This is a genomic window from Bombella mellum (assembly GCF_014048465.1).
GTDB lineage: Bacteria > Pseudomonadota > Alphaproteobacteria > Acetobacterales > Acetobacteraceae > Bombella > Bombella mellum.
In genome coordinates, this window is sequence record NZ_PDLY01000007.1 from 1 (window position 1) to 57,671 (window position 57,671).

At 57.6% G+C, this 57,671-nt stretch carries 50 protein-coding genes and 1 pseudogene (1 of these 51 running past the window's edge); 26 read left to right on the top strand and 25 right to left on the bottom strand.

All coding sequences use genetic code 11. The features are described 5' to 3' along the window. Positions 1-98: 98 nt before the first annotated feature. The 18 genes from CPA56_RS09065 to CPA56_RS09150 all read left to right on the top strand — a co-directional run bounded on the left by CPA56_RS09065 (position 99) and on the right by CPA56_RS09150 (position 20,848). Positions 99-9,482 (top strand): hemagglutinin repeat-containing protein, encoded by a 9,384-nt coding sequence (locus tag CPA56_RS09065; RefSeq protein WP_326831325.1) that lies wholly within the window; start codon positions 99-101, stop codon positions 9,480-9,482. Positions 9,483-9,533: 51 nt separating this feature from the next. Continuing rightward, a complete protein-coding gene (locus CPA56_RS09070) occupies positions 9,534-9,842 on the top strand; it encodes a hypothetical protein (RefSeq protein ID WP_182041700.1) in 309 nt (102 codons plus the stop codon). Positions 9,843-10,323: 481 nt separating this feature from the next. Further along, positions 10,324-10,716 carry a hypothetical protein gene (locus tag CPA56_RS09075; protein WP_182041701.1) on the top strand — a complete coding sequence of 131 codons (393 nt, stop codon included), beginning with the start codon at positions 10,324-10,326 and terminating at the stop codon, positions 10,714-10,716. A gap of 109 nt (positions 10,717-10,825) precedes the next feature. Then, the gene (locus CPA56_RS09080) at positions 10,826-11,104 is read left to right on the top strand and encodes a hypothetical protein (RefSeq protein WP_182041702.1); all 279 of its coding nucleotides are present in this window, start codon (positions 10,826-10,828) and stop codon (positions 11,102-11,104) included. A 530-nt stretch (positions 11,105-11,634) separates the two neighbouring features. Then, positions 11,635-12,117 (top strand): hypothetical protein, encoded by a 483-nt coding sequence (locus tag CPA56_RS09085; protein ID WP_182041703.1) that lies wholly within the window; start codon positions 11,635-11,637, stop codon positions 12,115-12,117. Between the two features lie 220 nt (positions 12,118-12,337). Next, the gene (locus CPA56_RS09090) at positions 12,338-12,697 is read left to right on the top strand and encodes a hypothetical protein (RefSeq protein WP_182041704.1); all 360 of its coding nucleotides are present in this window, start codon (positions 12,338-12,340) and stop codon (positions 12,695-12,697) included. Between the two features lie 602 nt (positions 12,698-13,299). Further along, positions 13,300-13,758 (top strand): hypothetical protein, encoded by a 459-nt coding sequence (locus tag CPA56_RS09095; RefSeq protein WP_182041705.1) that lies wholly within the window; start codon positions 13,300-13,302, stop codon positions 13,756-13,758. 892 nt (positions 13,759-14,650) lie between these two features. After that, positions 14,651-15,109 carry a hypothetical protein gene (locus CPA56_RS09100; RefSeq protein WP_182041706.1) on the top strand — a complete coding sequence of 153 codons (459 nt, stop codon included), beginning with the start codon at positions 14,651-14,653 and terminating at the stop codon, positions 15,107-15,109. A gap of 113 nt (positions 15,110-15,222) precedes the next feature. Further along, a complete protein-coding gene (locus tag CPA56_RS09105) occupies positions 15,223-15,501 on the top strand; it encodes a hypothetical protein (RefSeq protein WP_182041707.1) in 279 nt (92 codons plus the stop codon). Continuing rightward, complete coding sequence (locus tag CPA56_RS09110; RefSeq protein ID WP_182041708.1) at positions 15,467-15,865, top strand: hypothetical protein; 399 nt, start codon at positions 15,467-15,469, stop codon at positions 15,863-15,865. Before CPA56_RS09105 ends, CPA56_RS09110 begins: the two co-directional genes overlap by 35 nt. Before the next feature lie 152 nt (positions 15,866-16,017). After that, positions 16,018-16,497: a hypothetical protein gene (locus CPA56_RS09115; protein ID WP_182041709.1), complete on the top strand. Its 480-nt coding sequence runs from the start codon at positions 16,018-16,020 to the stop codon at positions 16,495-16,497. A 490-nt stretch (positions 16,498-16,987) separates the two neighbouring features. Beyond that, positions 16,988-17,422, top strand: coding sequence for a hemagglutinin repeat-containing protein (locus CPA56_RS09120; RefSeq protein ID WP_182041710.1), 435 nt, complete (start codon positions 16,988-16,990; stop codon positions 17,420-17,422). Continuing rightward, a complete protein-coding gene (locus CPA56_RS09125) occupies positions 17,403-17,897 on the top strand; it encodes a hypothetical protein (protein ID WP_182041711.1) in 495 nt (164 codons plus the stop codon). Before CPA56_RS09120 ends, CPA56_RS09125 begins: the two co-directional genes overlap by 20 nt. Positions 17,898-18,471: 574 nt before the next feature. Then, positions 18,472-19,164, top strand: coding sequence for a hypothetical protein (locus CPA56_RS09130; protein ID WP_182041712.1), 693 nt, complete (start codon positions 18,472-18,474; stop codon positions 19,162-19,164). 7 nt (positions 19,165-19,171) lie between these two features. Beyond that, on the top strand, positions 19,172-19,408 hold the full coding sequence (locus CPA56_RS09615; RefSeq protein WP_182041713.1) for a DNA/RNA non-specific endonuclease: 237 nt from the start codon (positions 19,172-19,174) through the stop codon (positions 19,406-19,408). After that, entirely contained in the window at positions 19,374-19,802 is a 429-nt protein-coding gene (locus CPA56_RS09140) for a hypothetical protein (protein ID WP_182041714.1), read from the top strand. The genes CPA56_RS09615 and CPA56_RS09140 overlap by 35 nt, the downstream gene beginning before the upstream one ends. Before the next feature lie 201 nt (positions 19,803-20,003). Beyond that, complete coding sequence (locus CPA56_RS09145; RefSeq protein ID WP_182041715.1) at positions 20,004-20,375, top strand: ubiquitin family protein; 372 nt, start codon at positions 20,004-20,006, stop codon at positions 20,373-20,375. 158 nt (positions 20,376-20,533) lie between these two features. After that, the gene (locus CPA56_RS09150; protein ID WP_182041716.1) at positions 20,534-20,848 is read left to right on the top strand and encodes an immunity protein YezG family protein; all 315 of its coding nucleotides are present in this window, start codon (positions 20,534-20,536) and stop codon (positions 20,846-20,848) included. A 414-nt stretch (positions 20,849-21,262) separates the two neighbouring features. Here CPA56_RS09150 and CPA56_RS09155 read toward each other — a convergent pair whose 3' ends face one another. The 7 genes from CPA56_RS09155 to CPA56_RS09185 form a co-directional block, all read right to left on the bottom strand. Beyond that, a complete protein-coding gene (locus CPA56_RS09155) occupies positions 21,263-22,120 on the bottom strand; it encodes an NUDIX hydrolase (protein ID WP_182041717.1) in 858 nt (285 codons plus the stop codon). Further along, positions 22,120-23,304, bottom strand: a complete 1,185-nt coding sequence (locus tag CPA56_RS09160) for a hypothetical protein (RefSeq protein WP_182041718.1) — start codon at positions 23,302-23,304, stop codon at positions 22,120-22,122. The genes CPA56_RS09155 and CPA56_RS09160 overlap by 1 nt, the downstream gene beginning before the upstream one ends. A 228-nt stretch (positions 23,305-23,532) precedes the next feature. After that, positions 23,533-24,288: a lysophospholipid acyltransferase family protein gene (locus CPA56_RS09165; protein WP_182041753.1), complete on the bottom strand. Its 756-nt coding sequence runs from the start codon at positions 24,286-24,288 to the stop codon at positions 23,533-23,535. 69 nt (positions 24,289-24,357) lie between these two features. Further along, positions 24,358-25,026, bottom strand: coding sequence for a YdcF family protein (locus CPA56_RS09170; protein ID WP_182041719.1), 669 nt, complete (start codon positions 25,024-25,026; stop codon positions 24,358-24,360). After that, the gene (locus tag CPA56_RS09175) at positions 25,023-25,907 is read right to left on the bottom strand and encodes a hypothetical protein (RefSeq protein WP_182041720.1); all 885 of its coding nucleotides are present in this window, start codon (positions 25,905-25,907) and stop codon (positions 25,023-25,025) included. Before CPA56_RS09175 ends, CPA56_RS09170 begins: the two co-directional genes overlap by 4 nt. After that, positions 25,904-26,644 (bottom strand): ATP-binding cassette domain-containing protein, encoded by a 741-nt coding sequence (locus tag CPA56_RS09180; protein WP_182041721.1) that lies wholly within the window; start codon positions 26,642-26,644, stop codon positions 25,904-25,906. Before CPA56_RS09180 ends, CPA56_RS09175 begins: the two co-directional genes overlap by 4 nt. Before the next feature lie 27 nt (positions 26,645-26,671). Beyond that, positions 26,672-27,106 carry a hypothetical protein gene (locus CPA56_RS09185; RefSeq protein ID WP_182041722.1) on the bottom strand — a complete coding sequence of 145 codons (435 nt, stop codon included), beginning with the start codon at positions 27,104-27,106 and terminating at the stop codon, positions 26,672-26,674. A 126-nt stretch (positions 27,107-27,232) separates the two neighbouring features. Between CPA56_RS09185 and CPA56_RS09190 the strand changes: the two genes are divergently transcribed. The 3 genes from CPA56_RS09190 to CPA56_RS09200 all read left to right on the top strand — a co-directional run bounded on the left by CPA56_RS09190 (position 27,233) and on the right by CPA56_RS09200 (position 31,182). Beyond that, positions 27,233-29,149, top strand: a complete 1,917-nt coding sequence (locus CPA56_RS09190; protein WP_182041723.1) for a hybrid sensor histidine kinase/response regulator — start codon at positions 27,233-27,235, stop codon at positions 29,147-29,149. Then, positions 29,146-30,645, top strand: coding sequence for an ATP-binding response regulator (locus CPA56_RS09195; RefSeq protein ID WP_182041724.1), 1,500 nt, complete (start codon positions 29,146-29,148; stop codon positions 30,643-30,645). The genes CPA56_RS09190 and CPA56_RS09195 overlap by 4 nt, the downstream gene beginning before the upstream one ends. A 93-nt stretch (positions 30,646-30,738) precedes the next feature. After that, a complete protein-coding gene (locus CPA56_RS09200) occupies positions 30,739-31,182 on the top strand; it encodes a SufE family protein (protein ID WP_182041725.1) in 444 nt (147 codons plus the stop codon). 111 nt (positions 31,183-31,293) lie between these two features. Here CPA56_RS09200 and CPA56_RS09205 read toward each other — a convergent pair whose 3' ends face one another. Then, entirely contained in the window at positions 31,294-31,599 is a 306-nt protein-coding gene (locus CPA56_RS09205) for a hypothetical protein (RefSeq protein WP_229707592.1), read from the bottom strand. 224 nt (positions 31,600-31,823) lie between these two features. Continuing rightward, complete coding sequence (locus CPA56_RS09210; protein ID WP_182041726.1) at positions 31,824-34,274, bottom strand: membrane-bound PQQ-dependent dehydrogenase, glucose/quinate/shikimate family; 2,451 nt, start codon at positions 34,272-34,274, stop codon at positions 31,824-31,826. A gap of 374 nt (positions 34,275-34,648) precedes the next feature. On the opposite strand from CPA56_RS09210, the gene rpmI reads away from it, so the two are divergent. From rpmI to lpxB, 5 genes are all read left to right on the top strand, one after another. Further along, positions 34,649-34,852, top strand: coding sequence for a 50S ribosomal protein L35 (rpmI, locus tag CPA56_RS09215; protein WP_043557923.1), 204 nt, complete (start codon positions 34,649-34,651; stop codon positions 34,850-34,852). 14 nt (positions 34,853-34,866) lie between these two features. Further along, a complete protein-coding gene (gene rplT, locus CPA56_RS09220) occupies positions 34,867-35,220 on the top strand; it encodes a 50S ribosomal protein L20 (RefSeq protein ID WP_043557924.1) in 354 nt (117 codons plus the stop codon). A gap of 196 nt (positions 35,221-35,416) precedes the next feature. Further along, positions 35,417-36,487 (top strand): phenylalanine--tRNA ligase subunit alpha, encoded by a 1,071-nt coding sequence (gene pheS / locus CPA56_RS09225; RefSeq protein ID WP_182041727.1) that lies wholly within the window; start codon positions 35,417-35,419, stop codon positions 36,485-36,487. Position 36,488: 1 nt separating this feature from the next. Continuing rightward, the gene (gene pheT / locus CPA56_RS09230) at positions 36,489-38,957 is read left to right on the top strand and encodes a phenylalanine--tRNA ligase subunit beta (RefSeq protein WP_182041728.1); all 2,469 of its coding nucleotides are present in this window, start codon (positions 36,489-36,491) and stop codon (positions 38,955-38,957) included. Positions 38,958-38,993: 36 nt separating this feature from the next. Continuing rightward, positions 38,994-40,220, top strand: a complete 1,227-nt coding sequence (gene lpxB, locus CPA56_RS09235; protein ID WP_182041729.1) for a lipid-A-disaccharide synthase — start codon at positions 38,994-38,996, stop codon at positions 40,218-40,220. A gap of 57 nt (positions 40,221-40,277) precedes the next feature. Here the strand turns inward: lpxB and trpS are convergent, their stop codons facing one another. The 16 genes and pseudogenes from trpS to CPA56_RS09315 all read right to left on the bottom strand — a co-directional run. Next, complete coding sequence (gene trpS, locus CPA56_RS09240) at positions 40,278-41,267, bottom strand: tryptophan--tRNA ligase (protein ID WP_182041730.1); 990 nt, start codon at positions 41,265-41,267, stop codon at positions 40,278-40,280. A 102-nt stretch (positions 41,268-41,369) separates the two neighbouring features. Further along, positions 41,370-41,861, bottom strand: coding sequence for an FKBP-type peptidyl-prolyl cis-trans isomerase (locus CPA56_RS09245; RefSeq protein ID WP_407645684.1), 492 nt, complete (start codon positions 41,859-41,861; stop codon positions 41,370-41,372). A gap of 89 nt (positions 41,862-41,950) precedes the next feature. Further along, positions 41,951-43,183, bottom strand: a complete 1,233-nt coding sequence (locus tag CPA56_RS09250; RefSeq protein WP_182041732.1) for an argininosuccinate synthase — start codon at positions 43,181-43,183, stop codon at positions 41,951-41,953. Positions 43,184-43,294: 111 nt separating this feature from the next. Further along, entirely contained in the window at positions 43,295-44,506 is a 1,212-nt protein-coding gene (rlmN, locus tag CPA56_RS09255; RefSeq protein ID WP_229707594.1) for a 23S rRNA (adenine(2503)-C(2))-methyltransferase RlmN, read from the bottom strand. A 74-nt stretch (positions 44,507-44,580) separates the two neighbouring features. Next, complete coding sequence (locus CPA56_RS09260) at positions 44,581-45,336, bottom strand: TlyA family RNA methyltransferase (protein ID WP_182041734.1); 756 nt, start codon at positions 45,334-45,336, stop codon at positions 44,581-44,583. After that, positions 45,336-47,294 (bottom strand): 1-deoxy-D-xylulose-5-phosphate synthase, encoded by a 1,959-nt coding sequence (gene dxs, locus CPA56_RS09265; protein WP_182041735.1) that lies wholly within the window; start codon positions 47,292-47,294, stop codon positions 45,336-45,338. Before dxs ends, CPA56_RS09260 begins: the two co-directional genes overlap by 1 nt. A 6-nt stretch (positions 47,295-47,300) precedes the next feature. Continuing rightward, on the bottom strand, positions 47,301-48,209 hold the full coding sequence (locus CPA56_RS09270) for a polyprenyl synthetase family protein (protein WP_182041736.1): 909 nt from the start codon (positions 48,207-48,209) through the stop codon (positions 47,301-47,303). A gap of 184 nt (positions 48,210-48,393) precedes the next feature. Further along, positions 48,394-48,636 (bottom strand): annotated as a pseudogene (locus CPA56_RS09495) (exodeoxyribonuclease VII small subunit); the annotation flags it as partial. 283 nt (positions 48,637-48,919) lie between these two features. After that, a complete protein-coding gene (locus CPA56_RS09280; RefSeq protein WP_182041738.1) occupies positions 48,920-50,314 on the bottom strand; it encodes a glycosyltransferase family 2 protein in 1,395 nt (464 codons plus the stop codon). A 3-nt stretch (positions 50,315-50,317) separates the two neighbouring features. Further along, positions 50,318-52,120 carry a translation elongation factor 4 gene (lepA, locus tag CPA56_RS09285; protein WP_182041739.1) on the bottom strand — a complete coding sequence of 601 codons (1,803 nt, stop codon included), beginning with the start codon at positions 52,118-52,120 and terminating at the stop codon, positions 50,318-50,320. 82 nt (positions 52,121-52,202) lie between these two features. Then, a complete protein-coding gene (locus tag CPA56_RS09290) occupies positions 52,203-53,171 on the bottom strand; it encodes a peptidoglycan -binding protein (protein ID WP_182041740.1) in 969 nt (322 codons plus the stop codon). 2 nt (positions 53,172-53,173) lie between these two features. Next, a complete protein-coding gene (locus CPA56_RS09295; RefSeq protein ID WP_182041741.1) occupies positions 53,174-54,793 on the bottom strand; it encodes a MotA/TolQ/ExbB proton channel family protein in 1,620 nt (539 codons plus the stop codon). Continuing rightward, on the bottom strand, positions 54,790-55,512 hold the full coding sequence (locus CPA56_RS09300; RefSeq protein WP_182041742.1) for an OmpA family protein: 723 nt from the start codon (positions 55,510-55,512) through the stop codon (positions 54,790-54,792). The genes CPA56_RS09295 and CPA56_RS09300 overlap by 4 nt, the downstream gene beginning before the upstream one ends. Positions 55,513-55,610: 98 nt before the next feature. Further along, a complete protein-coding gene (locus CPA56_RS09305) occupies positions 55,611-56,438 on the bottom strand; it encodes an inositol monophosphatase family protein (RefSeq protein ID WP_182041743.1) in 828 nt (275 codons plus the stop codon). A gap of 2 nt (positions 56,439-56,440) precedes the next feature. Next, positions 56,441-57,007: an elongation factor P gene (gene efp / locus CPA56_RS09310; RefSeq protein WP_043557943.1), complete on the bottom strand. Its 567-nt coding sequence runs from the start codon at positions 57,005-57,007 to the stop codon at positions 56,441-56,443. A 148-nt stretch (positions 57,008-57,155) separates the two neighbouring features. After that, on the bottom strand, positions 57,156-57,671 hold the end of the coding sequence (locus CPA56_RS09315) for a lysine-2,3-aminomutase-like protein (protein WP_182041744.1). The gene runs 549 nt beyond the window's last position; only the last 516 of its 1,065 coding nucleotides appear in the window; its start codon lies beyond the right edge, outside the window; it ends in the stop codon at positions 57,156-57,158.

Here is a 57,671-nt window from a genome sequence, read left to right on the forward strand (position 1 = left end):
TCCAGGGTCAGAGGGTCGAGGCGCATCTGGGTGACGGGGGCCTGCAGAATGGAGGGTCGCTGGTCGGGCTGACGGGGCTGAGCCTGACGGGCGGGGGCGTGCTGGCCAACAGTGGCGAGCTGGGGGCCCGTCAGGGGGCGGTGTCGCTTGAGGGGACGGGGCTTCGGAATGATGGCGGGAAGCTGATCGCGGCCGATGGTCCGCTGTCCCTGACGCTGCATGGTGGTGACATCTCCAACAGCAACGGCCTGATCCAGTCCAGCGAAGGTCTGACGCTGACGGCGGGCACGCTCTCCAACCAGGGTGGGACGCTGCTGAGCGGCAGAGGTGACGTGGATCTGACGGCCGGGTCGTTCCGGAACGAGGGCGGTCTTGTGCAGGCGCAGGGGACCCTGACGGCCCGTCTGGGACGCTATGGCTCGGATGAGGGGTCCAGCCTGGTGGCGGGGGGTGCGCTGCATCTGAGCTCACCGGGTGTGGTGCATAATGAGGGCGTCCTGGCCTCCTTCGGGGACATGACGCTGACGGCCTCCCGACTGGAAGGGGGAGCGAAATCCCGGCTCCAGGGTCAGAAGGTCGAGGCGCATCTGGGTGACGGGGGCCTGCAGAATGGAGGGTCGCTGGTCGGGCTGACGGGGCTGAGCCTGACGGGCGGGGGCGTGCTGGCCAACAGTGGCGAGCTGGGGGCTCGTCAGGGGGCGGTGTCGCTTGAGGGGACGGGGCTTCGGAATGATGGCGGGAAGCTGATTGCGGCCGATGGTCCGCTGTCCCTGACGCTGCATGGCGGTGACATCTCCAACAGCAACGGCCTGATCCAGTCCAGCGAGGGTCTGACGCTGACGGTGGGCACGCTTTCCAACCAGGGTGGTGTTATTCAGACTGACCGTAACATGTCTCTGATCATACGTCAGTATGAGTCGGATGCAGGGGCATCGCTAAGCAGTCGTGGACATCTTGACGTGCAGGCTCAGGGTCGTGTGCACAATGGTGGTCTGATAGGTGGAGGGGCAGGCGTTGATATGCAGGCCACCTCTCTGGAAAATGATGCGCAGGCTAGACTTGTCAGCGTGGGAGCTCCACTACGGATCAATCTTACAGGCCAGGATGGTCTGAAGAATGCAGGGACAGTGCAGACACAGCATCTTGCAGGCCAGAATTCCGGTGCTGATCTGAACATTGTGACCTCTGTTCTGTTTGATGGCGGAACAATCATGTCCGCAGATGCCATGACCGTGATGGCTGACAGGGTCGTGACCCAAGGGGGTATCCTTCAGGCTGAAAATGGAATGACCTTTGACAGGGTGAAGGATTTTTCCAATTACGGAGGCACCGTTCTCAACAGGAATGGCAATCTGACCCTGAATGTGAACAGCCTGCGGAATGAATCGGGAAGCCTTGAGTCTGGTGGTGATCTGAAGGCTTACCTCGGTCATTATTCTTCTGATGGTTCTTCCCGCCTGGTAGCGCAGCAGACCATGTCGCTTTCCCTGTCGAGCGGGCTGGACAATGATGGTCTTCTGGGTGGGAGTGCTGGCCTGACGGTGGAGGCGGCTTCCATTCAGAATGGTGTGCATGGCCATGTGCTGTCTGATCGGGGTGATGTGAACCTGATCGCCTCCCAAGGACTGATCAGGAATCAGGGAGTCGTGGAAGAGCGGAATGCTGATGGGAGGCTTATTCTGTCGGCTCCCATCGTAAGGAATGAAGGAACGCTACTGTCAGCCGGTTCCATCGGTCTGAATGGCACGAAGGACATGGTGAACTCCGGCACGCTGTATGGCGTGAAAGGATTGACAGGGCAGCTTTCTGGCACGTTGGACAACAGCAATGGTCTGTTGGCAGTGGGGGGACCGGAGGCCCGTCTTTCAGCCGGGCGGATCGTCAATGCAGCTGGAAACATTCGGGCTCTGGATGGTGGACTGACGCTTCAGGCGGGGCAGGTTGACAATAGGGGTGGCCAGATCGGAGCCGTCACTGACCTTCTGGTGCAGGGGGACAGACTGCTCAACCAGAATGGTCTGTTACAGGCGGGTGGAAACCTGGCCATTGGCCGTCATGGAGCGGAGATTGAGAATACCCAGGGCAGCATGCAGGCCGGGCATGACGTCACCATTGCTGCGACCCATCTGGTCAATAATGGTGGGAAAATTCTGGCTCTCGGTGGTGATCTGACGGTCAATGATGCTGTGGATGCTTTGGGTGTCAGGGTGGCTGATGATCAGATGACGGCTCTGGAGACCGGTGCCGGGAGTCTGAAGGCATCCGGGGCCGTTACGCTGGGACTTTCAGGTCTGAAGGATGATGCTCATTCTGTCATAGCATCATCGAAATATCTCTCCATTTCAGCCAGTTCTCCTCTGGTGGTGCAGGGGCTGCTGATGGGAGGTCAGGGGGTTGGTCTACAGTCTGCCGGCCTGTCTCTTGCAGCCGGTGGGCAGGTCGTGTCCAGCAATGGTCCGTTGACTCTGGCCTTGGGTGGGACTGGCCTGAATAATCAGGGTGTGATTGAGGCCCAGGGGCAGGATTCACGCCTGACGGTGCAGTCGGTGGGTGACATCGTGACGTCTGGCACTCTGCTTTCCATGGGAAGCATGGGCCTGACCGGGCAGGGTCAGCTGACAAATGATGGGGTGATGGGGACGCTGGGTGGTGATCTGGTCATCCAGGCACAGGATCTCCACAATCAGGGGAAGGTGGTGTCTTCCGGCTGGCTGAATGGTACGGTTTCCGGAGATATCCGGAATGGTGGCCAGATATACGGGCAGAAGGGGCAGACCCTCTCCGGGAACCGGATTGATAACAGTGGTGGCGAGATCAGTTCTGGAGGCGATCTGACCGTACAGGGTCAGTCTCTGACCAATGATGACGGACGCATCATCTCTGATGCAGGCCGTGTGGTCGTGCGGAGCGCAGACACCGTGAGCAATCATGGGGGGCTTGTGCAGGGGCTGGGTGATGTCACTGTTGTCTCGGGGGTTTTTGACAACAGCCAGCAGGGGAAAATTCTCAGTACGCAGGGGAGTGTCCAGCTTTCCACACCGCAGCGGTCTTTTGACAATCATGGTGGTACCATTCAAGCGGCACGGGATGTGCAGCTGACGGCAGCAGGTCTTGATAATGGACGGGGTGGCCTGATCAATGCTGTTTCGGGCAGTGTGAATCTTATGGCCGCTGGCGGAAATGGCATGGATGTCCTTCATAATGAGGGCGGCACCATACAGGCCAATGGTGCTCTTCACCTTTCTGCACAACATCTCGACAATGCCGGTGGGCAGATTCTCCAGCAGTCTGGCACGCACGGATTGTTTCTTGACGGAGGAACGGGGAAACTTGCTGATGTGGCCGTTGGCCCTGACGGGTCAGTGGGAACTTTCCAAACAAAAGGAAGTCTGAGCCTTGCGGTGACCAACCTGCATGGTTTCGGAGCGCTCATTGCACCGCAGGACCTGAGTGTAACAACCTACACACCCGATGCCGACACTTTTTTTCAGGCTGGACGTGACGTAACCGTAACGGTTCTGGGTGATTACCATGTTGCTTCTGGAGCTGGCGTGCTGGCCGGGCGCAATGCGACGGTGCAGGCGTCTTCCATACGGAATGATGGGGCCTTGATGGCCAATGGTGGCATCCTGACCGTTTATTCCGGAGGTGATGTCTACAATACCGGTCTGCTGTATGGGGCGACAGGGCTGGTCACGACCCTGCCCGGCACGCTGACCAACCATCAGGGAGCCATCCTTGCGGGGAATGGTTCCATACTGGTTCAGAATAATGATCAGGGAAATATATCAGCATTTCTGAATCAGTCTGGTCTGGTTCGTGCTGATGGAACGCAGAGTGACATTTTCATAAAATCTCATGATATCGAGAACTCGATTATAGGAAATATTCGGGTTGTTACACCATCAGAATCGAATCATATGGTTTTTGACCATATGCAGGGGGACGAACGGGACGGAAGGATTGATGTCCCTGAAGGCTTGTTAGATGAGCATGGAAATCAGGGAAAAGGCTATATTTATTTTTGGGCCGGTAAAGGAGGAAAGACGGTAAATCGAGGCTCATACAAGGTTTTAATGACAGAATCATATATTGAGATGGATGATTCTGATAAAGGTAATGCATCTCCTTTAATATCAGCTGGGAATGACATATTATTTTCTTCAGATGGAAGAATAAATAATAAAGCTGGGCATATAGCTGCTGGTCATGATTTGACATTGCAGGGTGCCAGTCTCGACAACTCTGGATACAACATCACGCGTAGCTATGGTATTTATTATTGGGATAGCAGAGGGGCAACATTTGATAGCAGTCATTCAACGGTACCAATTCAGTCCCATGTAGAGGGAGAGTCATATGTTCCTTGGGGAGGGATCATCACGGTACCAGGACCGTATAGTGGAACTATTGTAGCTGGAAATAATATTATTGGAGATATTAAGGGAGATATAAAAAACGTTACTTATTATAACGATGGAGGTAAAGTTTCCTCGGATTTTGGCAGCTCCATTCCTGCCGGGTTGTCTGGGAGGTCTCTCAGGAATGTCAAAGGGGCTGACGGAATCAGTGGGAGTGCAAGCTCAGGGTCAATATCAGAGCTGAATCCTGCTGGTCGGCCATTAGTGGAACCTACGCCGGTTGCGTGGAATGAAAATGCATCACTTCCCGGTTTCAGTGGTGCAACAGTGGCGGTATCGCCTTCCAGCGTATCTGCGGGAGAATGGAAGCCGACAGGCACGTCTGTGTCCGGGTCACTGGCAGCTGGTGGGGTGTCCATTCCTGAGGGCGGGACAGAGGCTCTGCCGTCGTCTGAGACCGTCCATCAGGTGGATGGTGGCACGCTTTCTGGTCAGTCCAGCCCGTCCATGATGTCTGGCAGACCACTGACGGGTGGTGCGACTGTTCATCAGGTGGATGGTAGCACGCTGCCCGGTCAGTCCAGCCCGTCCATGACATCTGGTGGAATACTGACGGGTGGTGCGACTGTTCCCATGGGTGCAGAGAGTTCCCTGCCTTCTTCGGACATACATCAGACGAATGGGGGTGGAACGCTTTCCGACCGGTCTGAGCCGTTCATGAATTCTGCGGGAGCAAACGATTCCCTTCCATCGTCTTCCATTCGTCAGGCCGGTGGTGAAGGTCATCTGGCCAGTCAGTCCGATCCATCCATGTCAGCTGGTGGAAGACTGGCAGGAAGAGGAGTTTCAAGGAAGACCCCGGCCAATACCGTGCTTTATGTACCTTCTGCGGACCTGAAAGCAGTCGTGGCGTCCATCCCGGGTGGTGGGACGCTTTTCGTGCCCAATCCGTCGCCTTCGGTGCATTATCTGCTGGAGACCAACCCACGTTATGCGACCTTTGCGGGGCTTTACGGGTCGGACTATCTGCTGGGGCGGCTGGGCCATTCCATGGGGGATTACCGTTTCCTGGGGGATAGCGGGTTCGATACGCAGTACGTGCAGCAGCAGATTGTCTCTGCCACGGGCCAGACCTTCCTGGGTGGAAGCTATCAGGCAGCCAATGAGCAGATGCAGACACTGCTGGACAATGCGTCCCGGCAGTCTGACCAGCTGGGGCTGACCTTCGGGCAGGCCCTGACGTCGGATGAGCAGTCCAGGCTGACGGACAACATCGTCTGGTATGTTCCCGTCTCGGTGAATGGACAGACGGTTCTGGTGCCGAAGCTTTATCTGGCTCCCGGCAAGGTGAAGCTGGCCAATGGCGGCGTCATTTCCGCAGGGAATGACCTGTCTCTTCAGGGGGGCAGCATAAGCAACAGCGGAGCGATGGCATCCGGCAAGGCCCTGAATCTCGTGGCCACTCAGGGTGATCTCGTGAATGATGGCGGGAGCATTTCGGGTGGCGATGTGACCCTTGCCAGCCTTGCAGGATCTGTCGTGAATGACAGCCAGCTGAGAACAGACCAGATTGTCGGAGGGACGCAGCAGACACTGGGCCAGCAGGGTACGATCACGGCCAGTGGCAATGCCCGGCTGAGTGCTGCGAAGGACATCCTCTTCAAGGGGGCTTCGCTCAAGGCTGGCGGGGACGCCACCCTTGTGGCCGGACAGAACATCAATCTTGACGCCCTCTCGACACATGGGGCGGGTGGAGTGTCCAGGCGTCACTTCACACAGACGGGCAGCTTTGTCCGTAACATCGGGTCCAGCGTCATGGGTGATGGAACGGTCACTCTGGCGGCTCTGGGAGGCGACATAAATCTTGCCGGGTCTGGCGTCATGGCAGGAAAGGACGCTTTCCTTCAGGCCAAGGGCAATCTGGCCCTGAAGGCCATGACGGATGAGGATCACAGCTACAGCAGGGTCGTCAAGAAGGGCTTCCTGAATAAAAAAACCGTCACGACCAGCAAGGACAGCACGACCGGGATTGGCAGCCTTGTCGGTGCGAATGACAACATCCTGATGAGTGCCGGTGGCGATCTGTCCGTGAAAGGCACTGTCAGTGGTGGGCAGGATGTGACGCTGACGTCTGGTGGTTCATTGAGCGTTGATGCGTTCCAGAATACGGCGGCCTCCTATTACCAGAAGAAGAAAAGTGGTCTGTCCTTCCATACCGGGAGCCGCACTTCCATCGGTTATGGCAAATCCAACAATACCGATACGGGAACTGGTACGAACTGGACATCCAGCACTGTCAGTGCGGGCAGGGGTGATCTGACCCTGAAAGCCGGGAGCGCAGCCACGATCACAGGGGCCAACCTGAGTGCGGGGCATGACATCGGTATTGATGCGTCTTCGGTTGCCTTCAAGACGGTTGAGCAGACGCTTAAGCAGACGCAGGATCAGAAGCAGTTTTTTGTCGGTGTTTCTGTCGGTCTGACGTCTGATTCCATCGTGGGGCAGGTCGTGCAGTCTGCCCTGGCTGCGAGCAAGGCCAAAGGGCAGGGCAGCAGCATGGTTGCAGCCATGAATGGTGGTCAGGCCCTTTATACGTTGCAGCAGGGTGCTGATAACCTGCAGCATGTTGGCAGCCTTGATGCGATGAACATGGCACTGATCGGGGTGGAGGCCAGTGTCGGTTTCAACAAGAGAAAGAGTCATGCGGTTGAGGATCAGAGCACCGTAGTGGGCAGCGCGGCCACTGCAGGAAATGGTCTTTCGATCATTGCCCGGGGAGATCATCCCGGGTCTGCGGATGACGGGTCGATCAGTGTGACCGCAGCCCGCTTTTCGGCGAAGGATATCACGTTCGATGCAAAGAAAGACATCAATCTTCTGGCTGGCTGGGACCATGTAAATACCTATTCGAAGAAGACACAGACCAGTGCTTCCATTGGCGTGAAATATGAGATTGGAGGCCCCCAGACAGGCTTTGGTGTCACGGCGGGGGCGAGCCATCAGAGCCAGGAACAGCAGAGTCATCAGTCTACGGCGGTTGATACGACGCTGGATGGCACAAACAGTGTTACGCTGCATTCTGGTGCCAGGACCCTGCTGAATGGGGCGGAAGTCCGTGCCCCCCGGATTGACGTGAAGGCTGCGGAACTTGAGATCATCAGCCCGCAGAACACGTATGACTACCGCAGCGTGAGCACATCTGCGGGGGTTCAGGTTTCTGTACCACTGAACAATCCTGCCGGAGCTGCGGGCGGGACCAGTTTTCAGCATCAGGTCGTGACGGATCATTTTGCCTCCACCGGGAAGGTGCTCTCCGGTCTGTATGCGGGGGAACAGGGTGTCGGGATTGATGTTGCCGGGAACACGACGCTGACGGCTGGCGTGATCTCCAGTGTGGCGTCCCGTGAGAAGAATCACTTCAGTACGGGCAGCCTGATTTCCCGGAATCTGGAGAACGTGTCCCGCTGGCAGCTTGAGAGTTCGGGCTTTCAGGCGAGCCTTGGTGGAGCGGGTCAGGGTGACGCCACGGGCTGGCTTGGTCAGGTTGGCCAAGGGATGGCGGCGAATTCCATGTCTCTTCTGGGAGGTGGACAGAACCACAATGAGAAGACGGCCAGCCATTCTGCCGTCGGTGACAACATCACCATCAATACGACGACGGTTGATGGCGATCTGAGCCGTGACGTTGCCCATGCGAACGGGGCGATAGACAACAAATTCAACGCACAGAAGCTCCAGAACCAGATGCAGGCCCGCACTCTGGGGACACAGCTCGTTGGCGAGATTGTTGGCACGGTTTTCCAGAAGGATCAGGAGAGGGATGACAAGGCCCGTGCTGCGGAGGGTCTTCCGCCAGAGGAGGCTGGCAGTGCCTTTTCTCCCCGGGAGGTGGCCCGTGACCTGATCGAGGCTGGTGGGGCAGCCGGTATTGCGGCCCTGACGGGAGGGAGCCCGGCTGCTGCTGGTCTGGGTACGCTGGCTGGGAAAGTGACGGCAGCGACGACCCGTCCATTGGCGGAGGCCGTGGCGACGGGGCTGACGGGCAGCAGCGACGGTACGCTGCATGACAGTATTGCCAACATGTTCAGCAGTGCTGCCGCAGCGGCTGGTGGGGCTGTTGGAGGACTGGTTGCAGGTAAGGGCAGTGCCTCAGTCAGTGCGCTGACTGGTGCAGCGGCAGCAGCGGCCATCGAGCAGTATAATGATAGTGCTCATCGTGGGAAGGAGGCAGAACAGAAGGAAGAGGACGAGGAAAAAAATTCGAATACAGATGCAGTCGAAGCTTTGGCTTTTGATATTGCTTTAACGGGGGGCTCCATGATCCCAGGCCCACCTGGAACTGCCTTTGGTTATACATTGGCTGGCAGGTTGGAGCAGGAAGGACATCCATATCTTGCTGCTATCCAGGCGGGATCAGCAGGTTTGGATACCTTTGGTATCGATACATCGGCTGTTGTGGCTCCTGTGATTACTGGCTCGCTCCAGCTTATGAAGAGTGCTGTGGTGGGGGTGATCCTCAAGTTTGGTGGGGATGCTTTCGAAAGGCTTGCTCAGGCCCAGTTTATGGCTGTGACTGGGGAGGAGTTTGGGGCTGCTTTGGCAGGACATGCAGCAGAAGGTGCTGCCAATCTTGGCAAAAAAGAAACTGCAGCTGGTCAGGTTGTAAAAAGTGTCAGGCAGGATGACCCTGCATTTAAAAATATAGGAAAAAATTCCTCTCTATTATTAGAGGCTATAGAGGCAAGTAAAGGTGGTAATTCAGATTTAGAGGAAATTGACAGACAGTTTTTAGAATTTAACGAGAAAGCAGCAGGAAAAGGTATTCATGATGGAAAGCAGGGGAAGCATATTGTAGGTCATAATGATTACATTCCAGGTAGATCTATAATGTCTTCGGATGTAGACCCAGTGGAACTGTTGGAAGGAGCATTGTCGAGGAAATATGATTTTTTAGGTATGGGTCCTAGGGACTCTATATATAAGTTTGATTTTAATAAAAAAATCGGGGAATATACACAGGGGGAAGGAAAATTCTATGACACTACTATAGGTAGTATACATGTGTCTAAGAAAGGTGCACATATCGTTCCAGCAGCCCCAAAGGGATGGGAAAATAAATAAAAAGTATTATGAATTTTTCTGCCTTGGTAAAGGCTAAGAAGAGAGGAATCTATGTCTATAGAAATGATACCGGATGTTTATTTATGTATTATGACAGCATTTTTAGGAGAAATATACCCTGAAATTCGTTTAATATCCGCAGATTATGGTGAGGATTTAGTTATTAGAGTACATATGGTTTTAGATAGACCTGTGAATGATGAGGATATTGAGGAGATGGATTGCGTGATTACAGAAATTGATGCTGCATTTAATTTGGAAGATGCATCAGATATAGAAGATAGAATTTTTTTCTCGGAGGAACCGCTTTGTGAAATAGAGACTCTCCCATATATCATTTATATGAGGTATGAAGAATAGTATGTTTGTATTGGATTTATAAGTTTACACAGTGAGGGTAGAATGCAGATTTCACAACGTGAAAGGAATATGAGGCTTGTAGGGGTATCACAAGCTTTACTTGGGGAGGTGCATAGAAATTTACGATTTGTATCGGTTAATTTTATCGGGAATGACATACATGTAACATTCGCTTTTGATGAAAGTTCGAAGGGTAATGTAAAAATGAATTTTTATAGGATTAAGAAAAAAATAGCCACAAGCTCTTTCTTAAAAGAGGTTGGAAATATTATATTTTCAGCTATTTTATCAAATGAAAAATTTAACTCGGTGGGTACGTTTGGGAGAATTATTTATGCTAGAAAAGAGTGTTAGTAGATGATATTTATATTTTTCCGATTAAATATTAAAAATAGATATTAGGGATAGGTTATGAATGTATCTGATGCAGATTTTTTTACATTTTATCAGAATTTTTTAGCAGTCATTGTTGCTGAAGGTGATGGTGACATGTCTTTTACAGCTGATTTGTTTTGGAGCGGATGTAGTTGAGGAGATATGGTTTGAAAAAGCGATGGCAGCTTTGACTCGATTGGGGTTTTCAGGGCTGATTTATTATCGTAGGGATGGATTCGATATTAGAATTATTCTGAAAAAAATGTTTCTAGATAAAAGTGAAGAGAATTGGCTTAATTGTTATTTTATTCCTACCGTTCTTGGTAAGGGTTTAGCTGTGAAGTATCTTATTTATCTCGATGACGAGAATGATCCGCAGGTTATCAATAATATTTGCGAAGAGTTTCGTAAGGATCTGGAGCGTATTTTTGATGAGCATGGTGTAGGATTTGATGTGGACCTACCCCATGATAATTTGCTTTCACTTGATAGTAAATGAGGGGTTTTCGTATTTTATGGTATAGGCTGGGTTCTGTAATGAGAACCCGGTCTTTTCTATTGTAAATCATGATACAGAAGGTATCGATACATCTGTTGTTGTGTCTCCTATGATTATCGGCTCGCTCTGGCTTGCGAAGAGTGCTGTGGTGGGAGCGGTCCTCAAATTTGGTGATGCTGCTGTCGAAAGGCTTGCCAAGGCCCAGTTTATGGCTGCAATTGGAGAGAAACTCGGGTCTGCCGAAGGTCATGCAGTAGAAGGTACTGCCAATCTTGGCGAAAAAGAAACTGTAGCTGGTCAGGTTGTAAAAAGTGTCAGGCAGGATGATCCTGTAGGTAAAATTGCCGAGAGTAATGCTGGTGGCATCATCATCACCGGAGTAGTCTGAGAAGACTGTTTCAGGAGGGGCAGGTGACAACGCATCTAATGCAGCTGCATCAAAAGTGGTGGATACGCAGGAGCCACTTCTTAATACTAAGGATGAGGGTGAGCTGGAGTTTGAGGATGTACCTTTTCTGGCTCACAGGGCTAGGAGGAGATTTTATAGGGTGAAAAAGGGGATAATGAGGATATACGAGAAATATTGACCAATGAACCTTCTGAAGAATTTGCCAAGAAATTTTATAGGGATATCGTTGCTTGGCTTGAAAAAAGTGGTCTCCTTCTTAGATCGCAAGAGTGATCGGGTTATTGATTAGGATGCAGTGGATAGGGGACGTGCGACGGCACGGTTGAGAGATATTTATAAAATGGGGGAGCATATAAAAAAGAGGAAAGATGTGTATGTCGGTTGGCGTAGTGTCAAGAAAGCAAGTTTTAGAACACCAGACGGCATTGAGATTATTGACTTGGATCATCCATATGGTTAAGTGAAGTTCAAGATTATTCATGTTGAAAAATGAATAGTAGTGGTGATTTATGAGTGTATCTGATGATGATTTCTTGAGATTTTATCAAAAGTTTCTTGAGAGTATTGTTATTGATGGGGATGGTGATATTTTTTTTACAAATTATTATTCTTATGATATGGATGAAGATGAGTTATATGAGAAAGCGATAGCGGCTTTGACCCGGTTTGGGGCGTCTGGTTTAATTTATCGTCGTATTCTTGGTCGTAAGATTGAGTGTAACATTGATTACGATATTATGAATTTCTTAAAATATATGTTCCTTAATAAAGATGAAAAGATTTGGATGGATTGTTTTTTTGTTCCAACCGAGTCTGCTGTGAATATGGTAGAGAAATTCCTTATATCTTTTGATGAAGAGAACCGTTTAAAGGTTGTTGCAGATGTCTGTGAAGAGTTTCGTAAGGAGTTAGGGCGTATTTTTGATGAGCATGGCGTAGGATTTGATGGGGACTTGCCCTACGATAAGTTACTTTCACTTGATAGCAAATGAGGGGTATTCCACATTTTATGGTATAGGCTGGGTTCTGTAATGAGAACCCGGTTTTTTTATTGTAAATCATGATACCGATTTCCCTTCCGCATAGGGTCTTGGACGTTCGTCGGTTATGGCAAGTCCCGTGACCCTGATGCGGGGGATGGGACGAGCTGGACCTCCGGTACGGTAAAGTGTCGGCAAGGGTGACCTGACACTGAAGGCCGGGAATGCGGCCATGATCACCGGGTCTAGGGTGCAGTCCGCTCTTGCGGCGAGCCAGGCCAAGGGCAGTACCGTGCTGCGGACCTTCAATGCCATGCAGGGGGCCTATCAGCTGGGTACGGGGCTGAGTACGGTCGTTGATACTGGTTTCTCGAAACTGTTCAGTCTGCCCAGCAGCACGCAGATCGTCGGTGAGGTGATGGGGCGTGTTTCGGACAAGCTCTACAGCCATGGCGTGCAGGGTTTTGACGAGCACGGTGCAACGAACAACTGGGGCCGGGCCATATTGGAGGCAGTTGGCAGGCTTGTGGCAGGACTGGACAATGTTACAGTCAACGCCTTGAATGGGACCTCGCCAGCATCAACCATCTAGTAGTATGATCAGGCTGTGATGTCGGAATTAGGGATGATATTCTTGTTAATGCTGCTGGGCTCCCTCTTGTTGTTACAACAGTATTGATGGGTGCAGAGAAGTTTTATGATGCCTTAAATATGGCTTATACTCCGGGAGCGGCTGGTGTGCCTTCTCAGAGGACGTTTTTCAATAGTAGTCAGAGGTCAGGCAGTGTAAATTTTTAGGTAGTATCTTCTGATAGTTCTTGGAATAAGAAAGTTTTTTATTGTCCGTCATCGGGCTTGTTTGCAAATTTGGGATTCCCGCTTCCGACATCGAATAAGTTTCCGAATCCGGAGATTTTTGATCTTCCGTTACTTGAATCTCTTGGCTTGAGGTTGGGCTATGGTGCTGTATATATGACAGAATTGGGCGGAGATGGTGAGCAGAGTTCCATATCACAATATTTTCTGATGAGAGAATTGCCAATATACGTGATGGTAAATCTTCTGGTAATATAATAGATAAAAGTACTTATACCTTTGGGGTAAGGGGGCATCCAGACGTCGATCGTTTTATCAAGAGCGGGAATCTGAAAATAAAGTTCCGGCAGATTAAGAAATAGAGAGAAAGGTGGAGTAATGACTATATCTGATGACGAATTTATTTGGTTCTATCAGGATTGTATAGCAGATCTTTTGGTTGGGGGAGATTCTTCTATGCCGTCTATGGGAGGTCTTTATGTCAGTTATAAAATTGGATGTACAGAAAAGGAGTGGTACGAAAAAGCGATGGCAGCTTTGACAAGATTGGGAATATCTGGAGTGATTCATTGTTGGCACACTCAAGATGATATACGTCTTGTGTTAAAAGAACTGTTTTTTGATAGAAGCAGCATGACATGGGATAGCTATTATTTCGAATTAACTGAATATGGTGAAAAATTAGCCAAGAAATTTCGCCTCGACGAGGAGGAAGATGTCGAGACAAGGGTGTTTCCCGATTTTCGTAAGGAATTAGAGCGTATTTTAAATGAGCATGGTGTAGGGTTCGATGTGGACTTGCCCTACGACAAGCTGCTTTCACTTGATGGTGAGTGAAGGCTGTTCTGTTTTTCAGAATGTAGGCTGGGTTCTGTAACGGGAACTCAGCCTTTTTTATTGTAATCTGTAATGTAGTTTTTCCTTTCACATAGGGAGCCGGACCTCGGTTGGATATGGCAAGTCCCGTGATCCTAATGTGGGGGATGGCACAGATTGACCTTCGGCAGTCAGTGCCGGTTAGGGAGGTCTAGCTCTGAAGGTCAGAAACATGGCTACGATTATCGGGTCCAGCCTGAAGTGCTGGGTATGGTACTAGCCTTGATGTGTCTTCGGTCGTGTCTAGGGCTGTGGCGCAGAGTGTGAAGCAGATGCAAGATAGCATATTCAGCTATTGCGGTGTGAGTGGTGGTCCTACTGGGTATCGCGTGCTTGGAGGAGGGTGCAGTCTTCTTTGGCGGGCAGCAGTAAGGGAACGTTGATGACAAGCCTTGCCAATTTGTTCAGCGACATTGCGGCAGTGGCCGGTGGGATTGTGGGCGGCCCTTGAGTCTACTTTGGTAGGACATGCAACAGAATATACTGTTAGTCTTGGTGAAAAAGAAACTGTGGTTGGCCAAGTCGTGAAAAGTGTCAGGCAGATGACTCTGTAGGTGGAGCTTCTTGAAATAAAGGCTAGGTCAGGATCATCGTCATCCTTGGGCAGCTTAAGAAGAATGGTCTCATGCGCAAAGAAGGAACAATAGGCAAAGACCGTGGAGGGATACGTTTGATAAATTTATGAAGCGGATAAAAATGGAAAGAGAATAGGGTGTGTTTGTTGGTTCGCAGAGTGATCAAGAATCAAGTTATAGGGCAGCAGATGATGTCTGGACTGTCGATTTAGGTTATCTAGATGGTAGGGGAAAATTTAAATTCATTCAGATTGAAGAATGGAGATGGAGAGAGGTTCATGAGTATATCTGACGCAGATTTTTTTACATTTTATCAGAATTTTTTAGCAGTCATTGTTGCTGAAGGTGATGGTGACATGCCTTTTACAGCTGATTTGTTTGGAGCGGATGTAGTTGAGGAGATATGGTTCGAAAAAGCGATGGCAGCTTTGACTCGATTGGGGTTCTCAGGGCTGATTTATTATCGTAGGGATGGATTCGATATTAGAATTATTCTGAAAAAAATATTTCTAGATAAAAGTGAAGAGAATTGGCTTAATTGTTATTTTATTCCTACCGTTCTTGGTAAGAGTTTAGCTGTGAAGTATCTTGTTTATCTCGATGAAGAGAATGAACCGCAGGTTATTAATAATATTTGCGAAGAGTTTCGTAAGGATCTGGAGCGTATTTTTGATGAGCATGGTGTAGGATTTGATGTGGAGCTGCCCTATGACAAGTTGCTTTCACTTGATGGTTAATGATGGGTATTCCATATTTTATGATATAGGCTGGGTTCTGTAGTGAGGACCCGGTCTTTTTTATTGTAAATCATGATACAGAAGATACCGATACATCTGTTGTTGTGTCTCCTATGATGATCGGCTCGCTCCGGCTTGCGAAGAGTGCTGTGGTGGAAGCAGTCCTCAAATTTGGTGATGCTGCTGTCGAAAGGCTTGCCAAGGCCCAGTTTATGGCTGCAATTGGAGAGAAACTCGGGTCTGCCGCAGGTCATGCAGTAGAAGGTGCTGCCAATCTTGGCGAAAAAGAAACTGTAGCTGGTCAGGTTGTAAAAAGTGTCAGGCAGGATGATCCTGTAGGTAAAATTGCCGAGAGTAATGTTGGTAGCACCATCATCACCGGAGCAGTCTGAGAAGACTGTTTCAGGAGGGGCAGGTGACAACGCATCTAATGTAGTTGCACTAAAAGTGGTTGATACGAAGGAGCCACTTCTTAATACTAAGGATGAGGGTGAGTTGGAGTTTGAGGATGTACATTTTCCTTGGCTCACAGGGCCAAGAGGAGATTTTATAGGGCGCAAAGGGGATAAGGAGGGTATACGAGAAATATTGACCAATGAGCCTTCTGAAGAATTTGTCAAGAAATTTTATAGTGATATCGTTGCTTGGCTTGAAGAAAGTGGTCTCCCTCTTAAACCACAGAGTGATCGGGTTATTGATCAGGATGCAGTGGATAGAGGATGTGCGACGGTATTTATAAAATGGGAGAGGATATAAAAAGAGGAGAAATGTGTATGTCGGTTGGCGTAGTGCCAAGAAAGTAAGTTTTAGAATACCAGACGGTGTTGAGAGTATTGACTTGGATCATCCATATGGTTAAGTGAAGTTCAAGATTATTCATGTTGAAAAATGAATAGTAGTGGTGATTTATGAGTGTATCTGATGATGATTTCCTGAAGCTTTATCAAGATTTTCTGACAAGAGTTGTTATTGATGGAGATGGTGACATATTTTTTATGAATTATTATTGGTATGATATGGATGAAGATGAGTTATATGAGAAAGCGATGGCGGCTTTGACTCGGTTTGGGGCGTCTGGTTTAATTTATCGTCGTATTCTTGGTCGTAATGTTAAGTGTAACATTGATTATGATATTATGAAATTTTTAAAATATATGTTTCTTAATAAAGATGAAAGAATTTGGATGGATTGTTTTTTTGTTCCAACCGAGTCTGCTGTGAAGCTGGTAGAGAAGTTCCTTATATATTTTGATGAAGAAAATCATTTAAAGTCTGTTACAGATATCTGCGAAGAATTTCGGGAGGAGTTGGGGCGTATTTTTGATGAGCATGGTGTAGGATTTGATGTGGACCTGCCCTACGACAAGTTGCTTTCACTTGATAGTTAAGAATAGTTACTCTTTATTTTAGAGTATAGGTTGGGTTCTGTAATGAGAATCCAGCTTTTTCTATTGTAAATCATGATACAGATTTTCTTTCCATATAGGGAGCCGGACCTCGGTTGGGTATGGCAAGTCCCGTGACCTTAATGTGGGAGATGGCACAGATTGACCTTCGGCACGGTCAGTGCCGGTCAGGGAGGCTTGGCCTTGAAGGTCGGAAAATGGCTACGACCATCGGATCCAGCCTGAATGCTGGGAATGATATCAGCCTTGATATGTCTTCAGTTGCGTTCAGGGTTTGAAATAGGCGTTGGACAGCCTGCTTAGTATTACGGTGTCAGCGGTGACCTGTCGGGGCTTCCATGCTTGGAAGTGCGGGGCAGTCCGCTCTGGCGGCGAGCTAGGCTAAGGGTGGTACGTACTGCAAACCTTCAATGATATGCAGGGCCTTAGCTGGGCAGAGGTTGAGTGATGCATTTATTACCGGCTTTCCATCGTGGCTCGTGGTGATCATCCGGGGCTGGCTGATGACAGGTCGATCAGTGCCATTGAGACGCAGCTAACTGGGAAGGACATCAGTCTTGATGCAAAGAGGAACATTGATCTTGAAGCGGGTTGGAACCGTCAGAGTGCCCTGAATCACACCATGCAGAAGGGCCTTTCGGTTGGTGTTGAAGCGAGTGTGGGCACGAGCGGTGTTGGCTTCAGTCTGTCTGCCTCTGGGCAGATGCAGCGGACAAACATGGAGAGCCATCAGGCAGTGGCTGATACGGTCCTGAATGCGGCCAATAGCGTCAGCCTGACATCCGGTGGCAGGACCACGCTGAAGGAAGAGAGATCAAATTCTTGCCCCGGTAGTCTAATGATAGAATACTCTATCAATGGAATTGAGGAAATGGAGACATTCAAGAATGCACCGATACAGAAATGATAAGAGTCAGATAGGGGTTTGTTTTTTTGTTGATGAGCTTCGCTCTTTTCTTGAAAAGAAAGGACTTGATTTTGTTTACATGAAGTTAGGGATTACGTTTTTTGATGATGGCTCTGTTAGTTCGGTAGGTAATAGTCTTATATTTTTCAGAGGAGGAGAAAGAGGTTCTCTGTTATTTTGGAAGATTTGTGAATTTGGGAATTCTACGGAAGATAAAGAATACTGTGTTGATAAGAAATTAGAAGAGGTTCTTTCTGATATTAATAGGTCTATGTTCTCTCATAATAATAAATATTGGAGATTTATAACAATTGGATTAGATAAAGACGGAAGAACGTGTGTAAAATTTTACTATGATCTTTCAGAAGGAGAAGGAGAAGGAGAAGGAGAAGGAGAAGGAGAAGGAGAAGGAGAAGGAGAAGGAGAAGGAGAAGGAGAAGGAGAAGGAGTAGCAGAGATGTTGGAAGAATTTTGAATAAAAAATATTGTCTTCACGTTTTTCTTTAAGGTAAGAATTTTATTTTTTATATGAATTTAAAAAATCTTCATTAAGATAATTTTGTTTCATCGTCCTCTGAGTGAACATGCCTTGAGGGAAGTACCGGTGGCTGTACCTGTACTGTGCAAGCTTATAGGAAGAAGCAGGCCAGTTTTGTGATGGCCTTTCCCAAAGATGGGTTTATTTTACTGAAACTTCATAACGTTTAAGCATGTAATGAGAAGATGACGGGTGTTTATAGTAGAAGGAATGCTGGGGTTGGATGTTGTGGATACAGTATTGCCTTTTTTCCTTCAGGTAAGTTGAAGGCAGGTGAATTGTTGTTCGAAGGTTTTTATGGGATATTTAATAAAATTTATGATGATTCAGAAATAAGAGAGGAAATCTACTTTGTGATTATAAATGTGTTGAAATAGGTCTGCCATCCTTAGAGCACGGTGGTCTTTCATTTAACCTGTCAGGTGAGCTAAAAAAGCTATATCAGACAGGCCCTGTACCACTGAACAATCCTGCCGGAGCTGCGGGCGGAGCCAGTTTTCAGCATCAGGTCGTGACGGATCATTTTGCCTCCACCGGGAAGGTGCTCTCCGTTCTGTATGCGGGGGAACAGGGTGTCGGGATTGATGTTGCCGGGAACACGACGCTGACGGCTGGCGTGATCTCCAGTGTGGCATCCCGTGAGAAGAATCATTTCAGTACGGGTAGCCTGATCTCCCGGAATCTGGAGAACGTGTCCCGCCGGCAGCTTGAGAGTTCGGGCTTTCAGGTGAGCTTTGGTGGAGCGGGTCAGGGTGACGCCACGGGCTGGCTTGGTCAGGTTGGTCAGGGGATGGCGGCGAATTCCATGTCTCTTCTGGGAGGCGGACAGAATCATAATGAGAAGACGACCAGCCATTCTGCCGTCGGTGACAACATCACCATTAGTGCCACGGCCGTTTCTGGCGATCTGAGCCGTGACGTTGCCCAGGCGAACCGGGTGATAGACAACAAATTCAACGCACAGAAGCTCCAGAATCAGATGCAGGCCCGCACTCTGGGGACACAGCTCGTTGGTGAGATTGTTGGCACGGTTTTCCAGAAAGTCCAGGAGAGGGATGACAAGGCCCGTGCTGCTGAGGGTCTTCCGCCAGAGGAGGCTGGCAGTGCCTTTTCTCCCCGGGAAGTGGCCCGTGACCTGATCGAGGTTGGTGGGGTAGTGGGGAGACTGGTTGCAGGCAAGTATTTTGGGGTTAGTGGTTATTAGGTCTAATATGTTTCCGCAAGATGCTAGGTTTAATACAACGGTCTACCGGCTGTTGGAGTTAGACTTCGGGAGGGCGGTGGCAGCTGGTAAGCATGTGAGAGTGTCGGTACAGCCCGTTTATCCTGAGGGAGTGGGAAAAACTTTCAGACCTGAAAAAATAAAAGTAGAATATTCTATAGATGGTGCGACGGAGAAAATGGAGTTTGATAATGCAGCTACGCAAGGAAGAGGAAGGTCAGAGTAATATGGATTTTATATTCAATAATCTTAAATATTTTCTTGAAAAAGAGGATCTTGATTTTATTTATATGAAATTAGGAATTACTTTTTGGGATGATTCTGTTTCTATTAGTACTGTAGGACATGGGCTTATATTTTTTAAGGATGGTAAGAAAGGTTCCCTGTTTTTTGATAATATTTGTGATTTAGATCACTCCATAAAAGATAGAGAGTCTTATGTGCAGAATATGATAAGAAAAACTCTTTCTTCTCTTAATAGAAGTATGTTTGTTTATTCTGGAAAATATTGGAGATTTATGACATTAAAGATTGATAAATCTGGAAAAACATGTGTTAAATTTTACTATGATTTGCGAGAAGGGAAGGGAATGGTAGGGCCTTTGGAAAAACTTGATTGAATTTTTAATTCTCTCGGCAGGTGATTTTCTTTGGTGATCCATAATAAGAAAGGTAGGATTGTAGATTTGGAGGGGCAGTAATCGGAAAATAAGTATCTAAATATTTTTTAAGATATTTGCGCTGGCCTGTTTGTTGGTAGCAGTGAAGCTGCTAGATTTTTTCCGGTATTATCGTTTTGAGAGGAAGGAGTTATGCTTCCCTTGATAAAGCAGAAGCATCTCACGGATATTTTATATGAGGCGATGCTTTTCAGTATTAATAGAGATTTTGATACAGCTGAGTGTGAGTTCTTATATGAGATAATGGATGATGGACGGCCTTCTTTAGAGATAACGTTTCATTATGAATTGAATGGCAGGACCATGGGATGTCTATTGAGCTTGGAGGCTCTGGAGGAGGTGTCTGTGACTGTGCCGGAACTTCATGCGCTCATGAAAGAATTTGGTATGAGGGCTTGGTATAGATGCATGATGTCCTGCCATAAGGATGGTCCTGTTTCGTTAAAATTTCAGTATAAAAACACTGGTCAAGGGTGTGTCGGCAAAAAATATTGTAAATGTCAGGATGTTTAGGAAGGGTGGTTTTCATGTCCAATTTTGAGAATCACCTGAAATTTTTTCTGTCCTGACAAAATCACTCCATAGTACCTATGGAACTGACAAGATTGTGTCATGGACATTTTTATTGAGGAGAGGGGAATATGCTTCCTTTGTTAAAGCAGCAGGAACTTATGAATGAGCTGTATGGTGCTGTAATTTCCAGCGTTGATGGAGATTTCGACAGGGTAGAGTGTGAATTTTTATACGAGGAAGTGGATGATGGTGGGTATTCTGTCGGTACGAGCTTTCATTATGAGCTGGATGGACAGATTTTTCATCGTCCTCTGAGTGGGGAATCTTTGGGGGAGATATCTGCAATCATCCCGGAGCTGCATCAGCTTATGAAAGAAGCTGGCATGGGGGATTGGTATAAATGTACGATGTCTTTTCTCAAAGGTGGTTCTGTCTCGTTGAAATATCAGCATAAGGAAGCCGATAAAGCATAGGTGTTTCTGGCGACAGAAACGTCTTTCAGTGAGGCCATGGTGTGATATCGCCATTGATGCTCGTGGCCTCCATCCCGGGTGGTTGGAGCATTTTCCATGCTCCATCCGTCGCTTTGCGGTGCATTATATCTTCTGAAAATCCTTTCACGTTAGATGACGTTTGCTGGACGTTACGGGCCGGAGTGTCGGAGGGATGTAGCAGACGCTGGATCGATTATGGATAGCGGTAATGTTGCAGCTAACGCTCTGAATGAAGCATCGGTAGCATCAGCTAGCCAGTGGTATATTCAAGGAGGTATTGCTGGGAAAAGAGGATGTTCAAGAAGTTATTGGTGGCGTAAGGCAGATACGAGATGAGCCTCTGAGCGATTTTGATTTATTCAGCATGGAAACACAATGTATGTGAAAAATCACCTAAAGGGGTGGTAAGTCAAGCGGCAAAAATGCCGCTCCCAGATAGCAGGAGACCATGGCGGCTGGCCGGAAACGGTACAGTCGGGCGGGACGTCCTACGGTCGGGCGGTCGTAGGTGCCGGTTTCTTCCACAAGCTGTTGATGCAGGACAAGGCGACGGAAGTTGGGTTTGTGCATGAGGCGTCCGGATACCGTTTCCATTGCCTGTTGCAGCTGCAGAAGAGTGAAGGACGTGGGAAGCAGCTCAAAAACGGCTGGACTGTAGCGGGTGCGGGCACGTAGCCGGGACAGGGCCGTGGCCAGCAGGCGGCGGTCATCCTGGTCCGTGTTTTTCTGTTTGGTCGGGCTGCGTGGCACAAGCCCGGATTCCCACAGCAGTTCGTAACGTTCCAGAACACGGGTATCGTCCCAAGGAAGGCCATCCAGCCCAAAGGCCGGGGCGATGCGGCTCTGGCGTTCCTCATTGTCGTCGGCCCATTGCCTGATGGCCGTGATGAACTCGGCCAGCTGCCTGTTGCCACTTTCGTTCCGGCGGTCTTCCCAAGGAAAACGCTGGTAAAGCGAACCGTGACAGGTCTGTGGATGGCTGTGGCTCAGGGCCAGATAGGTGATGTGAATGTGGGGCGTCTGTTCCCGCATGGGAAAGGAGCTGAATGTATAGAGCTGCTCCATGTAACCGATGGGACAGTGCGTCAGGGTTTCCGCCCAATGGCAGAGGCGTTTCTGGAGAGAGTGATGGCTTTCCTCCAGGGGGGGAGTGTCCCGGTCATGGCGCAGCAGGGCAACGTGAGGTGCATCATCGCCCAGTGTCATGAGGACGGTAATCAGGTCTGTCGGGCAAAGGCTCTGCAAGGTCATTAAGGGTGAGGAGCGAGTTGGCGGAAATGGCTGTACAGGGTCTGCAGATGGTTGGATGAAAGCCCCGGTGGAATACCGTGGTCAAGAGGGATGCTGACCGTCAGGGGATGGGAGGAGAGGGACTGCATCCGGGGGCTGGTCATCATGTCGTTCAGGAGCCCCTGCATGGTGACGGGCACGTTGTGCTGGACCCATGAACTCTGGAGCAGATCATGCAGGGGTTCCTGCCAGTTGGTCAGGCTGACAGACAGGACGCCAGAAAAGGTCGGGACATGGAGTTCTCCACCAAGGGAAAGGTGTGGCGGTGGAGTGTCCCGCTCTCCCGGAGCCACCGGATGGATGGTGGCACTGAGTTCATGGATCCTGAGCCGCAACGGAATGTCAGGCCAAGTGGAGGCGGAATGACTGGTTTCAGGCTGCAATCTGAGGACTGGGGTGTCATTGCCGGGAAGCAGGGCAAAAGCGGCATGAATTTGTTCCACCCGAAAATCCTGTAGAAATGAGGAGGGATAGGTCAGCTCCCTGGCCGTGATGGCAGCAGAAAGCAGTGGCCTGTTCCGCAGGACAGGGTCAGGCTGCGACAGGGATTGAGGTGCGAAACGGATGGTCCCGGCAGGATGATCCAGCATGAGGCTGTGTGACAGGCGGGAAGAGGTCAGTTCCAGTATAGCAATGTGAAAATGCGCCCAGTACAGGGGCAACGTGCCGTGGTCATGGCATTTGGCATCTGGTGGACAGGGAAGCCCCTCCTTGCTGATGCGCAGCTTCGCCTTGCGCAGGCGCAGGGTCAGGCTCTCGTCGTTGCGGACCATGCGGAGGATGGTGCTGTCCGGCAGCTGGAGTGGAAGTTCGGTCCGTGTGGTCAGGGAATGTGCCCAATCCAGCCAGTTTCCACCCAGACGGAGTATGGGGGTGGCCCCGACAATGTCAGCTCCGTTGAGATGGGTGTGAAAGGACACGCCGTAAAGCCGCCGCCAGGCCCCGAATGGCCATCCTCTGGCAGAGGTTTCCCGTATGGCCAGGGTTGGGGTGGGACCGTCCGAAGGCAGGGACTGGACGGCCAGATGGGCCAGCTGGTTGGAGAGCAGGGCCTGCGTCCGGAGGTACAGCCCCCAGCTGCCTGCCAGAAAAGCGATGAACAGGCAGGAGATGATCAGGATGAAACGGCGGCTGGGCAGGCTCAAGATTTGTCCCTCACTCTAGAAGAAGGAGAGAAGGGGGGAGCCGTTACTTTGTCCCCAGAAGGTTCTTCACTTTTTGTGGAGTAATCACGCCATAACGGTGACACGCAGTAAAAAGGGAGACCTCCCGCAGGTTCCAGGAAGTATGTTGTATTACAGATGGTTAGGCAGACACACACAGGGCAGCACTTTCATGGTCTATACCTGCGTCTATTTCGTATGGGACAGGAATTACTGGTTACCCTTCTTCACATCCACAGAGTTTTCCACAGCATCATGGGGCAGGTCGTGCTCCTTGCAGAGTGCTTCCCAGGCTCCGCTTATGGCCGGTATGAGATCACGTCCCTTCAGGCTGGCGGCGAGGGGTTTGCCGATGACGACCCGGAGCGTGCCGGGATATTTCCGCCACGGGGAATGCGGCCAGAACAGGCCGGAATTCGTCACCACGGGAAGGATGGGGCAGGTGGCCTGCCGGGCCAGGGCGATGACGCCATTCTGTAGAGGAACCGCCTGACCGGGCTTCGTACGTGTTCCCTGCGGGAATATGATGATCTGCCGTCCGGCTCCCTGTGCCTTTGCCACGGCCTCTATCATGCCCCGTAGGGCCTGGGACCCGCCGGACCGGTCGACAGGGATCATGCCGCTGAGGATGAGCATGGGCCCGACCAGAGGAATGGCCGTCAGTTCCTTCTTGATGACGTAGGCCGGAAGGGAGACGGTGTTCATCCAGATGAAACCGTCAAAGAAGGACTGATGCTGGGAGGCGATCAGGGCGGGACCGTCCGGCAGGTTCTCCTGCCCGCTGATGACGATGCGGATGCCACACAGCTTTTCCAGCCCCCACAGGACGGCCCGGGACCAGAGTTTGGCGTAGGCCAGGGCCGCATCCCGCCGGTTGAGCAGGCGTATGGGAAAGGCGAAGACCCCCATGATGAGGGTCAGAATCAGGAGATACAGGTTGAACAGGGTGCCACGGACGAGACTCATCATAATAGCCTCCTGATGGCGCAGAAACGGCTCACAGGGCAAGGGAAATATGGAGGAGAGCCCCGAAAATCAGGCAGGACCGGGGGAACCCGGAGGGGCTGGACCAGGCCGGAAGCCTTCCTGGGCATGATCCGGCTGATGGAGGACCATGAGGCGGATGAAGGCTCCGATCAGTTTTCCATATTGGCTGAACATCAGCAGCATGGTGTGTGGATGGAAGGGCGTGCTCATGGCAGGGGGCTGCACCCAGTAGGGCGTGAGGTGAAGCTGCGGGGCGATGTCATGGAATTCCAGCAGGGAGCGGCGCATGTGGTATCCCGCCGTGACGAGCACCAGATGATGCAGATGTTTCTGCCGTGCCCATTGTGCCGTTTCCCACGCATTGCCGATCGTGGTGGCGGCCCGGTAGCCAAGGCTGATCTGCCGGGTCAGGCTGGGGGGCAGTGTCGTCGATTTCGTGGCGGCCAGAATGTGGTTCAGCCCCGTATGAGGGGAGACGCCGGAGATCAGGAGCAGACGGTCCGGCCGCTGGCGGAGCAGGGCAAGCCCGGCCTCTATCCGGTTTTCTCCACCGGTCAGGGCGACGATGCCGTCGCAGTCGGCCGGTATGTCGTGCAGGTCGGGTGAGGGGCGCAGTGCATCGGCACAGAAATAGACGAAGCTGCCCACGAGGACCCAGACGGCGATGGTCAGGCTGACAGACAGGAGCGACCAGATGCCAGAGCCTGACAATTTCATGACGGACGGCGTTCCTGTCTGCGGCAGACAAGGTGCACCATGCCCCAGCCCAGCAGGGCCATCAGGCAGGGGGTCAGGATGAACAGCCCCCATAAGGCCGGTGGCAGGAAGGACTGGGGGTAAAGGGCCGGAATGATCCCGGAAAAGGGCGGCAGACGGAGCAGGGGGCGCAGGGCGGAGGTGATGAACACCAGAGAGGGAACCAGCAGGACGATCCCGGCCAGACTGCCGGAGAAGACCATCAGGGCCATCCGTCGGGCCAGAATGTGGTGCAGGGAGGATGTCCTGCCTCCCAAGGCGGGAAGCAGGGCCAGCTGGCCCGTGTTGGCCAGGGCGATGGTACGGGCACCGAGATGGAGCAGGGCCGGTATGACCAGGGCTGCGGCAAATCCGGCGGCCAGCGAGGCGGTGCTGGCCGCATGGCGGAGGCTTTTCAGCAGGGGAGCGAGTTTTGTCAGCTGCGGTGGAGGCGGAATGACCATGGCTTCCGGTGCCTGCTGGTGCACGAAGCTGGTCAGGTCTGCCATGTCCCCATGATGCGTCAGGGAGATGAGCACGGGCAGCGGTCCCTCCCACGGGGGCGACCAGGCGGCCAGGCTGCGCTCGACATCACGTTCCGGCAGGCGGGTGGCCTGAAGGTTGGGGAAAGCGGCCCGGAGTGGCGGGAGAAGGTCACCGGCGGGGTCGGCGGTCCGGCTGTTGCCGGCAGGCGGCAGGGCGATCATGACATGGTCATTCAGTTCACCTTCCCAGTGCCGGACAGCTCCGTCCACGCCGTAGGGAAGGGCCAGGGCGAGGCCAACCAGCCATGTGATGAAGCACAGGCCCAGCAGTAATGGCCACGGGGAAGGCCAGCTTGCCGCACGGGACAGACGTGTCATGGGAGCAGCCCTTTGTCGTCGGGAGAAAGGAAGAGCGGAGCCGTGATGGCGGACTGGGATGGTCCGGGAGGCGGGGATGACGGACTGGCGGCCTGTGGCAGGGAAAGGGCCTGACCGGGCAGGGCGGGTGCTTCCGGCAACGTCCGGGTGGCCAGAAGGGCCGTGGCTCCATTTTTTGTCAGGCCCCGTATGGTCGTCAGGAGACGGTCCTGAAGGGCCGGGCAGAGGGTGAGGGCCGGTTCATCCACGAGGATGACGGATGGCTGGGTGATCAGTGCCCGGGCACAGGCGACCTGAAGGCGCATGGTGTGGCTCAGTCTGTCCGGCAGGAGGCCCGCCTGCGCCTCAAGCTGGAACCAGCGTATGATGGACTCCGTTTCCCTCTGGATGTCGGCCTGACGGACATGAGCCAGCTCCAGCGGAAGGGCGATGTTGTCGGCCACGGTCAGCCGGTTCATGAAAACGGGAGCGGCCTCGATGTAGCCGATGCGCTGCCGGAGCTGTCGCCGTGCTTCCGAGCCGAGACGGGAGCTGGCCTCATGGTTCATGATGGACAGGCTGCTCCCCATGACCGGGCGGCGCAGGGCCACGGTTTCCAGAAGGGCCGTCTTGCCTGCTCCTGCCGGTCCTGTCACCCAGAGGGTCTCACCCCGCTGCAGCCGCACGGTCACGGGCTGGACCCCACCCGGGACAAGGGATGGACTGGTGGGCAGGGGCAGCATCTTCAGGCTAATCATGCACGTATCCGCATGGTCGGAGGGTTGTCAGAGCCTGCGGGCCAGCCATGCCGCTGCGGTGGAGGACGCCGCCGCCAGGGCCATGAGAAGCAGGCCGTCACTGATGAGGCCATGCGGGGTGAGCAGGTGCCCGGCAACGACAAGCTGGTCGGGAATGGTGTGTGAGATGTGGTTGACGATGTCATGCGTCTGCTGGTCCTCGGTCAGCGAGCCGAGATTGGCGGTGGCCAGGCTGATGAGGTGTGGCAACAGTGCCCACCCCGCCCCGAGGATGAGCAGGATGGGAGCGAAAAGTTCCGTCAGCTGGATGAGGAAACTGAAAGCGAAATGGGCGAGGACCCAGATCAGGTTGAGCAGGACCCGCCCCATGACGAAGCCGCCCTGCTGGTGAGGCCGGGTGCCCGAAAGCAGACGCTCGCTCCGGGCGGAGGAGGAATGGGCGGAAGAGGGCGATGTATCCATGAAACTTTCAGACCTTCCTGTAAGACAATCGTACCGGCAATGGCGTAGAAGGGAGGAAGAAAGGCAGGGCCGGAGGTCTCCCTGTTCTGCTCCCTTCCTTCTGCACCTAGCTTCAAGAGAGGCGTAATGCAAATCTTGCCCACGCTGGACGAAAAAGATGTCCACATCCTTCTTCTGGACCCGGCAGGGCCGGACCACAGCCAGGTGTGCCGGTTGCTGTGCAGCGAGGGGATGGATGTCGTCTGCCGCCAGAGTGCCGAGGTCATGCTGGAGGTGCTGGAGGCTCACTGTCGGGAGAAGAGGGTGGACATGGTCATCTGTTGCACCCTCCAGAAGGGCATGAGTGCCGGGCAGTTCGTCCGGCGGGCCAAGGCGACTCCTGCCATGCAGGATGTCCCCGTGCTGATGCTGACGGAAGACACCTCCCCGAGGGTGGAGCTGGACTGCTTCGAATGTGGGGCGGATGCCTATCTGTCCAGCTCCGCCCATTCCGACCTGCTGCTGCTGCGGATACGCACCATGCTGCATCTGGCGGAGGAGAAGCGGCATCTGCATCCCCAGTGGCATGCGAGGCGGGCCAGGGTCGTCATCGTCCGGGCTCCCGAAGATGAGACCCTGCTGGATTTCTGGAATGATCCTAGCGTCGAGACTTACGACAGGGGTGACGATGGCGTGGAGGATGCCGGTCTGGGCGAACTGCTCTGGCGAGACGGTCACACCGTGACCTCCGTCACGCGCTCCAGTGACCTGCTGAATGGCAGCTGGCTGACAGGGTCCGACGGACCGGACTGCATCGTGCTGGAGGACATTCGGGACAATGAGGCGGATCTGGCCTTCTGCCGACGTCTGGACCAGCGTCGCCATGCTTTGAGGGCACAGGGTGGCATCCCGTTCCGCATTTTGGGCATCATACAGGCGGAGCGTTTCCGTGGGGAATCCTGCGTGGCCTTTCTGGAAACGGGGCTGGAAGACCTCGTCCCCAGTGACATGACGCCGGTGGTGCTGGCCCTGCGCATCCGGGCCATGGTCCGGCGGCGGCGTGAGAACGAGGCGTTCCGTCAGCGCGAGATGGAACGGCAGCAGTCCGCCCTGGCCCTGGAGGCGGCACAGGCGCAGGCCTCGCTGGCGGATGCTCTGGCCCGGGCCAACCGTGAGCTGGCGCAGATGAACGAGGAGCTGGTCCAGACGCAGGCCAGGCTTGTCCAGACGGCCAAGATGGCTTCACTTGGTGAGCTGGTGGCGGGCATCGCCCATGAGATCAACAACCCTCTGGCCTTCACGCTGGGCCATGCGGATACGGTCGAGCGGTGCCTGCGCTGGATGGAAAAGACCGTGCAGGATGAGGGCGGCCAGGCCCGCATCGAGCGGGCCGTGGCCCGTCTGGCGGCGATGAAGACGGGACTGGGGCGGATCCGGGACCTGGTCGTGCGGCTGCGCCGTTTCTCCCGGCTGGAAGAAGGGCATTGGTGCATGGTGGATGCAGGCGAGGCCATAGAGATGGGGCTGGCCCTGGTCAGCCACCGGCTGAGCCGGGACATCACGGTGGAATGCCAGCTTGAGGCCCCCAGGCAGCTGATCTGTCAGGAAACGCTGTTCCATCAGGCGGTCATGAATCTCATCGCCAATGCGGCGGATGCCCTGAACGATGCCCGGCAGGACGGCCCCCTGAACCACGGGGGGCTGATACGGATTGCGACCCGTCTTTATGATGATGTTTACGAAATTACGGTAAGCGACAATGGCCCGGGAATAAGCGAGGCGATCCGCCCCTGGATTTTCGATCCCTTCTTCACCACCAAGGCGCAGGGCGAAGGGACCGGGCTGGGGCTTTCGATCGTTCATGGCATCGTGCGGGCACATGGTGGAACGATTGACGTCACCGATGCGTGCGAGGCTGTGGAAACCCCGTCGGGAGAATGGCAGGCTGGTGTCGGGCGTGGTGCACATTTTGTGATTCGCCTTCCCGTGCACGAGACGGCAGAAGGGTGGGCTGTGCGGGAGCCTGGACGGCACAGGGCACAGGAGGAAGTAAAAACGGCATGAACGAGCCTTACAGTATCGAGGCCCAACCTTGCGTTCTTCTGGTGGATGATGAGGAGGAAATTCTTGTCGCTCTCGGTGATCTTCTGGAGGAAAGCTGCACGCTGCTGAAAGCGTCGGACCCGTGCAGTGCTCTTGCGCTGCTGGAGGCGCATCCCGAGGTTTCCGTCATCATTTCCGACCAGCGCATGCCGGGGATGACCGGGGACCAGTTCCTTACCCGGGCCAGTGCCCTTTCCGATGCCCGGTCCATCCTGATGACGGGCTATGCCGATCTGGATGCCGTCGTGGCTGCCCTCAATCATGGCAAGATCGTCGCCTATGTCCACAAGCCGTGGGATGCGGACCACGTGCTCTGCCTCGTACATGAGGCTCACAGGACATGGCAGGCACAGCGTGCCCTGAAGGTCGAGCAGGCCCTGCTGCATGGCCTCATGAAGAGCCTGCCGTTCGGGCTTGTCTTTTCCGATGCGCAGGGCCGGTGCATACGCAGCAACCGGACCTGTCAGGGGGAAGATGAGAGCGGGCATTATGCGCCCAGCCTGAAGCCGGTGATCGCCCGGCTGAGGGAAAAGGTCTGGCGTGAAGGACAGGCCGAGGAACTGCTGGAGGTCACGGACGAGGAAGGGCAGAGTTCGTGGCATGAGATTGTCCGCATGGCCCTGAAATGGCCGGAGGGCGTGCCCCTGTCCGGGGCGTGGCAGGTCAGCATGGACCGTGACGTGACCCGGCGTGTCCTGTTGGAAAATCGCCTCAACCGGGGCGAGAGGCTGGAGGCCCTCGGGCGGCTTGCCGGTGGCGTGGCGCATGACTTCAACAACCTGCTCACGATTCTGGGGAACTGTCTGGAGGCCCTGTCCGGTCGGGTGCAGGGGGATGGGCAGGCCCGGGCCATGCAGCAGAAATGGATCGACCGGGCGATGGAGACGGTGGACCGTGGTGAGGGGCTGACCCGCCGCCTGCTCCAGTTTGGCCGGGCCGGGAAGGGGGGCAGAACGGGGGAACCGTTTGACATCGGTCCCTTCCTGAAGGAGCGGGCCAGCCTCTTCCGGCAGGGTTTCTATGGGGCGGTTCCGGCCATCCGCTTCGTGCTGGAGCTGCCGGATGAAGGGCCGTTTCTGGTCCTGACCTGTCTGGAGCAGCTGGAGATGGCCCTGCTCAATCTCTGTGTGAATGCCCGTGACGCCATGCCGCACGGGGGGACCGTCACGCTGGCGGCCCGTCGTGTGGCCCATGCCCTGCCCGCCGCCCCTCCGGACTGTGAACAGGAGCAGGCCCTGGCTCTGGAGGTCCGGGATGAGGGTGAGGGCATGAGCGAAGAGGTGCAGAAACACATCTTCGAACCGTTCTTCACGACCAAGCAGCCGGGCAAGGGGACCGGGCTGGGGCTGGCCGGGATTTACAGCTTCGTGCTGGCCCACCATGGGGACGTGGCCGTCGAGAGTGCCCCTGGTCAGGGCACGGTCATGCGTCTTCTGTTACCCCTGCTGAGAGGCTGAGGCAGGGACATTCTGGAGGGGAACGGTTCCCATTTCATGTGGTCCGGGTATGATGGGGACGCCTTGATAGACAACGGAAGAAAAGGTGAGGGCATGGCCGAGACGACATCCTGTTTTGTTCAGCCACAGGAAGGTGAGGCAGCGCAGGCCATTGAGGCCATCGGTGACGAGCTGTCTCTCTTTGACGACTGGATGGAACGGTACCAGTACATCATCGAGCTGGGGCGTAAACTTCCAGCCTTCCCGCAGGACTGGCAGGACGATGGTCACAGGGTTCCCGGCTGCCAGAGCCAGGTCTGGCTTGAGGCCGAGGAGAGGGACGGGCGGCTGTTCTTCGCAGGGGCGTCTGATGCCGCCATCGTTCAGGGGCTGGTTGCGCTCCTGCTGCGGGTCTATTCCGGCCGGACACGGGATGAGATCATGGCGACGGACCCCGTTTTCCTGCATGATCTCGGGCTGGTGAAAGCCCTGTCGGCCAATCGAGGGAATGGCGTGGAGGCGATGGCGAAGGCCATCCGGCAGCGGGCCTCTTTCTGACAGACGGAAAATACGAAAAAGCCCCTCCGTGATGGAAAACGGAGGGGCTTTTTTTATGGGGCCGTTCCATCAGCCTCCCGCTGGAAGGGATGGAATGGTCGCCGCCTGTCCTCAGTGCGTGGCTGCTGCGGCAGGGGCGGAATCGGTGGAGGCCGGCATGTCGGACTTCATCGGGTTGGAGCTGTCCTTCACGGTGTCGGCAGCCTTGTCAGCAGGTTTGGCATCCTGGGTGCCGCACTTGGCGAACTTGCCGTTCTTGTCACGGCAGGGCTTGGCCTTGGGCTTTTCACATTTTGCGAACTGGCCCTTTTCGTTACGGCAGTGGTGGGCCTTGCCATGAGACGGTGCGGCAAAAGCCACCTGACTGGTCAGGGCACTGGCGATGAGGGCGAACGTGGCCATGCGGCGGAGCATCATGGGATCTTCCTTCTATGAAATGGGGGCAAACAGCCTGACGCTCATTTTATACGGAAGCCCTCCCCGGCGATAGTGAAGTCTGCGTCATTTTTCAATAATCACAGCCATCTATTACCGTGTGTTATGATTCCGCTCCAGTAGGCGGAAAATAGGATTATGAAAAAAGGGGAGGCCCTGTCCGGGCACTCCCCTCCTTTACTTTGTGATAAATCTTTTTCAGATCATCACTTTTGTTCATCCTTTTCCGGCAGGGCATAGGCGATCAGATAATCACCCATCCGGCTCAGGAAGGAGCCATGCCCACCGGCATAGGTCACGATGTACTGGCGACCGTTGATGCTGTAGGTCATCGGCGCAGACTGTGCTCCGGCAGGGAGACGGTCTTTCCAGATGACATGACCGGTCGTCAGGTCATAGGCCCGGATGTAGTAGTCCTGCGTGGAGGTCAGGAAAGCCACGTTTCCAGCCGTTGCCAGCGGGCCACCAAGGCTCGGGACACCGATCTTGACGGGCGGCAGCTCGATCGGCAGGGACGAGCCGTGCAGGGAGTCACGCAGCGTACCGTTGCGGTGCTGCCAGACGACCTTGTTTGTCCGCAGGTCGATTCCGGCCACGGCACCCCACGGCGGCGTGCGGCACGGCAGGAAAAGGCCGACCTTGGCCAGCAGCGGGTCCAGGAAGGGATGCAGGTTGACGGCGTACGGGATGCCGTAATTCGGCTGGAGACCCGTCTCACCGCCGCTGCCACCCTTGTCACCATTCGGGTCGGGCCAGCGCGGGTTGCCCGGGCCACGGGGAACCAGAGTGGAGACGAACGGAATGGAGATGGGGTTGGAGAAGGCTATCTGGCGGCGAGGATCAACCGCAAGGCCGCCCCACTCGAACATGCCCAGATCGCCCGGGAAGACCAGCGTGCCCTGCGTGGAAGGCGGCGTGAAGGGGCCTTCATAGCGCAGGCTGTGGAAGTACACGCTGCACACCATCTGGTCGAGGATCGTGGCCCCCCAGATGTCACGGTCGGACAGCGGGTCCTTCGGACGCATGGTCAGCTGGGAGTGAGGCTGGGTCGGGCTCGTGTGGTCACCCGTAGCCGCACCGCCAGGTGCCGGCAGCTCCGGTGCCGGAACGATCGGCTTGCCCGTGCGACGGTCCAGGACGAAGATGTCACCGCTCTTGGTCGGGATGTAGATGGCCGGAACCAGGCTGCCATCCTTCTGGGTGATGTCCACAAGGTTGGGCTGTGCGGAGGCATCCATGTCCCAGAGGTCATGATGGACGGTCTGGTAGAACCAGACGAGCTTGCCCGTGTCCGCATTCAGGGCGACGACACCCGGCGGATAGCGTTCGGCGTCCTTGTCACGGTAGCCACCCCACTGGTCAGGCGTGCCAACCCCCATGGGGATGTACACCATGTTCAGGTTCTTGTCGTAAGACGAGACGGACCAGGAGTTCGGGGAGTTCGGGTGGAAATGCGGATGCTCTTCGCTCGGCATTTCGTTCGGATCAGGGTTGGCGGCGTCAAACACCCAGACAAGCTTGCCCGTGTAGACGTCGTAGGCCCGTGTCGCTCCGGAAGGCTGATGGACGGAGCCGTTGTCCTTCACCGCACTGTTGACGATGATCAGCTTGTCCGTAATGACCGGCGGGGATGTCGGCGCATACTCACCAGCCGTCGTGTAAGGCTGATGGGAGAAGCGCAGGTCCACCTGGCCATTGTCGCCGAAGCCCTGGCAGGCCTTGCCTGTCTGTGCGTCGATCTCGACCATGCGGCCGTCATTGACCATGGCGATGATGCGCTTTGCGCAGTCCGTCGTGGTGACGGGCTGGCCGCTGCTGTCAACGGCATTGTCCGGCGTCGTGTGGGCACTGACGCCACGGCATGTCAGGTGCTGGAAGCCCGGATTGACGTTCACCTTGGGGTCGAACACCCATTTCGTCTTCCCGGTCGTGGCATCGACGGCGAAAACCTTCTGATGCAGGGAGCAGAAATAGAGGGTGTTGTCGAACTCGAGCGGCGTGGCCTCGTTGGTGGCCTCACCCGGATCGCGGGACTTGTCCGGCAGGTCGCCGGTCCGCATGACCCAGGCAACCTTCAGCTTGTTGACGTTCTGGCTGTTGATCTGGGCTAGGGGAGACCAGTGGTTGCCGTCCTGCGTACGGGCGTAGGAGGTCCAGTCACCGTCCGGAACGTTCTCCGGATTGGCCGGGCTGGCATTGACCTGCTCGGTGGGCAGGGAGCCGCTCACGTCATACGGATCGAGGAAGGCGGAAACGATCAGTGCCAGGGCACCGAGGATCACGCCAGCACCCAGGGGGATGGTGGCCAGCCGGTTGGCGGCCAGCGCACGGCGGATGAAGGGCAGCAGAAGCACGATGCCGATGACGAGGACGACATCAAGCCGGGGCACGAGGCTCCAGAAGTTGAGTCCCACGATGCAGAGTGCCCAGATGAGCGTGCCCAGAAGCACGACTGCATAGGTGGCGACGCCGATCGGCTTCCGCTGATGGACGAAGAACGCGCTGAGCAGTATGCCCAGCCCGCTGATGAGATAGTAGAGGGGGCCGCCTTCGCTGATGGAATAGATACCACCAGCAACCAGCAGCAGGCCGACAATTGCCATGAGGATGGCAACCAGCGAGACCCAGATTCCCCCCGCACGGGAAATGGAGGACATGGATAAGCCTCAGTGTTGTTAAACTCGATCACTCATTCAAGTGCGACCCCGGCAGGGCAGTCCTGCAACGGATGATGATCTACTGTCTTTAAGCACAGGGAAGGGGCTGCCGGTCAAGCATCTGCGATCAATAAATTCGGACCGGATGAGTGCTCCTGCTATCATATTCACGGTGATGTGACCGCAAGGCCCGCAGGATGGGGGCTGTGGAAAAACATGTGGCCATGATGTGCTTTTTGCTTGAGGCATGACGGTGTTGTCCCTATAAGCCTCCCAGGTTGTGCACGCGCCCGGGCCGTATGATGTGGCATGCCCGGCCGTGCGGTCCTTTTTCCTGCGAGGGAGAGGGGACTTCAGAACTGAAGGAGATGAAAATGCCCAAGTTGAAGACGAAGTCTTCGGTCAAGAAGCGGTTCAAGATCACTGCGACTGGCAAGGTGACCTGTGGTCCCGGCAACAAACGCCATGGCCTGATTAACCGCCCGCAGAAGATGAAGCGTAGCAACCGTGGTCCGCAGACGATGACGGACATGGATGCCCGTACCGTCAAGCAGTGGGCACCCTACGGGCTGTCGTAAGGAGTTAAGAAACCATGGCACGTGTCAAACGGGGTACGACCACCCACGCCCGTCACAAGAAGGTCCTTGATCTGGCCAAAGGCTATCGCGGGCGTTCTTCCACAAACTATCGCATCGCTCTGGAACGCGTCGAGAAGGCACTGCGTTATGCCTATCGCGACCGCCGCAACAAGAAGCGTGATTTCCGCTCCCTGTGGATCCAGCGCATCAGCGCAGCCGTGCGTGAGCATGGCCTGACCTACAGCCGTTTCATCAACGGTCTGAACAAGGCCGGTATCGAGATCGACCGTAAGGTTCTGGCTGCCATCGCCTATGACGATGCAGCGGCCTTTGCCGAGATCGTGCGCAAGGCTCAGGCAGCCCTGTAAGGGGAGCCCTCATGCTTCATGGTCTGGTCCTGACGGGCCGTGAGGAATGGGACTGATGATTGGCGGGCTGTTCTGGCAACGGAGCAGCCCGTTTTTCTTTGAGGCTGCTTCAGAAACGTTTCAGAAACCGGGCTTCCAGGGCACCGGGGCAGGAAGCGTTCCTGAAACAGGCTCATGAGATGATGGAAGACAGGCTATGGCCAATGACCTCGACACTCTGAAGGATGAGACACTGGCGGCCCTAAAACAGGCCAGTACCCATGGGGAATGGGATGCTGTCCGTGTGGGGACGCTGGGACGCTCAGGCAAACTGACCGGCCTGCTCCGGCAGCTTGGCTCGTTCCCGCATGAGGAGCGGAAAGAGCGGGGCCAGGCCCTCAACCGCCTGCGTGACGAGCTGACGGCCCTGATCGAGCAGCGTGGCAGGGAGATCGAGGAGCTGGCCCTCCAGCAGCGTCTGGCGGAGGAGACGGTGGACATTACCCAGCCTCCCGCCCCGGCACCGGCCGGTCTCATCCATCCCGTCAGCCGGACGATCGAGGAAATCACGACCATCTTCGGGGCGATGGATTTTCATGTGGCGGAAGGGCCGGACATTGAAAGCCAGTGGCACAATTTTTCCGCCCTGAACACGCCGGAACATCATCCGGCCCGGACGGAGCAGGACACGTTCTACCTTCCGGCAGCCGGAGAAGGCGAGGACCTGCGGGTGCTGCGGACGCAGACATCCGGCGTGCAGGTCCGCACCATGCTGGGTGAGAAGCCCCCCATCCGCATCATCGCACCGGGCCGGACCTACCGGGCCGATCATGACGCCACCCATTCCCCCATGTTCCACCAGTGCGAGGGGCTGGTCATCGAGAAAGGCATCACGCTGGGCCATCTGAAGGGCTGCCTGACCGAATTCCTGCGGGCCTTTTTTGGTCAGCCGGACCTGCCTGTCCGGTTCCGTGCCTCCTACTTCCCCTTTACCGAACCATCCATGGAAATTGACATCGGCTGGTCCCGGGAGACGGGCGTGATCGGTGCCGGGGCGGACTGGCTGGAAGTGCTGGGAGCCGGCATGGTCCATGCCCGGGTGCTGAGCAACTGCGGGCTGGACCCGGCAGAGTGGCAGGGTTTCGCCTTCGGCATGGGGATCGAACGTCTGGCCATGCTGAAGAATGGCATCACGGACCTGCGGTCCTTCTATGAAAGTGACCTGCGCTGGCTGCGTCATTACGGTTTTCCATCACTGTCCCCGGCAACGCTGACGGAGGGTTTCTGACATGAAATTTTCACTCTCATGGCTGCGGGATCACCTCGATTTTACCGCCTCTCTGGACGAGATCTGCACGACGCTGAACCGCATCGGCCTTGAGGTCGAGAGCGTGGATGACCCGACGGAACGTCTGGCCGGATTCCGTACGGCAAAGATTCTGGAGGCTTCCCCCCATCCGGATGCAGACCGCCTTCAGCTCTGCCGTGTCTCGGCCGGTCAGGGCTTCGAGGACGTTCAGGTCGTCTGTGGTGCGCCGAATGCCCGCACGGGGCTGCATGTCATTTTCGCTCCGCCGGGGACCTACATTCCCGGCAGTGACATGACGATCAAGCCCGGCAAAATTCGGGGACAGGCCAGCAACGGGATGCTCTGCTCCCTGCGGGAGCTCGGGATCGGTGAGGAGTCCAATGGCATTGCCGAACTGCCCGACGGTTCTCCGCTGGGTGAGGATTATGTCCGCCATGCCCGGCTGGATGATCCCGTCATCGAGATTGCCATCACGCCCAACCGTGGCGATGCGCTGAGCGTCCGGGGCATTGCCCGTGACCTCGCCGCTGCGGGGCTGGGCACCCTGAAGCCGTGGCTGACGGAGACGGTGGAAGGGCAGGGTGAAAGCCCGATCCGGTGGGAGATCTGTCACCCGGCCTGCCGTTATGTTACGGGGAGGCTGATCCGTGGCGTGAAGAATGGCCCCAGCCCGGCCTGGCTGAAGCGTCGTCTGGAGAGCGTGGGGCTGCGGCCGCAGTCCGCCCTGGTGGATGTGACCAACTACCTGATGATGCACATTGGGCGGCCGCTGCATGTTTTTGATGCCGCCCGCCTGACCGGTGACAGGCTCTCCCTGACCTCCGGCACGGGAGAGCATTTCCGTGCGCTGGATGGGCAGGAGCTGGTTCTGGGCACGGATGATCTCGTCATTGCGGATGAGGCCGGGGTGCAGTCTCTGGCGGGCATCATTGGCGGTGAGGCCAGTGCAGTGACTGATGAGACGGTCGATGTCTTCGTGGAGTCCGCCCTGTTCGACCCGGTGCGCATCGCCCTGACAGGCCGCCGCCTTGGGGTGCAGACGGATGCCCGTTACCGTTTCGAGCGTGGCGTGGATCAGGCTCTCGTCCGTTCAGGTCTGGAAGCCGCCACGGCCCTGATCGTGGAGCTGTGTGGCGGTACGCCAAGTGAGGTGACCGAGGCGGGGGCGGAACCGGCATGGCAGAGAACCGCCAGCCTGCGTTTCGAGCGTCTGGCCTCGCTGGGTGGTCTGGAGATTGAGGCGGACAGGGCCGTGGACATCCTCGAGGCCCTGGGGTTTGAGGTGCAGGAGCGCACGGCAGAGAAGGCCGTGTTCTCCGTGCCGTCATGGCGGAATGACGTGGCGGCAGGGCATGGTCTGGCACAGGCTGTCACGCTCGATGCTGCTGTGGCCGAACGGGCTGCCGCCAGTGTGGAGGTCATGGAAGCCGAGGCCGATCTGGTCGAGGAGGTTCTGCGCATCCGTGGTCTGGATGAGGTTCCGGCCCTGTCCCTGCCACGTGCCCATATGGTGCCTGCTCCGGCGGTGACACCACAGCAGGCCCGGGCAGCCCTTCTGCGCCGCCTGTGTGCGGGGCGTGGCCTGATGGAAACTGTTGGTTTCTCCTTCGTGTCCGATCAGGATGCGGCCCTGTTTGAAGAGGGACGGGAGCAGGACCGGCTGCTGAACCCGATTGCAACGGACCTGAACCAGCTGCGGCCGACACCGGTCATCAATCTGCTGCGTGCGTTGGGGCGGAATCTGGCTCATGGGCAGGGCTTCAGCGGGGATGCCTCCTTCTTCGAGCTTGGCCCCTGCTTCGGGCAGCAGGGCACCCGTATGGTGCTGGCGGGCGTGCGGGGAGGCGTCACCCTCCGTGCGCCGGGTCAGGCGGCCGAGGAACCGTCATGGATGGATGCCAAGGCCGACCTGATGGCGGCTCTTGTGGCTCTTGGTGTGGCCGAGGCGTCCCTGAGCAGCACACCGGACGCACCGGGTTATTATCATCCTGGGCGTTCCGGTGTCGTACGACAGGGGCCCAAGCTGGTGCTGGGCAGTTTCGGTGAGCTGCACCCCCGTGTGGCCCGTCACTTTGGCCTGAGCGGTACGGTGGCACTCTTTGAGGTCACGCTGGACAGGGTCCCGCTGCCCAAGGTGAAACGGAAAGCTCCGCCGGTTCTGTCGGCACTTCAGCCCGTGCGTCGTGATTTCGCTTTCCTGGCTGATGAAAAGGTGCAGATACAGGATGTGCTGAAGGCTGTCCGGATGGCAGACCGGAAGCTGATCACGGACGTGCGTCTCTTCGACATTTTTGAGGGCAGTTCAGTTCCGGCCGGGCATCGCTCCCTTGGTGTGGAGGTGACCCTCCAGCCGCAGAAGGACAGCCTGACCGATGCGCAGCTTGACGCCCTGATGGCAGCGGTGGAAAGTGCCGTCCAGAAAGCCACGGGGGCAACGCTGCGCCGTTGATCCTCAGATAACTGCAAGACGAAGGGAACTGATGTCATGGTGGATGCGGGTGCTCCTGTAGAAGGCGAGGTTCCCCTCCACCATCATGGTCGGGTGATCTGGATTCTTGCGGGAGAGCCGAGCGGGGACAGCATCGGGGCACGCCTGATGCAGGCCCTGCACCGCATTGATCCGACGCTGGTCTTTGCCGGTGTTGGCGGGGGGCGGATGGAAGCCCGGGGCCTGCGGAGCCTCTTCCCGATGGAGGACCTGACGGTCATGGGCTTCATGGAGGTCCTGCCCCGGCTGCGTCTGCTGTCCCAGCGTCTGCTGGAAGCCGAGCAGGACATCGTCCTGCGGCGGCCGGACATCGTCATCACCATAGACAGTCCCGGTTTTTCCTTCAGGCTCCTGCGGCGCATCCGCAAGCTGAAGGTCCGGCGGCTCCACTATGTGGCCCCGCAGGTCTGGGCCTGGCGGGAGAACCGGGTCAAGGGCTATCGGGGCCTGTGGGACCGACTTCTCTGCCTGTTCCCCTTCGAAGAGACATGGTTTGCCGAACGGGGGCTGCCGGAGGCCCGTTTCGTGGGGCATCCCATCCTTCAGTCCGGTGTGGCGCATGGGGAGGCGGAGCGTTTCCATAAGCGGCATGATCTCCGGCCAGACAGCCCCATCCTGATCCTCATGCCGGGTAGCCGGTCCTCCGAGGTTCCGAAGCTGCTGCCCGTGTTTGAGAAGACGCTTGCGATCCTTCATGAGCGTTTTTCCGATCTTCAGCCCGTGATTCCGGCCACGTCGGGCATGGCTCCGCTTGTGAAGAAGATGGTGCGGCACTGGGCCGTCCATCCCTCCATCCTGACAGACACGGAGGACAAGCACGACGCCATCCGGGCCGCTGACTGTGCCCTGACCAAGTCGGGCACGTCCATTCTGGAGCTGGCGATCGGGCGGGTGCCGATGGTCGTGACCTATCGGGTGAATCCGCTTTCAGCCCTTCTGGGGCGGCTTTTCCTGCGGCTGCCCTATGTCTCGATGATCAACATTCTGGCAGGGCGTGCCGTCGTTCCCGAACTGATACAGCATGACTGTACGCCGCAGAAGCTGGCCGACGAGATCAGCTCCCTGCTGACGGATGAGGCGAAACGCCGGGCACAGCAGGAGGCTTTCGGAAACGTTCTGGCAATGCTGGAGGCTCCGGGGGGGGATCTGCCTGCCGTATCGGCGGCGAAGCAGGTGCTGGAGCTGATGGACAGGCCCCTTTCCGAAATACGGTCTTTCTCATGAAAAAAGCCTGCCCCATAGAGGCAGGCTTTTTATTGGAGCAGGCAGGGAAGCTTCCACTCAGCGGAGGAAGCCGACCAGTTTTTCCGCTTCGCTCACGATGGGTTCCGAGACGGCCCGGGCCCGTTCGGCTCCCTGGCGCAGGACCTGCATGAGATGTGCCCTGTCTCCCATCAGGCGGCGGGTTTCATCCGCCACGGGGGCCAGCGTCTCGACCAGCAGGTCAGCCAGGGCCTGCTTGAAGGTGCCGAAGCCCTGCCCGGCAAACTGGCCCAGCACGTCGGCCAGTGTCCTGTCGGACATGGCGGCATAGATGGTCAGCAGGTTGCGGGCTTCCGGGCGGCCTTCCAGTCCGGCTTCCTCGGAGGGCAGAGGCTCGGCATCCGTACGGGCCTTGCGGATCTTCTGGGCGATGTCGTCTGCCGTGTCATTCAGGATGATGCGGCTCTGGGCGGACGGGTCGGACTTGGACATCTTCTTGCTGCCGTCCCGCAGGCTCATCACACGGGCGGCGTGAGGCGGAATGAGCGGCTCGATCTGCGGGAAGAACTCGACGCCCATATCGTGGTTGAATTTCTGGGCAATGTCATTGGCCAGCTCGAGATGCTGCCGCTGGTCATCACCAACAGGCACCCGTGTGGCGTGGAAGGCCAGAATGTCCGCCGCCATCAGGTTGGGATAGACATAGAGACCGGCGGAATGGTTCTCCCGGTTCTTGCCTGCCTTGTCCTTGAACTGCGTCATGCGGTTCAGCCAGCCCAGACGGGACACGCAGTTGAAGATCCAGCCGAGACGGGCATGGGCACTGACGGCGGACTGGTTGTACAGGCGGGTCGGGTCGATGCCGGAGGCCAGAAGGCAGGCGGTGGAGGCCAGTGTCTGCTCACGCAGGGCCTCCGGGGACCACAGCATGGTCAGGGAGTGCATGTCCACGAGGCAGAACAGGCAGTCATGGTCCTTCTGCAAGGTGACCCAGTTGCGGATGGCCCCGAGATAGTTGCCGAGATGGGGAATGCCTGTTGGCTGGATGCCTGAAAAAACACGCTGCATGAACATGGTCCTGACAGAAGGAAAAGACAAAACCGCCCCGCTCAGGCGTGAGGGGGCGGCAGGGTGCCCTGTCGGCAGGGCATGAGGGGGAGGAACGTGCCCTTATTGCAGGGAGTTGTCATCCTCGACACCCAGAAGCTGGATCTTGAAGATCAGCGGGCTGTTGGGCGGGATGATCCCCATGGACCGCTTGCCGTAACCCAGCTGTGGCGGGACATAGAGTTCCCACGTGTCACCGACACGCATCAGGGGCAGTCCTTCCATCCAGCCTTCGATGACACCATCAAGAGGCATTTCCATGTAGGCGGCCCCGGTGTGCATTTCCGAGGCATCAAAAATGCCTCCGTCCGGCAGGCGGCCTTCATAGATGACCATCATGGTGCCCCCCTTCTGCGGGTGGGGTGCATCCTTGGGGCCGGATTTCAGCACCTTGTAGGCCAGACCGTCAGGGAGCTTCTGGACCCCCGGCTGTTTGTAGACCTGATCCATGAACTGCTGGGGTGTCAGGTCCGGTTTCGGTTGGCCGCCACAGCCCGTCAGGCCGAGCAGACCAGCCAGCATACAGGCTGGCAGATAACGGAAGAGAGAACGCAGATGGGACATGGAGATGCCTCTTTGCAGACGGGGAGGAAGAGACAGACCCTGCCGGACCATCACGGACCGGCAGGGGAAACGGGACAGGCTCAGGGCGTGCCGCCACGGCGTCCCTTGTTGGCACCCAGCCGCAGCCGCAGGGCGTTCAGACGGATGAAGCCCTGTGCATCCACCTGGTTGTAGGCTCCTTCGTCGTCCTCGAAGGTCACGACACGGGCGTCATACAGGCTGTCGGGGCTTTCACGGCCCACGCAGATGACATTGCCCTTGTAGAGCTTCAGTCGCACACGACCATTGACGGACTTCTGGCTGCTGTCGATCAGGGCCTGAAGCATGTGACGCTCCGGGGAGAACCACAGGCCGTTATAGATCAGCTCGGCATAGCGGGGCATCAGGCTGTCCTTGAGGTGGGCAGCCTCACGGTCCAGCGTGATGGACTCCATGGAGCGATGAGCCTGAAGCAGAATGGTGCCGCCGGGCGTCTCGTAGATGCCACGGGACTTCATGCCGACGAAGCGGTTCTCCACGATGTCGAGACGGCCGATGCCGTTGGCCTTGCCCAGCTCGTTGAGGCGGGCCAGCAGACTGGCCGGGGAGAGGGCCTCACCATTGATGGCCACCGGGTCACCATGCTTGAAGTCGATGGTGATTTCGGTTGCCTTGTCCGGGGCGGCTTCCGGGGAGATGGTACGCTGGAAGACGATCTCGTCCGGCGGCAGGGAGGGATCCTCCAGAATCTTCCCTTCGGAGGAAGAGTGCAGCAGGTTGGCATCGACGGAGAACGGAGCCTCGCCCCGCTTGTCCTTGGTGACGGGAATCTGGTTCTTCTCGGCAAAGTCCAGCAGCTTGGTGCGGGAGGTCAGGTCCCATTCACGCCATGGGGCGATGACCTTCACATCCGGCTTCAGGGCATAATAGGCCAGCTCGAAGCGGACCTGATCGTTTCCCTTGCCTGTCGCACCATGCGCCACGGCGTCGGCACCGACGGCCTCGGCAATCTCGATCTGGCGTTTGGAGATCAGCGGGCGGGCGATGGAGGTGCCCAGCAGGTACTGGCCTTCATAAACCGTGTTGGCACGGAACATCGGGAAGACGTAATCCTTGACGAAGGTTTCCCGCAGGTCCTCGACAAAGATTTCCTTCACGCCAAGGGATTCAGCCTTGCGGCGTGCAGGCTCCAGCTCTTCCCCCTGACCGAGATCGGCCGTGAAGGTGACAACCTCGCAGCCATAATGCTCCTGAAGCCAGCGGAGAATGACGGACGTATCCAGCCCACCGGAATAGGCCAGAACGACTTTCTTGATGCCTGAGGCTTTGCTCATGATCGTTATATACCTCTGCTGAAAGACAGAACCAGATGTCGTTAAGTTATTATGGTCTTGTAACAGCTGTCAGACCATTGGGCCAGAGGCCCATAGCCGCAGGGGGAAGGCTCAGGCCTCGTTCCTGCGGGATTCGGCCTGCCGCTTCCGCTCGCTCTGTGTCTTGAGCTGCCCACAGGCAGCGAGGATGTCCTTGCCACGGGGCATGCGGATGGGGGCGGCATAACCGGCATCCATGACGATCTGGGCAAAGCTGGCCAGCCGCTCCCGTGTGGAGGGGCGGAAGTCCGATCCCGGCCATGGATTGAAGGGGATGAGATTGACCTTGGCAGGCAGGCCACGGATCAGCCGCACCAGCTCCCGGGCTTCGGCATCACTGTCATTCACGTCCCGGATCATGATGTATTCAAAGGTGATGCGGCGGGAATTGGAGGCGGCCGGATAGCGGTGGCAGGCGGCCATCAGCTCCTCGATCGGGTATTTCCGGTTCAGCGGCACGAGCTGGTCCCGCAGGTCGTTGCGGACGGCATGGAGGGAAATGGCCAGATTGATGCCCAGCTCGTCACCGCAGCGGTCCATCATGGGCACGACGCCGGAGGTGGAGAGCGTGATCCGGCGGCGGGAGAGGGCGATGCCTTCGCCATCCATGATGATCTTCATGGCCTTGGCGACGTTCTCATAATTGTAGAGCGGCTCTCCCATGCCCATCAGCACGATGGTGGAGAGCAGGCGGGGCGTGTCCCCCTTGGGGCTGGGCCATTCGCCATAGCTGTCCCGTGCCGCCATGAACTGCCCGACAATTTCGGCTGCTCCCAGATTGCGGACGAGCTTCTGCGTTCCCGTATGGCAGAAGGTACAGGACAGGGTGCAGCCCACCTGGGAGGAGATGCAGACGGCTCCACGGTCCTCCCGCCTGTCTGGAATATAGACGGTCTCTGCCTCCTGCCCGTCCCGGAAGCGGAAGAGGAACTTGCGCGTGTCGTCCTTGGATGTCTGCTGCGTCGTCAGGCTGGGGCGGCCGACAATGAAGTGCTTTTCCAGCTTGGCCTGCAAGGGCCTTGCGATGGTGGACATGCGGGAGAAGTCCGTCACGCCCTGATGATAGATCCAGTGCCAGAGCTGCTTGGCCCGGAAGGGCTTCTCGCCAATCTCGGTCAGGACTTCGGCCAGTTCTTCCCGGGAGAGGCCGACCAGCTCCCGGCGTCCATCCTCCGTGACCGGCGTTGGCGGTGCGAACAGGGCTGACTTGGCCTCGATGCGTTTGCGCTCGCTCTCGTTGAGGGCATTCACGGCATCGGAGGAAACGGGAGCTGAAGAAGGCATCGGATGTGTCATGGGGTGGCTATAGCATGGGAACCCGTTTCCGGGTCAGAAAAGTGAGGGGCGGGGGTTGGTGTTTACCCGATGGCGTCCTTGCGGGCGGCGATGAGGAACTCCCTGTTGCCTTCCGGCCCGGTGATCGGGCTGGGAACCAGGCCAAGGATGGTCCAGCCGGGGAGGCTGGCAAACCAGTCCCGGATTTCCTCGCAGACACGTTCATGCACGGCGGGGTCCCGCACGACCCCTTTGGGGCCGATGTCCGCCCGTCCTGCCTCGAACTGTGGCTTGATGAGGGCCACGGCCCAGGCACCATCTTTTGCCATGTCGAGGGCCGGGGCCAAAACGGTTTTCAGGCTGATGAAGCTGGCATCGCAGACGACGATGTCCGGAGCCTCGGGCACATGTCCGGCATTCAGGTGGCGGGCGTTGGTTTTCTCCAGCACCACCACGCGGTCATCGGAGCGTATCTTCCAGGCCAGCTGGCCGTGCCCGACATCCACGGCATAGACTTTTGCCGCTCCATTCTGGAGCAGCACATCGGTGAAGCCGCCCGTCGAGGCTCCGACATCCACGGCGATCTTTCCCTCCGTAGAGAGGGGGAAGTGTTCCAGCGCATGGGCCAGCTTCAGTCCGCCACGGGAGACCCAAGGATGATCCTGCCCTTTCAGGGTCAGGGGCATGTCTTCGGCGAGCTGATCTCCGGCTTTCTTGACGGGTCTATCACCATGCGGGCCGGCATAGACCAGCCCGGCCATGATGAGGGCCTGTGCCCGGCTGCGTGTTTCCACCAGCCCCCTGTCCACAAGGAGCTGGTCCGCACGGCGTTTGGCCATCAGGCCCCGACCTTGCCATCAAGTGCCTTGCGGGCCAGATCGGCGATGTGACGGGCGGTCAGGCCTGCTTCCTCGTACTGGGCCGCAGGGGTGTTGTGGTCGATCCATGTATCCGGCAGGGCCATGGGGCGGAAACGGACCTGATCGAGCAGGCCTGTTTCGGCCAGATGCTGCACCACCTGCGTGCTGAACCCACCCGGTGCGCCATCCTCGATGGTGATGAAGACCCTGTGCTGGCGGGCCAGGGATTCGATCAGCGCACTGTCAACGGGCTTGGCGAAGCGGGCATCGGCCACGGTGACGGCAATGCCATCCTCGGCCAGCGTCTCGGCGGCCTTCAGGGCCTCGTGCAGGCGGGGGCCGAGAGCCAGGATGGCCACGCCTTCCCCTTCGGAGGAGTGGACAATGCGGCCCTTGCCGATTTCCAGAATTTCCCCTTCATCAGGGAGCTTCTGGCCCAGACCGGCCCCGCGGGGGTAGCGCAGGGCGATTGGTCCGCTGTCATGCGCCCACGCCGTGGCCGTCATGTGAAGCAGCTCCACTTCGTCAGATGGGGCCATGACCGTCATGTTGGGCAGGCAGCAGAGATAGTTCAGGTCAAAGGACCCTGCATGGGTTGCGCCGTCAGCACCGACAAGCCCGGCCCGGTCCACGGCAAAGCGGACGGGCAGGTTCTGGAGGGCCACGTCGTGCATGACCTGGTCATAGGCCCGCTGGAGGAAGGTGGAGTAGATGGCGCAGAAGGGGCGCATCCCTTCGCTGGCGATCCCGGCGGCAAAGGTCACGGCGTGCTGCTCGGCAATGCCGACGTCAAAATAGCGGTCAGGATGCTGCTGGGCCATCTTGTCCAGCCCGGTGCCGGATGGCATGGCCGCCGTGATGGCGACGACCCTGTCATCCTGGTTGGCCCGGTGGAGCAGCTCACGGGAGAAAACGTCCGTGTAGGTGGGGGGACCGGCGGGGGCTTTCTGCTGCTTGCCGGTTTCCACGTCGAAGCGGGCGACGGCATGGTATTTGTCACCGGCGGCTTCGGCAGGCTTGTAGCCACGGCCTTTCTCGGTGATGACGTGCAGCAGGACGGGTCCCTTGTCCTCGGCATCCCGCAGGTTGCGGAGAATGGGGACGAGCTGGTGCATGTCATGCCCGTCCACCGGGCCGATGTAGTAGAAGCCCAGTTCCTCGAACAGCGTGCCACCGGTGATCATGCCACGGGCATATTCCTCGGCCCGCTTGGCCGTGCGCTCGATGCGGGAGGGCAGCCGCTTGGCCAGCTTGCCCGCCATATCCCGCAGGGTGAGGAAGCGGCGGGATGTCATCAGGCGGCTGAGATAGTTGGACATGGCCCCGACAGGCGGCGCAATGGACATCTCATTGTCATTCAGGATGACGATGAGCCGCTCCGCCCCCTTGCCGCCCATGGCCCCGGCATTGTTCATGGCTTCATAGGCCATGCCGGCGGAGATGGACCCGTCCCCGATGACGGAAATGACGTTCCGTTCCCGGTAGGAAGGATGGTCCTCCGCATAGAGGTGGTGGGCAACGGCCATGCCCAGTCCGGCGGAGATGGACGTGGAGGAATGGGCTGCGCCGAAGGGGTCGTAGGGGCTCTCGGACCGGCGGGTGAAGCCGGAGAGACCGCCCGGCTGGCGCAGCGTGCGGATCTGCTCACGGCGGCCGGTCAGGATCTTGTGCGGATAGGCCTGATGGCCGACATCCCAGATCACCCGGTCATCCGGCGTGTTGAACACCGCATGGAGGGCGACCGTCAGCTCGACCACGCCGAGGGAGGCACCCAGATGCCCTCCCGTGGTGGAAACCGCATTGATGGTCTCCGAGCGGAGTTCCTCTGCCAGGGTGGTGAGCTGCTCGATGGACAGGTTCTTCATGTCCGCCGGTACGCTCACCCGGTCCAGCAGAGGATAACGGCCCAGGGTAGGGATGGAGGAAGACGTGCTCATGGACAATCAGTTCCTGCGTTCAACGAAATAATCAGCGAGGGCACGGAGCGTATCCGCACGGGGACCGAAGGAGGAAAGGGACTGGCGGGCCTGTTCGCTCAGGCGCAGGGCCTCCTTGCGGGCACCCTCGATGCCAAGCAGCGAGACATAGTTGGACTTGCAGGCATCCTCATCCTTGCCTGCCGTCTTGCCGAGTTCTTCCGTGCTGGCCGTGGTGTCCAGAATGTCGTCAGCGACCTGGAAGGCCGTGCCGAGATCGGCCCCATAGCGGATGATGGCCTCACGGCGTGGGTCACCGGCCCTGAGGCCAGCCAGAATGGCCCCTGCCTCCGCCGCATAGCGGATGAGGGCACCGGTCTTCATGGCATGAAGGCGTCTGACCTTCTCGAGAGGCAGGGCCTTGCCTTCGCCCCGGATGTCGATGACCTGGCCGCCCACCATGCCCGCACTGCCGGAGGCACGGGCCAGTGCCAGTGCCAGCTCGGCCCGGATGGCGGGGTCCGCACTCGTGGCGTCTTCCAGCAGGACCTCGAAGGCACTGGTCTGGAGGGCGTCACCGGCCAGGATGGCGAAGGCCTCATTGAATTTCTTGTGGGTGGAGGGCTGCCCCCGGCGGAGGTCATCATCATCCATGGCAGGCAGGTCGTCATGGACGAGAGAATAGGCGTGCAGGAACTCGACGGAGGCGGCCACACGCAGGGCGGCCTCACGAGGTGCCCCGAACAGGGCGGCTGTTTCCAGCACGAGGAAGCCACGTAGACGCTTGCCGCCATTCAGGGCGGCGTAGCGCATGGCCTCGAGCAGCAGGGACTCATCACCCGGCACCAGCGGCAGGAGGGCATCGATGCTGGCTTCGATGTCACGACAGGCCTGACGTAGGGCTTCCTTGAGGGAGAGGGCAGGGCTGTCGGTCATTGAAAGGTCTCCTTGGTGGGGGGCTGGGTCATCTGTGGGCAGGGCGTCATCAGAACGGAATCCCGTCATCCAGCTCCGGGGAGGTCTGGCCTCCATTCTGGGGGGCGTGCCTGGTTCCGGTGGCGGCCCTGCGGCGGCGGGGTGCGGGTGTGGCCCTGTCTGCCGCCGTTCCCAGCTCCTCTTCGGAAAGGGAACCGTCAGCCTTCTGGACGATGGCCTTCACGCGCATTTCCGCCTCACCCAGACGCTTCTCACAGTGGCGGCGCAGGGCTGCTCCCCGCTCGTAGGCGGAGATGGCGTCTTCCAGCTTCATCTGGCCACTTTCCAGTCCACGCACGATCTGCTCAAGCTCGGCAAGAGCATTCTCGAAGGAAAGCTGATGGAGCGGTGTGGTCTGTGTCGTACGAGATGTCGTAGGGTCGGGCATGAACCATCCAGCCGGTGTCAGATCATGAAACTTACAGGGCATTACAGGGATACAGAGATTTTTTCCAGCCCTCATCCTGCCTGTTTGGAAAGATCACGGAGTGTCGCAAAGCTTTTCAGGTCACCGGCAACCCTCCCTGAAGGGTTCTGCCGGGGCCATCAGGATGTATCTGTCGTACGTTTTCTTTAAGACCTGCTACGCCCGATCACATAACAGAGAAAAGTGATGACAAGGTTAACGGTGATAGATGTGGCCTTACATGAGGGGGCGACCGGCCGTCCCGTCAGTGTTTCCAGTCGTGGAAAAGCCGGTGCAGCAGCGGCGTGAAGAGGGTGCTGGCTTCCTCGGCAGGGAGCTGGGCATACAGCGCACCGACCACGGAAGGTGAAATCCAGCGGCTCTTCCTTATGGCCTCATGCAGACCGGCCGCCGTGAGGCCGTGGACGGTGAAGTGCCGGAGGGCTTCTTCCATCGTGTCCGGCCTGAAGATGAGGGGAGTTTCTGCGGGAGCGAGGGTCAGGGGGTTGCCGTCAGGAAGGGGCAGCCCCGTCGGAAGAAGGACAAGTTTCACGGTACCGTCTTCCTGTTCCTGAACCCGTATGGGCAGGCAGTCCAGCAGGGTCGGGAAGTAGGTGGAGGCGGGAGCTCCTGCCGGGAGGTAGGGACGGCCCGAGGGCTGTTCCGTATGCAGCCAGGCCCGGGTCTTCATCTCGGGAAATGGATCATCAGGTCTGACGAGACAGAGGGGGATGAGGTTGCCGTCGGTCTCCATCTCTCTCGCCGAATAGAAGCCGAGCGTGCCAGCTTCCCTGTTCAGGGCCATCTTCCGGTCCTGGCGGTATAGATGGAACCGTCTGAAATGGTGGGCCGTTTCGGTAAGGGGGGCGGCAGATATGGGGGCCGGGGCCTGCCCGTTCTGTATGGCGTAACAGGCCCCCACGATCAACCCCTGCAGGATGTGGGCACTGATGTCCAGCGTCTGTGGCAGGAGGGCCTGCCCCTTGTCGAACCGCTGGTCATTACGGTCATAATAGCGGCGGGCCTGAGGAGTCTGGCTGCTGGCGGCAGCGTCATGCAGGATGCGGCCGGAACTCCAGTCCGGCGGAGACTGGATATGGGCAAAAGGGTCGGGCAGGCCCTGCCGGGCCGAAGGGCGGAAAAAGACCCTCGTCACCCGGCTGTCGGGAAAGGTCTCCGGGGCGTGGGTCAGGAAAAGGGCCCGTGGGTGGGCCATCTGACCGTCAAAATGCTGGTGGGTCCATCGTCCCAGGCCCGTCAGGCACCAGTTGACCGGGACATGGGTGGCCCGCTGGAAGGATTCCGGCCCCATGCGGGCGGCCATGCCGGTGAAGAAGCCGTTCACGGACCGGGAGCCGGGCAGGAAATACTCGTCCACGGCCAGCTGGATGATCCAGTCGAAATGCCGTCCTTCCTGCTGGATCATCCGCAGCTGGGCGTTGTGGTGGCGTTGCAGGCGGTCCGTTTCCTGCTGATCGGTGGCCAGAAGGCGGATGTCGTAGTTCCGGGCAGCCTGGGTCAGGATGTCCTGGCTGCCATCGGTGGAGTGGTCGTCACAGATGAGGAGAGCCGAGAAACCCGCTGCCACATGGTGGGCGATCCACCAGCCGAGCCTGTTTGCCTCATTGTGGATGCAGAGAAGGGCGGCTGTCCGAACCATGGGTCAGTCCATTTTCAGGGCGGCGAGGAAGGCACTCTGCGGTATCTCGACCTTGCCGAACTGCCTCATGCGTTTCTTGCCTTCCTTCTGCTTTTCCAGCAGCTTGCGTTTACGGGAAATGTCACCACCATAACATTTGGCCGTCACGTCCTTGGAGAGGGCACCCAGCGTCTCACGGGCGATCACCTTGGAGCCGATGGAGGCCTGAATGGCGATCTTGAAGAGCTGGCGGGGGATGAGGTCTTTCAGCTTGGCGCAGATGGCCCGGCCCCGTGTCTCGGCCACGGTACGGTGGGCGATGAAGGCCAGGGCATCCACCGGCTCGTGATTGACGAGGATGGAGATGCGGACCAGATCGCTCTCCTCGTAACCATCCATCTGATACTCGAAGGAGGCATAGCCCCGGGTGAGGGATTTCAGACGGTCATAGAAGTCGAAGACCACCTCGTTGAGGGGCAGGCGGTACACGACCATGGCCCGGTCCCCGACATAGGTCAGGTCGATCTGGACGCCACGACGTTCCGTGCAGAGGGTGAGGACGGACCCCAGATATTCGTCCCGCACGAGGATGGAGGCCTTGATCCACGGCTCTTCGATATAGTCGATCTTGCTGATCTCCGGCATGTCGGCCGGGTTGTGCAGCTCTTCGACCTCGCCGTTGTTCATGTGCATCTTGTACACGACGGAGGGAGCGGTGGCGATGAGGTCCAGATTGAACTCACGGGAGAGACGCTCCTGGATGATCTCCAGATGCAGCAGCCCGAGGAACCCGCAGCGGAACCCGAACCCGAGGGCGGCCGAGGTTTCCGCCTCGAAATGGAAGGAGGCGTCATTGAGCCGCAGCTTGCCGAGACTGGTGCGCAGCTTGTCGAAATCGTCCGCATCGACGGGGAAGAGGCCACACCAGACGACCGGTATGGAGGGCTTGAAGCCGGGCAGGGCCTTTTCCGCCGGGCGGTTGTCCAGCGTGATGGTGTCACCGACATTGCAGTCCGCCACGGTCTTGATGGCGGCATTGATGTAGCCCATCTCCCCCGGGCCGAGGGAGTCGACGGGCTGCATCTTGGGCAGGAACACGCCGACCTGATCGACATGATAGGTCGCCCCGGTCTGCATCATGCGGATCTTGTCGCCCCGCTTCAGGCGGCCTTCCTTGATGCGGACGAGAATGATGACGCCGAGATAGCTGTCATACCAGCTGTCCACCAGCAGCCCCTGAAGGGGAGCCTCGGCATCCCCCCTGGGGGCGGGCAGACGCTGGACGAGGGCTTCCAGCACGCCCTCGATGTTCAGGCCCGTCTTGGCACTGATCTCCACGGCATCATCCGCCGGGATGCCGACCACCTCCTCGATCTGGGCACGGACACGCTCCGGCTCGGCGGCCGGGAGGTCAATCTTGTTGAGGACGGGGACGATCTCATGGTTGGCATCAATCGCCTGATAGACGTTGGCCAGGGTCTGCGCTTCGACGCCCTGTGAGGCATCCACGACCAGCAGGGACCCTTCGCAGGCGGCGAGGGAACGGCTGACCTCATAGGCGAAGTCCACGTGGCCAGGCGTGTCCATGAGGTTGAGAGTATAGACGTTGCCATCCTTGGCCGGATAGGTCAGCCGGACGGTCTGGGCCTTGATGGTGATGCCCCGCTCCTGCTCCAGCTCCATGGAATCGAGAACCTGCCCCTTCATTTCACGGGCGGTCAGGGCACCGCAGGCTTCGATCAGCCGGTCCGCCAGTGTCGATTTGCCATGGTCGATATGGGCGATGATGGAGAAATTGCGGATGAGGTGAAGCGGTGTGTCGGTCATGACGCCCTAATTAGGTGATTCTGGAGGTTCTGTCAGCAGGGAGGCGGGGAGGGGCAGGCCTGTCCCGGCCCCTCCCGGTGGATCAACGGTCTGTCAGGCGGAATTCGATTCGCCTGTTGCGGGCCAGAGCCTCGGGACTCGTTCCGGTGTCCAGGGGCTGGTAGCCGGAGAAGGCCGTGGCGGCGATGTGATGCGGGTCTATCCCGTTGGCGATCAGCGTCTTGACGACGGTGATGGCACGGGCCGAGGACAGCTCCCAGTTGCTCGGGAAGGTCGAGCGGATGGGCTGGCGGTCCGCATGGCCATCGACACGCAGAATCCACGGCACGTCAGACGGAATGGTGGCCGCAACCTCCCGGAACGTGCGGGCCAGCGTGAGAATCTGCTTCTGCCCTGTCGGTGTGAGGGTTGCGCTGCCGCTGGGGAACAGGATCTCGGACTGGAAGACGAAGCGGTCCCCGACGACGGCAATGCCGGACTGGCCCTTCAGGATGTCCCGCAGCCTGCCAAAGAATTCGGACCGGTAACGCTGAAGCTGGTTGACCTTGTCGGCCAGGGCGATGTTGAGTTTCTGCCCCAGCTCGGAGATGCGGGCATCCTTGTCCGCCTCATTCTTCTTTTCCATGTCCAGCGTGGAGGAGATGGCCTGAAGCTGGCGGGTCAGCTCCGTGACCTGTGAGGACAGGTCGGCGATGCTGCCAAGCTGTGCGCCTTCAATTTCCTTCGCATGATTCTGGGCATCATCCAGCTGGTGCTGCCTGTCATCCAGCTGACTCCGGAGCGAGGAGACCAGGGCACGCTGTTCCTGTTCGGCACTGCTAAGCGTTTTCACCCGGGCCTCACTGAGGGACAGCATGTTGCTGAGATGGCTGAGTTCCCCTTTCAGGCTTTCCAGCGCATGTTCCCTCTGGGTGACGGCGGCGGAGAGGAATTCCTGCCCCAGCACGAAGACGAGCAGCACGAAGGTGACCACCATCAGCAGGGAGGAGAGGGCGTCCACATAGCCCGGCCAGGCGTTGATCGCACCGGAACGATGGCGGCGGCGGGCCATGGTCAGCCCTCCTCACGCCGTACGGCGTGGGCTGGCTTTTCCTCCCTGGCCAGCCTGACGATGTCCTGACGTAGGCCGAGCAGCTGCCGGTCCATGTCCTGGAGAAGCTGCGTGACGGCCGGGTCTTCAAAATGACGCTGGCTCACGCTCCGGCTCAGGGACTGCATGGCCTGCACCGTCGCCTGGCTCCCTTCCTCCAGCCGCAGGAGGGTCGCCTGGAGGTGGGAGAGGTCTGGTGTCCTGTCATGGTCGCGGCGAAGATGGTCGCTGATTTCCGTCAGCCTCTCGATGATGGTGGCCCGCTGGCTTTCACGGATGGACGCATCCTCACGGCTGTGACGGAGATTCTCGCTGATCTCCGTCAGGCTGTCGATGATGGCGGCCTGTTCCTCGACGATGCTTTCATCGGTGCGGAGATGGTCGCTGATTTCCGTCAGCTTGCGGATGATGGCGGCCTGGCCCTTGCGGAGCTCCTCATCTTGGGACGGGGCCGCCGTCTCACGGTGGTGGAGCAGGGACTCGCTGATCCGTGTCAGTCTTTCCATGAGGGACCCCTGTCCTTCACGGAGGGTGGTGGCCGGGGAGGCTGCCGCCTGGTTCTTCTGGAGCAGGGTGCTGATGTCCGTCAGCCTGTCGAGAATGGCCGTCTGACCCTTGTGCAGGAGTGTGTCTCCCTGATGGGTGGAGGCTCCTCCGAGCTTGTGGATGCTGTCATTCAGCGTACGCAGCCCGAGGGCGACCCTGGCGTTGTTTTCCTCACTGGCCTCCATGATGCGGCGCAGCATCGTGATGTTCTGCTGGAGCAGGGCGACATTTTCCGTCGTGAGCCGCATGAAGTCCTGCACCCGTGGCAGCCAGGCACCCATGGCGGCACTGTCCTCCTGCGGGAGAGAAGAGCTTTCACCGGCCTCTCCCTGAGGCGCATCAAGGAAGGTCTGGTCGGCCAGCCACTCCTCGATCTCATTGGCGAAGCGGTTCTGTGCCTGCCCGGATGTCAGGTCGAGGAAACCGAGGATGAGCGATCCGGCCAGACCGAACATGGAGGCCGAGAAGGCCGTGGACATGCCGCCCAGGGGTTTGACCAGCCCGCCCTTGATGTGGTCGAACATGGCGGTCAGGTCGGACCCGCCGGAGGGCATGGCACTGATGACATCAGCTACGGAGCGTACGGTCAGGATCAGCCCGTAGAACGTTCCAAGGAGACCGAGAAATACGAGAAGCTGCGTGATGTAGCGGGAAATCTCGCGCCCTTCGTCCATGCGGGCCTCGAGGCTTTCCAGCATGGCCCGTGTGGTCTGGGTGGAGAAGGTGGGCGGAGGATTCTGGTCACGCCGGGCACGGAGGACACGGGCCATGGGGGAGAGAAGGCGGGGAGGTTCCGGCACCTTCAGTCCGGCCCGTGGCTGCTTCAGTATGTTGACCCAGCGGACTTCCGGGAAGAGGCGGATGGTCAGATGGATGTTCCACAGGATGCCAAGCAGCAGGATGGCGATGATGACGCCATCCAGCCCCGGATTGACCATGAAGGCATGGACCAGCACACCCCGCAGGGAGAAGGCCAGCCCCAGGATGATCAGGAGAAAGACGATGATACGGACGAGATAGCGTGTCGGGCGTGTCATGGTGCCGTGTTTCCTTGTTCAGGGGCGTCTGAAGGGGCCGGGTTGGCTTCCGGGAGGATGTCCAGCCGGTCCGCCGGTGCCGTGTCGGTGCTGTCCGGTCGGCCTTGGGCAATGGGATAGATGCGTGTCGTGGCGATGCCCGCCTGCACCAGCAGGCTGCGCACGGCCAGGGCACGGGACAGGGCCAGCCGACGGGGCATGGAAACATCATTGCCCGGCACTGTGGCATAACTGCGGAGGATGAGGCGTGTGTCCACCCGTGGCACCATGCCTTCCGCATAATGGCGGATGGCGTCCAGTGTGGTGGCGTTCATGGTGGTCCCGTTCGTGTCGAAGAGGACCCGCAGGGCGTCCGGTTCCAAAGGTTCCGTCCGGCTGTGGCTGTCCTTTTCAGGCTGGACCACGGCGGCGGGAACCGGCGGATGCAGGACGACCGGGAAATCGGGAGGCGTGATGACGGCGGGCTTCGGTGCCTCGGCCGGAATGTTGGGAACCCGCGTGTAGCCCGGTGGCGTGGGCGGCGGCGGGGGTGTCGTGTCACGATGGACCGGAGCGGCGGCCTGGCTGTGCCGGACGGTCTGATGGGGTGTCCCGTCTGGTGCGGCCTCGGGAAGGGCATCCAGATTGGTGGAGACCTGCGCCCATGCGACGGGAGCCGCAGGCCCCGCCAGAAGAGGCGCAGCAAGCAGGAAGGAGAGAAAAGCTGACCGGTTCTTCATGTCTGCATCCTAGGCGGGGGAGCTGCATCCTGCAATCTTTATGGCATCACCTTGCCGTTGAGGAGGCAGCTCCCTGTCCCTGCTGGAGAGGCGGGGCGTCAGTCCTGTGTGAGGGCGTTGTGCACCAGTTCACGCAGGGGGGCATGGAAGTGCTGGTTGCCAGCGACGACATGCACGTCATCATCAAGGGCACCGAGATCATTGCCCTGGACATCCGTCGCATGGCCACCGGCCTCACGCACCAGCAGCAGACCTGCGGCACAGTCCCACGGCTTCAGGCCCAGTTCCCAGTAGCCCTCGTAGCGGCCGGCGGCCAGCCAGGCGAGGTCCAGTGCGGCGGCCCCGCAGCGGCGGATGCCGGCGACCTTGGGCATGAGGCTGCCCAGCACCCGGCCGAAAGGCAGGCGGTACTGGGCAGGCACCTTGGCGAAAGGAATCCCCGTGGCGAACATGGCTTCCGAGAGCTTGCGCCGGGCGGAGACACGGATGCGCCGGTCATTGAGGAAGGCACCGACACCTTTTTCCGCCCAGAACATCTCATGGGAGGCCGGGTTGTAGACGAGGGCGGCCACCAGCTCGACGTCCCCATTCGGATGGCGACGCTGGAGGGCGATGGAAATGGCCCAGTGCGGAATGCCGTGGAGGAAGTTGGAGGTGCCGTCCAGCGGGTCGACAATCCAGCGCCACGTCCAGTTGTCACCGCCGGAGGCCCCGCTCTCTTCCATCAGGAAGGCATAGCCGGGACGGGCACGGGCGAGCTCCTCACGGATGGTCTTCTCGGCCCGCATGTCGGCCTGGGAGACGAAGTCTCCCGGACCCTTGATGCTGACCTGGAGCTGCTCGACCTCGGCAAAGTCACGCAGGAGGGACCGCGCCGCTTTCTGCGCGGTATTCTGCATGACGGCCATATGGGGAGAAAGACGCATGATCAGTCCTTGGCACGCTCGACGTAGGTGGCGTCTTCCGTGCGGACGACAATGCGCTCACCGGCCTCGATGAAAGGAGGCACCATCACTTTCACGCCGTTGGAGAGCACGGCAGGCTTGTAGGAGGAGCTGGCCGTCTGGCCCTTGACGACCGGGTCTGCCTCGGCAATCTCCAGCGTGACCTGCGGCGGCAGGGTGACGGCCACCGGGTCGCCCTCGACCAGCTTGACGCTGATGGTCATGTTGTCCTGAAGGAAGGGGAGCTGATCGCCAAGGATGTCCTTCGGCAGCATGGTCTGCTCGAACGTCTCGGGGTCCATGAGGACGATGTTGTCGCCATCCATGTAGGAATAGATGTAGTCGTTGTCCTCTGTGACAAGACGCTCGACGGTGTCGGCCGTACGCCAGCGTTCGTTGCTCTTGTTGCCGCTGGCGAGGTCGCGCATTTCCACCTGGATGAAGGCACCGCCCTTGCCGGGGGTCAGGATCTGCTGCTTGAGGACGGTCCAGCGGCGGCCGTTATGTTCGATGACCTGCCCGGCCCGGATGAGGTTGGCTTGCTGTTTCATGTCAGCTCCTGATGTACATGCAAAAGATCGGGTGTTGCTCAAGGCTTCTGGCCATGCAGGCAGGGCAGAAGCAGGAAACTCTCGGATGAAGTTCAGGGAGACTTCTAGCCGTGTCGGTGGGGCGGGCGCAAGCTCCCTTCTGTACGCTCTAGGTAAAAGGATAAGGCTTTCCATCCGGTCCCCGTGCCTGCGATGAGCTGGAGCTTTTACCGGCCGGGGTGGAGACGAGATAATCCGGCCCGAGTGGGACCTTGCCTTTCCCGCCCGGTATGTCCACGACATAGGTCGGCCAGACCAGCCCGGAGACCCGGCCCCGCAGGCTTTCCAGCAGGGCACGGCCTTCCTCCACCGGGACATGGAAATGCGCCGTGCCGGGGGCGGAATCGAGGTGATGCAGATAATAGGGCTTGATGCGGGCGGCGATCAGGGCACGGAGGAGGGCCTCCAGCGATTCCGTCGTGTCATTCACGCCTCGCAGCAGGACGGACTGGGACAGGACGGGGATGCCCCGGCCCAGCATCTGCCGGACGGCCAGACGAGCCTCGTCCGTCAGCTCCCGGGCATGGTTGATGTGGGCGACCATCCAGAGGGCACGGTCGGTCTCCATGGCGTCGAGAAGCTCCGTGGTCAGGCGTTCCGGGGCGGCGACGGGAACACGGCTGTG

What these genes read in the sequence shown, in the direction of transcription:
- CPA56_RS09070 (WP_182041700.1), top strand. Translation starts at nt 9,534, where the DNA reads ATGTCTATAGAAATGATACCGGATGTTTATTTATGTATTATGACAGCA.
- CPA56_RS09075 (WP_182041701.1), top strand. Translation starts at nt 10,324, where the DNA reads ATGGTGACATGTCTTTTACAGCTGATTTGTTTTGGAGCGGATGTAGTT.
- CPA56_RS09080 (WP_182041702.1), top strand. Translation starts at nt 10,826, where the DNA reads ATGATTATCGGCTCGCTCTGGCTTGCGAAGAGTGCTGTGGTGGGAGCG.
- CPA56_RS09085 (WP_182041703.1), top strand. Translation starts at nt 11,635, where the DNA reads ATGAGTGTATCTGATGATGATTTCTTGAGATTTTATCAAAAGTTTCTT.
- CPA56_RS09090 (WP_182041704.1), top strand. Translation starts at nt 12,338, where the DNA reads ATGATCACCGGGTCTAGGGTGCAGTCCGCTCTTGCGGCGAGCCAGGCC.
- CPA56_RS09095 (WP_182041705.1), top strand. Translation starts at nt 13,300, where the DNA reads ATGACTATATCTGATGACGAATTTATTTGGTTCTATCAGGATTGTATA.
- CPA56_RS09100 (WP_182041706.1), top strand. Translation starts at nt 14,651, where the DNA reads ATGAGTATATCTGACGCAGATTTTTTTACATTTTATCAGAATTTTTTA.
- CPA56_RS09105 (WP_182041707.1), top strand. Translation starts at nt 15,223, where the DNA reads ATGATGATCGGCTCGCTCCGGCTTGCGAAGAGTGCTGTGGTGGAAGCA.
- CPA56_RS09110 (WP_182041708.1), top strand. Translation starts at nt 15,467, where the DNA reads ATGTTGGTAGCACCATCATCACCGGAGCAGTCTGAGAAGACTGTTTCA.
- CPA56_RS09115 (WP_182041709.1), top strand. Translation starts at nt 16,018, where the DNA reads ATGAGTGTATCTGATGATGATTTCCTGAAGCTTTATCAAGATTTTCTG.
- CPA56_RS09125 (WP_182041711.1), top strand. Translation starts at nt 17,403, where the DNA reads ATGCACCGATACAGAAATGATAAGAGTCAGATAGGGGTTTGTTTTTTT.
- CPA56_RS09615 (WP_182041713.1), top strand. Translation starts at nt 19,172, where the DNA reads ATGTTTCCGCAAGATGCTAGGTTTAATACAACGGTCTACCGGCTGTTG.
- CPA56_RS09140 (WP_182041714.1), top strand. Translation starts at nt 19,374, where the DNA reads ATGCAGCTACGCAAGGAAGAGGAAGGTCAGAGTAATATGGATTTTATA.
- CPA56_RS09150 (WP_182041716.1), top strand. Translation starts at nt 20,534, where the DNA reads ATGAATGAGCTGTATGGTGCTGTAATTTCCAGCGTTGATGGAGATTTC.
- CPA56_RS09155 (WP_182041717.1), bottom strand. Translation starts at nt 22,120, where the DNA reads ATGACCTTGCAGAGCCTTTGCCCGACAGACCTGATTACCGTCCTCATG.
- CPA56_RS09165 (WP_182041753.1), bottom strand. Translation starts at nt 24,288, where the DNA reads ATGAGTCTCGTCCGTGGCACCCTGTTCAACCTGTATCTCCTGATTCTG.
- CPA56_RS09170 (WP_182041719.1), bottom strand. Translation starts at nt 25,026, where the DNA reads ATGAAATTGTCAGGCTCTGGCATCTGGTCGCTCCTGTCTGTCAGCCTG.
- CPA56_RS09175 (WP_182041720.1), bottom strand. Translation starts at nt 25,907, where the DNA reads ATGACACGTCTGTCCCGTGCGGCAAGCTGGCCTTCCCCGTGGCCATTA.
- CPA56_RS09180 (WP_182041721.1), bottom strand. Translation starts at nt 26,644, where the DNA reads ATGATTAGCCTGAAGATGCTGCCCCTGCCCACCAGTCCATCCCTTGTC.
- CPA56_RS09185 (WP_182041722.1), bottom strand. Translation starts at nt 27,106, where the DNA reads ATGGATACATCGCCCTCTTCCGCCCATTCCTCCTCCGCCCGGAGCGAG.
- CPA56_RS09190 (WP_182041723.1), top strand. Translation starts at nt 27,233, where the DNA reads ATGCAAATCTTGCCCACGCTGGACGAAAAAGATGTCCACATCCTTCTT.
- CPA56_RS09195 (WP_182041724.1), top strand. Translation starts at nt 29,146, where the DNA reads ATGAACGAGCCTTACAGTATCGAGGCCCAACCTTGCGTTCTTCTGGTG.
- CPA56_RS09200 (WP_182041725.1), top strand. Translation starts at nt 30,739, where the DNA reads ATGGCCGAGACGACATCCTGTTTTGTTCAGCCACAGGAAGGTGAGGCA.
- CPA56_RS09205 (WP_229707592.1), bottom strand. Translation starts at nt 31,599, where the DNA reads ATGATGCTCCGCCGCATGGCCACGTTCGCCCTCATCGCCAGTGCCCTG.
- CPA56_RS09210 (WP_182041726.1), bottom strand. Translation starts at nt 34,274, where the DNA reads ATGTCCTCCATTTCCCGTGCGGGGGGAATCTGGGTCTCGCTGGTTGCC.
- rpmI (WP_043557923.1), top strand. Translation starts at nt 34,649, where the DNA reads ATGCCCAAGTTGAAGACGAAGTCTTCGGTCAAGAAGCGGTTCAAGATC.
- rplT (WP_043557924.1), top strand. Translation starts at nt 34,867, where the DNA reads ATGGCACGTGTCAAACGGGGTACGACCACCCACGCCCGTCACAAGAAG.
- pheS (WP_182041727.1), top strand. Translation starts at nt 35,417, where the DNA reads ATGGCCAATGACCTCGACACTCTGAAGGATGAGACACTGGCGGCCCTA.
- pheT (WP_182041728.1), top strand. Translation starts at nt 36,489, where the DNA reads ATGAAATTTTCACTCTCATGGCTGCGGGATCACCTCGATTTTACCGCC.
- lpxB (WP_182041729.1), top strand. Translation starts at nt 38,994, where the DNA reads ATGGTGGATGCGGGTGCTCCTGTAGAAGGCGAGGTTCCCCTCCACCAT.
- trpS (WP_182041730.1), bottom strand. Translation starts at nt 41,267, where the DNA reads ATGCAGCGTGTTTTTTCAGGCATCCAGCCAACAGGCATTCCCCATCTC.
- CPA56_RS09250 (WP_182041732.1), bottom strand. Translation starts at nt 43,183, where the DNA reads ATGAGCAAAGCCTCAGGCATCAAGAAAGTCGTTCTGGCCTATTCCGGT.
- rlmN (WP_229707594.1), bottom strand. Translation starts at nt 44,506, where the DNA reads ATGCCTTCTTCAGCTCCCGTTTCCTCCGATGCCGTGAATGCCCTCAAC.
- CPA56_RS09260 (WP_182041734.1), bottom strand. Translation starts at nt 45,336, where the DNA reads ATGGCCAAACGCCGTGCGGACCAGCTCCTTGTGGACAGGGGGCTGGTG.
- dxs (WP_182041735.1), bottom strand. Translation starts at nt 47,294, where the DNA reads ATGAGCACGTCTTCCTCCATCCCTACCCTGGGCCGTTATCCTCTGCTG.
- CPA56_RS09270 (WP_182041736.1), bottom strand. Translation starts at nt 48,209, where the DNA reads ATGACCGACAGCCCTGCCCTCTCCCTCAAGGAAGCCCTACGTCAGGCC.
- CPA56_RS09280 (WP_182041738.1), bottom strand. Translation starts at nt 50,314, where the DNA reads ATGGTTCGGACAGCCGCCCTTCTCTGCATCCACAATGAGGCAAACAGG.
- lepA (WP_182041739.1), bottom strand. Translation starts at nt 52,120, where the DNA reads ATGACCGACACACCGCTTCACCTCATCCGCAATTTCTCCATCATCGCC.
- CPA56_RS09290 (WP_182041740.1), bottom strand. Translation starts at nt 53,171, where the DNA reads ATGGCCCGCCGCCGCCATCGTTCCGGTGCGATCAACGCCTGGCCGGGC.
- CPA56_RS09295 (WP_182041741.1), bottom strand. Translation starts at nt 54,793, where the DNA reads ATGACACGCCCGACACGCTATCTCGTCCGTATCATCGTCTTTCTCCTG.
- CPA56_RS09300 (WP_182041742.1), bottom strand. Translation starts at nt 55,512, where the DNA reads ATGAAGAACCGGTCAGCTTTTCTCTCCTTCCTGCTTGCTGCGCCTCTT.
- CPA56_RS09305 (WP_182041743.1), bottom strand. Translation starts at nt 56,438, where the DNA reads ATGCGTCTTTCTCCCCATATGGCCGTCATGCAGAATACCGCGCAGAAA.
- efp (WP_043557943.1), bottom strand. Translation starts at nt 57,007, where the DNA reads ATGAAACAGCAAGCCAACCTCATCCGGGCCGGGCAGGTCATCGAACAT.